Consider the following 57,032-nt stretch of genomic DNA (forward strand, 5'->3'; position numbering starts at 1 on the left):
GTAACCATGCCAAGAAGATCATCGGTAAGCCGTGTGCGGGAAAACCGCACGCACGGATTGAAAGGGGGATGGGGAAACGGGTCTGCACTGCAGACACCGTGCCCCTGACTACCAATGGAACTGCGGCAGCTGGGCTACTTCGTGGCGGTTGCCGAGGAGTTGCACTTCGGTCGGGCCGCCAGCCGGAAACACATCTCGGGACCGGCTCTCTCCCAACAGATCATCGCCCTCGAGCGCGAGCTGGGCGCCGAGCTGTTTGCGCGAGACCGGCGCAGCGTCCGGCTGACGGAAGCCGGACGCACCCTGCTGCCGGACGCGCGGAGGATATTGGCCCTGGCCGACGACGCCAAGCGTCGACTGCAGCTGGCGGCGGCCGAAAGCACGCCGGTGCGCCTCGGTTACGTCAGCTGGCTGCCCGACGACATCACCAGCTTGCTCGGGCCCGAGGTGGCGCTGCGAGTCGACGAATGGGTGCTGCCGTCGCACGCGCAGGCCGACCGAGTGGCGGAGGGCACGCTCGATGTCGCGCTGGCGTGGGTGACCGCCGAGCAGGTCAAGCAACGCGGGCTGACGGCACACCTGCTGCGTGCCGAACCCCTGCAGGCCGTGCTTCCGGGTGTTGGATCGCCGGAACCGCTTGCCGCGCAACGGGTCAAGGTCCTCGTCGACGCCGACGAGTCGGCATGGTCGTCGTGGAATCGGTTCGCCGAGGAGTTCGCGGCCGACACTGGTGCGCGGATCGTCAGGATTGACGACGGCGGCGTCACCGGTGACGCCTTTTACGCCCATGTGCGCAGGATCGGCGCCCCGGTGCTGGCTTCACCGAAGCGACATACCGCGGTCATTCCACCCAGCCTCGGCGAACGTCCCGTCGCCGCGCCGACACCCCTCTGGACGTGGTCGTTGTTGCACCGCCAAGACGATGATCGTGCCGGTGTGCGTGGGCTGGTCGACGCGCTGCTGACGACCGCGCGCGGGCGCGGTTGGCTCAGCCCGCCCACCGACCGGTGGTGGGCTCCCGCCGACGACCCGCACCGCGACACCCTCGCCGCGGGCGCCGAACTGCGGTAGGAACTCCCGTCGAGCACTGGTAAGAGATCGGTCCTGGACTTCCGTGTCGTTGCGGCGCTTCAGTGGAGGTAACGACGGGAGGACGAAACCCCATGGCAGATAACTACGTTGTCGACGAGCTCGCCGGCTTCGTCGTCCGTGCTCAACAAGAGGACCTGAGCGGGCAACCCCGGGCCTTGCTGAAACGCAACGTGCTGGACAGCGTCGCCTGCGCCGTCGGCTCGCTGGACGGCGAGCTGATCACCGCGATTCGCGAACACACCGACCAGTTCAGCGGCGTCCCCACCGCGACGCTCGTCGGTGGCGGCCGGGCCTCGGTCGATCAGGCGGCGTTCTTCAACGCGGTCCTGGTGCGCTACCCGGATCTGCTCGACACCTATCTGACGGTGGGGGGACTGTGCCATCCGGCCGACAACTTCGGTGCGATCCTGGCGGTGGCCGAGCATGTCAACGCCACCGGGGCGGATTTCCTGCTGGCGCTCGCGATCGCCTACGAGATCCAATGCCGGTTCAGCGCCCAGGTTCCCGTGATGGCGCGCGGGCTCAATCACGCACTGCAACTGGCGATGTCGGTCGCGGCGGGATCGGCCAAACTGTTGGGGCTCGACGCCGAGCAAACCGCCAACGCGATTGCCGCCGCCACCGCCGACAACGTGTCACTGGCCGCCGTGCACGCCGAACCGGTGTCGAACTGGAAGGGCATCTCGCCCGCGATAACCGGCATGCGCGCGGTATACACGACGATGTTGGCCGCCCGCGGCGTCACCGGGCCCAAATCGCTGTTCGAAGGCCCGCACGGCCTGGTGCAACTCTTCGATCAGCCGATTGACTTCCACACCGCCGACCGCACACTTGCCTGCGTCGAGCAGACCTACCTGAAGCAGTACTGCTCACTTATCCACGGGCAGGCCATCATTGACGCGGTCTTGGCGATCCGCGGCGATAACGACCTGCGCGGCGAGGACGTCGCGCGGGTGAGGCTCGAGGTCTTCCAGGGCGCGTACGACTTCGCCGGCGGGGGAGCCTACGGCGCCAAGGATCACCCGCAGACCAAGGAGCAGGCCGACTACAACCTGAAATACCTGAGCGCGGTTGCGCTGCTCGACGGGGGCGTCGGTCCCGGACAGATCGAGTCGGAACGCCTGCTGCGCGGCGACGTTCAGGACCTGCTGGCCCGGGTCGACGTCAAGCCCGCGCCCGACCTGACCGCGGACTACCCGCAACGCACCGCGGCCCGCGTGCACGTGCTCACGCGCGACGGGCGGGAATTCAGCCGCGAGCAGAGCGATTACGAGGGATCGCCCACCCGGCCAATGTCCTGGGAGCGTGTCGTCGACAAGTTCGGTTGGCTCGCCGAGCCCTTCTGCGACGAAGCACTGCGTGACGACATCGTCGCCGCGGTCGATCGCCTGGACGAGATCCCCGTCGCCGAGTTCGCCGCCCTCCTCGGCGCGGTCAGCCCGAGCGCCCGACGTCGCCGCAGCAGGGCACGCTTCTGACGCTCGCTGCGCGCGTCCCCTTGCGTGGTCCGCCGCGGGCGTTCAATGATCGGCCATGCGCAAAGATCGCGGCATCAACCGGTGGGAACTGGTCACCTGCGCGCTGGCGGGGCATGTGACCTACGCGCCGGACGAGAAGGGGCTGGCCGAGCGGCTCAGCGGCACCACCGGGCTGGGCGAAGTCTGGCGTTGCCTGCGCTGCGGTGAATTCACCGTCGGCGAACCACACGGCCGCGGCCACGCCGACGACGCCCCGATGATCATGCGCGGCAAGGCTTTACGCCAGGCCATCATCATCCGCGCGCTCGCGGTCGAACGGCTGTTTCGGGCCGTGGTGATCGCGCTGGCCGCGTACGCCGTCTGGAAATTCCGCGGCGCCCGCGGGGCCATCCAGGCCACCCTCGACCGTGACCTGCCGATCTTCCGCGCGGCCGGGTTCAAGGTCGATCAGATGACGATCGTGCACGAGCTGGAAAAGGCGCTGGCCGCCAAGCCGTCCACCTTGGCGCTGCTGACGTTGATGCTGGTCGGCTACGCGCTGATCGAGGTCATCGAGGGCGTCGGCCTCTGGTTGCTGAAGCGCTGGGGCGAGTACTTCGCGGTGGTGGCCACCTCGGTCTTCCTGCCCTTGGAAATCCATGACCTCGCCAAGGGCATCACGATGACCCGCCTGGTCACCTTCACGATCAACGTGGCCGCCGTGATCTATCTGCTCGTCTCGAAGCGGCTGTTCGGACTGCGGGGCGGTCGAAAGGCCTACGACGAGGAGCGCCGCGGCGAGCAGCTGCTCGACGTCGAGCGCGCCGCCACCGCGACCTGAATGGGCACCTACGCGATCACCGGATCGGCGTCCGGGATGGGCCGGGAGGCCGCGCAGCGGCTCCGGGCCGACGGCCACACCGTGATCGGAGTCGACGTGAAGGACGCCGAGGTGGTCGCCGACTTGTCGACGCCGCACGGCCGCGAGGCCGCCGCCGATGGGATCCTGGCGGCCTGCGGCGGCAAGCTCGAGGGCGCCGTGCTGGCCGCCGGCCTGGGCCCGAGCCGGGGGCGGGATCGGGCGCGCCTGATCGCCCAGGTCAACTACCTCGGCGTGGTCGAACTGCTCGCCGCATTGCGCCCAGCGCTGGCCGCCGCTGACCGCGCCAAGGTCGTCGTCGTCTCCAGCAACTCCACCACGACGGTGCCCGCGGTGCCGGGCCGAACGGTGCGGGCGTTGCTCGCGCACGATGCCGACCGGGCGGTGCGATCCGTGCGGCCGTTCGGGCCGGTCGCGCCCACGATGATGTATGCGGCCTCGAAAATTGCCGTGGCACGTTGGGTCCGACGCCACGCGGTGCGGCCGGAGTGGGCCGGCTCGGGGGTGCGCCTGAATGCCCTGGCGCCGGGCGCCATCATGACGCCGATGCTGCAAGAGCAGCTGGCGGACCCCAGGCAGGCCAAAGCGGTCCGATCGTTCCCGGTACCGGTCGGCGGTTTCGGAGACGCCGCACAGTTGGCCGACTGGATGCGGTTCATGCTATCCGATTCGGCCGACTTCCTTTGCGGCAGTATCGTTTTCGTTGACGGCGGGACCGATGCGTACTTTCGCGCCGACGACTGGCCGAAGGTCCTGCCTGCGCGCCGGCTGTTCGGTTATCTGCGGCGGTTCAGGACCGGCACGTGACGAGGCCACTGCGCCACCGTGAATGTGCCTTACGCCACAACGCGGCTTTTCGCGACGTTTACCGCGGCGCGGCGCGCCCGTAAAACCGCTGGGGTGCAATTCAATGAGTCGGCGAACTGGCCGAACGGACAAGGGACGACAAGGACGGCAACTGTGCCAACACTGCAACACTGGATGAGCCAGAGCCCGACCAGCCTCGACGTAGTCACCCCGATCAAGGCGCGGGCGTGCGTCGCCCTGCAGGCGGTGTTGAGAAGCAGGCCGCGCCAAGCGGGTTCACCCGCGCGGATCATGCCGAAGGGGGTCGAGCGCTGCTGACCGCCCGCGTGCCGAACTAGGTGCTCGCGCGGTCGCGTTCGCGTCGGCGCGCCCGTGAAGCCCGCAAATTCGCGGCGTTCCCGCACGTCTTCACGTCGTGCCACACCCCGCTGTTGTTCTTCGAGCGGTCGTAAAACGTCGACGCGCAGCCGGGGTTGTGGCATTGCTTGACCCGCCGCCACGTGCCGTCGCGCTGGCTGAGCAGGATCTCTCCCCACAGGGCCGACGCCAGCCATCGCCAGCCGGTTCCGGCGGGCTCGAGCCGTAGCTCACCGGTCTCCGACAGCGTCAACGAGGCGGAAGCCACGCCCGCCGCGCGTCCGGTCTGCGGCTCCCCCGCGACCAGGCGGGCGATCGTGTCGCGCAGGGCGCGAAGCTTCGCCACGTCCGCGTCGCCGAGCGGCGGCGGCTGCGCGTCCAGCCCGCGCGCGGTCGCCCATGTCCGCACGGCGCCGGCCGCCCAGTCGCGCGCAACGGCCGCGTCGGCAAGCAGGTCCGGGCCGTATTCCTGAATGCGCACCGTGTTGAGGAAGTCCTGGACCAAGCCCAGGCCGCCGGGCGCCGGAGCGAGCTGGTAGCGCTGTGATGCACGCCATTCTGTAGACATAACCAAAAGATACTTGCCTATGTCGAACGCGTCAACTATGGTGACAGAGGCAAAACGCTTTTAACTACGTCAAGGAGTACGCATCATGGTTAACATCAATGGCTCGACGGTCGTGGTAACCGGCGGGCAGCGCGGGCTTGGCAAGGCCATCGTCGAGGAGTTCCTGCAGCGGGGCGCGGCGAAGGTGTACGCCACGGCGAGGGCGCCCAAGCTCAGCGAGGACCTGCGGGTGGTCGCCCTCGAGCTGGACGTCACCAAGCCGGATTCCGTTGCGGCGCTGGCGGCTACGGCGTCCGATGCCGACATCGTCATCAACAACGCCGGAATCATCGGTGCGTCGAAGTTGCTCGGCAGCGACATCGAGGAGGTGCGCGAGGTGTTCGAGACGAACTACTTCGGCGCCATTCGGGTCGCCAAGGCGTTCGCCCCGATCCTGGCCGACAACGGCGGCGGAGCCCTGGTCAACACCCTTTCGATCCTGTCCTGGGTCGCGGGCTTCGGCGGCTACGGCGACTCCAAGGCGGCCCTGTGGGCGGCGACGAACTCGCTGCGCATCGAGCTGGAAAAGCAGGGCACCCTGGTCACCGGCGCGCACCTGAGCTTCACCGACACCGACATGGCCGCCGGCTTCGACGCGCCGAAGAACGACCCACGCGATGTCGCGCGGCAGATCGTCGACGGTATCGAGCGGGGCGACGCAGAGGTGCTGGCCGACGACGACACCCGTTACATGAAGGCCGCGCTGTCGGGACCGGTCGAGGCGCTCCGGGTCGGCTAACCGGGGCGGGCGCGTAAATGGCCTGTCCGAAGGCAGATCCCCGTCTTGTGACGGTGGGTCAAGCAGGCCGTGGGGGCCTCACCCAAAAATGGGCTTGCTGCACTTCGGACAGGCCACCGGGTTGTCCCGGCACCGATCACGATGCCAGCCCAACCGGGCGCGCCACGACGGCCGAAGGTCCTTAAGGCCGCCGGCCGAAAGTCACATCCACTCCGCCCGGGCGGGCATGTTTGGATGGCGACATGGAACCGGAACGCATCGTGAGCGCAACCCGCGTGATCTCGGCGAGCGCCGAGCGGATTTTCGAACTTATCGCCGATCCCGCTCAGCAGCCGAGCTGGGACGGTAACAACAACCTCGCCTCGGCCGCCCCCGGTCAACGGGTCCGCCAGGTCGGCGACGTGTTCAAGATGACGCTGACCAACGGCGCCGTGCGGGAGAACCACGTGGTGGAGTTCATCGAAGGCACCAAAATCGCCTGGCGCCCAGCAGAACCCAAGAAGCTGCCGCCCGGCCACCTGTGGCGCTGGGAACTGCAGCCGATCAACGCGACCCTCACCAGCGTGACGCACACCTACGACTGGACGGAGCTGACCGACCGCGCCCGGATCGAGAGGGCGAGCTCGACGACTTCCGACATGCTGCGCGAGTCGATCGACCGGCTCGCCACGCTCGCCCAGACAAGCGACGGCTGACATGGCCCTCCCGCCGCCGGGCGCCGACAGCGCCGCGATCGTCACCGGCGCTTCGTCGGGTATCGGCGAACAGTTCGCCGGGATACTCGCGCGGCGCGGCTATCAGGTGGTGCTGGTGGCCCGCCGGGCCGACCGTCTCGAGGCGCTGGCCGCGCGGTTGGGCGCGCAGGCGCACCCGCTGCCGGCCAACCTGTCCGATCGAAGCGAACGGGCTGCCCTGCCGGACCGCATCGCGGCCCTCGGTCTGATTCCGGACATCCTGGTCAACAACGCCGGGCTCTCGACGCTCGGCCTGGTCGCGAAATCCGTTCCGGAGCAAGAACTCAACCTCGTCGAGGTCGACGTCGCCGCGGTGGTGGACCTGTGCAGCCGGTTCCTGCCCGGAATGGTCGAGCGCCATCGGGGCGCCGTGCTGAACGTGGCATCGGTGGCCGGGTTCGGTCCGCTGCCGGGCCAGGCGGCGTACGGCGCCGCCAAGGCGTTCGTGTTGTCCTACACGCACAGCCTGCGCGGTGAGTTGCGGGGCACCGGGGTCGCCGCGACGGCGCTGTGCCCGGGGCCGGTGGACACCGGATTCGGCGAGGCGGCCGGTTTCTCCAAGGAGGAGGCCGAATCGGCCCTGCCGCGGGTGATGTGGGTGCCCGCCGACAAGGTGGCCCAGGCCGGAATCGACGGGCTCGCGGCCGGCAAGGCCGTCGTCGTGCCCGGCCGCGTGAACCGGGTGGCGTCGGCGTTCTTCCGGGTCGCGCCCCCCGAACTGCTGCTGCCGGTGCTGAGGCGCGGGCATCCGGCCTTCAAACGGGGCTGAGGCTCAGCCGTTCTTGCCGCGCACCCACTGGAACGTGCCGTAATTCTTGACCCGCACGCTGACGAATCCGTTGTCTTCCAGGATGTCGCCGATTTCGTCGTCGTCGAACACGTGCGCCCCCACGTTCGGCAGCTTTTGCCAAAACCTGGCGGCCTGCCCGACGGTCGGCACCATGATGGCCAGCCGGGCGCCCGGCCGCAACACCCGGGCCATCTCGGCCAGTGCCGCCGCCGGATTCGGAACCAGCTGCAGCACGGCCATCGAAACCACCGCGTCAACGGTGTTGTCGCGCAGCGGAAGTCGTTGCGCGTCCGCCTTGATGAAGCCGACCTGCGGCCCGGCTTCGTTGCGGACGGCGCGGGCCAGCATCGCCTCGGAGATGTCGACACCCAGGGCCAGTCCCTCGGGACCGGCCGCGCGCGCCAGCGACGCGGTGACGTTGCCCGGGCCCGAGCCGACGTCGAGCGCCACACCGCCCGGCGGGATGCTCAACCAGTCGATGGGCAGTTGCCACGCGCTGATCAGCCGGCGCGACAGGGCTTGTGCGTTGTCGTACAGCATCGACCCGATGGGGGATGCCCAGGCCGCCTGTATCGGGCCGGTGTTCTTTTCGACCGCGTCGTCCTCGGCCGATCCGGAGCCGAGCAGATCCAGGTAGCCTCTGCTGACGTCCGGGTCCGCGGGCGGATCGGCGAGTAGATCCAGCGCGCGGCGCAGCGCGGGCGGCAGCGAGACGTGCACGTCGGTCACGCGTACTCCTTCGATCAAAAGTCAAGTGGTGCAGCAGGAATCGAGGTCGGCGCCCTGTCAGCTCCGTCCGACACACCCCTGTTGGCAGCCTACGCCGACCCGTTCGTTACCGCCTGACGGCGGCTCGCTCGCGCACCAGGGCACAGAGCTGCCACCGACCCGGCACGCCTTTGAGCTCGCCTGCGCCGCGGTCGGCGAACCTGTGGCGCGAGCCGGTGACGATGTCGCGCACGGTCGAGGACACCAGCACCTCGCTGGCTTCGGCGTGCGCCGCCACCCGCGCACCGATGTGCACCGCCATGCCGGCGACGTCCGACCCGCGCACCTCGACCTCGCCGGCGTGAATGCCCACCCGCACCTCGATGCCCAGCACCCGCACCGCGTCGACGATTTCGTCGGCGCAGGCGAGCGCGGCGCTGGGGCTGGAGAAAGTGGCGACGAACCCGTCGCCGGCGGTGTTGACCTCACGCCCGCCGAACCGCTGCAATTCGTGCCGAATGATGGTGTCGTGGTTGTCCAGCAGGTCGCGCCAGCGGCCGTCGCCGAGCAGGGCGGCCCGCTCGGTCGAGCCGACGATGTCGGTGAACACGATGGTGGTCAGCAGGCGCTCGGCTTCCGAACCGCCCCGCATCCCGGTGATGAACTCCTCGATCTCGTCGAGCATCGTGGCGGTCTCGCCGACCCAGTAGAGGGTGTCTTCGCCCGGTAGCTCTACGAAGCGCGACCCGGCGATGTTCTCAGCCAGGTACCGGCCGTGCGCCACCGGGGTGAACTCGGAGTCGACGCGATGCAGGATCAGCGTCGGCGCGGTGATGCGCGGCAGCCCGTCGCGCACGTCGGCCTGGCGGATGGCCAGGATCATCGCGCGGGCCATGCTCGGCGATGCGGCGCGGTTGCCGGCGGCGTCCCACCAGGCCCGGAAGGCGTCGTCGCGCGCGACGCTGGGCGCGATTATGCCGAGCATGTCGAAGCCCTGCTCGACGGCGTCCGGGTCGATCGCGAGGGTGGTGTAGGGGTCGAGGTCCTCGATCTTCGCGCCCATCGGATAGTCGGGGGCGTACAGGGTGCGGGCTCCGCCGTTGATGATCACCAGGCTGCTCACCCGTTCCGGGTACTCGGCCGCCAGCGTCAGCCCGGTCATCGAGGTGAAGCTCGGCGCCACGATCGCGGCCCGCTCGCATCGCACCGCGTTCATCACCGCGATGACGTCCTTCGCCCAGAACTGCGGCCCGATCTCGTCGATCGAGGGCACGCGCGACGAGAGCCCGATGCCGCGCTGGTCGAGCCGGATCACCCGGGCGAATGCCGCCAGCCGTCGATGGAAGCGGTACATCGACGGCTCGGCGTCGACCGAGTCGATCGGAATCGAGGGCCCCGGAAGCAGCAGCAGGTCGATCGGTCCATCGCCGAACACCTGGTAAGCGATGTCCGTGTCACCGCAACTGGCGTACCGGGTTCGTGGTGTCCCAGGAAACCCAGCCACGATTCAAAGGCTAGTGCAAGCCACCGACAAGGGCTGGCCCCGCTAGCGGCCGATGATCGGGACCAGGTAGCGGGCGGCGTAGTCGCGCACGGCCGCCTGATCCGAGGTGTCGAGCCGGTCGGTGGGGAACACGATGATGCCCAGGGCGACGCGCAGCAGGACGTCGGCGATGTCGGCCAGCTCGGCGTCGGGGATCTCGGCCCCGCAACGCCGCAGCGTGTGCGCGATCCCGTCGGCGAATTGGCGAATCGGGAAGACATGGGACCGGGAAAACAGGCCGAGCAGCTCGGGCTCGCTTTCGACGATCCGCGAATAGAGGCGGGAGTCTCCGACGAGCCGCACCCCGAGCGTGAACGCCTCGATCACGGCCTCTTGCGGGGTGCAGCCATCGGTCGCCCGGTGGAGCGTGCCGAAGAAGGTTTCGGCCTCGCGCCGCACCACGTGTTCGAACAGGTCGTCCTTGGTCGGAAAGCGCCGGTAGATGGTGCTGCGACTGACTCCGGCGCGGGCCGCGACGTCTTCGATGTTGGCCCGGCGCACGCCGTAGGTCTCGAAGACCGTTCGCGCGGTCTCCAGGATGGTGCGGTCGACGTCGGTGAGCTCGCCGAGATTGCCGTCGCGGGTGTGGTTCTGCATCAATAACGACCCCCAGGGCGATCTCGGCGGAGCATGCTACCGTGACACAAAGATACGCATTTGTTTCTGTGCTTCACAACCCGATTTGGGGCGAGGAGGTTGGGATGACGGCGCAATGGGCGGAGCAGGATTTCGACGCCGGCGTACGCGAGGCGGTGCCCATGCCGGTCGACGACGACGTCGCCGACTCGGCTCCCCGGCTTGGGCCAGAGTCGTTGACGTGGAAGTTCTACGGCGATCACCGCACCCAGTTCTTTGGGTTTCAGCGCACGGCCGGCGTGGAGAACTGCATCGAGCAGCTCGCCCAGGGCGTGCTCGATCACTCGGTGATCTTCAGCGACACGTTGGGCCGGGCCAAGCGGACGGCGCCGCCCCTTATGAAGACCGTCTACTCCGCCGACCCGCACGAGTGGGGCCGCAAGGTCCGCGACTTCCACAAGCCGATCAAGGGCACCATCAGCGACGGCTCGAGATATCACGCGCTCAACCCGGAACTGTTCTATTGGGCGCACGCCACCTTCGTCGATCAGGTCATCTACACGGCCGACACCTTCATCCGCCGGTTGTCCCGCGCGGAAAAGGAGCAGATCTTCAACGAGGGCAAGGTCTGGTACGGCCTCTACGGGGTGAGCGACCGCGGCCAGCCGCAGACGTACGACGAGTTCGTCGCCTACTGGGACGAGATGCTGGAGCGGTTCGTCCCGCACAAGACCGTCCTGTACGGCACGGGTTACATCCGCAAGGGGATCCCGGGCCCGCGCTGGATTCCCAAGCCGGTCTGGAAGGTGTTGTCCGCGCCGCTCAACGCCTACACCCGACTGGTGCTCGTCGGCACCCTGCCGCCGCAGATGCGCGAGGTGTGCCGGCTGCAGTGGGATGCCAAGAAGGAGAAGCGATTTCAGCGGTTCGCCGCCGCGGTGCGCGCGCTCAATCCGCTGATCAACCGGCTGCCCGTGTCGTTCATCTACCTGCCGTGGGCGGCCGCGGCGTGGCGCCGCGCGGGCGTCGACCCGCGCAGGCTGCACAATTTCCCTTCCGAACGGGCGGCTTAACCGATGCGCAGCAGCCGTTCGGCGTTGCCGTGGGCGATCTTCTCCCGGTCGGCCGCGGACAGCGTCGTCCGCTCGAATCCCTGGACCGCCTCCCGGGACGACTCGTAGGGATAGTCAACCGAGAACATCACGGCGTCGGCGCCGACCTCCAGCACCGCTCCCAGCATCACCGCCGGGGAGAACACCCCGCTGTTGGTGAAGACGATGTTGGTGCCGAGGTACGCCGACGGCGGGCGCTGCAGCGGAGTCGTCGTCGCGATCGTGGCGTAGCGGGAGTCCAGCCGGCTGCGCTGAAAGGGGAGGAACTCACCCATGTGCCCCAGGATCAGCGTCGCTCCCGGATGCCGGTCGAACACGCCGCCGAACACCAGCCGCAGGGCGTGCCCGCTGACCTCGGCGGCCCAGCTCCAGGTCGCCCCGTAGAGTTCCGGGCGCCCGTCGATCACGCGCCAGCGATCCGCCGGCGGTGCGCCCGGGTGCAAATACATCGGCACCCCAAGGGATTCCACCGCGGACCACAACTCGTCGTATTCGGGCGCGTCCAGATAACGTCCGCCGGGCCCGCTGATGCAATCGTTGACCAGTGCCCCGCACAACCCGTCCTCGGTGACGGCGCGCTCCAGCTCGGCCGCCGCGGCGGCCGGGTCTTGTAGCGGTAGCGCGGCGAAGCCGCGGAACCGATCGGGATGCTGGGCAATGATTTTCGCCAGGTAGTCGTTGGCGAACCGGGCGTTGGTGCGCGCCCGCTCGGCGTCGATGTCGACCTGCAGACCCGGGGATGTCAGCGACAAGACCTGCATGGCGATGCCGGCCTCGTCCATCTCCGCCAGCCGGTATTCGGTGAAGTCGGGTAGCCGGCGTTCGTACCGCTCGGCGAATTCGGGTTTCAGCAGCTGCATCAGTCGTTGATGGGCCGGCTGCAGGTCAGCCAGTTCGCTGACGAAAAACGCTTCCTCCAACGCGATGTAGCGCATCGGTCTCCCTCATCGGTGGTGGGGCACGACGTGCAGTATTGCGCGGTCTGCGCGCCAATCCGCCCTGGGGTCTACCCATTGGTCCCCGAAAGCACGAAAGTGAGGGGGTAGGCGAAACCGAAGGAGGGGAGCGGCCATGCAGATGACGGGCAACACGGTGCTGGTAACCGGGGGCGGCAGCGGAATCGGCCGCGGCCTTGCCGAGGCGTTTCACCGACTCGGAAATACGGTTGTCATTGCCGGACGGCGCCGTGAGCTGCTGCAGGACGTCGCGAAGGCCAACCCGGGCATCCGGACGTTGTCGCTGGATCAGGGCGATCCCGCCGACATCCGCCGGTTCGCGACCGAGCTGACCGACCACTACCGGGACGTCAACGTCGTCGTCAACAACGCCGGCGTCCAGCGCTTCGAGAACCTCACCACGACCGGCCCCAGCGTGGCCGAGCTGACGGTCGCCATCAACCTGCTGGGTCCGATCCGGCTGACGGCGGCGTTGCTGCCGTCGCTGCTGAAGAAGCCGCGGGCCGCGATCCTCAACGTCACCTCGGGCCTCGCGTTCGTCCCCAGCGCCGTGACGCCGACGTATTGCGCCACCAAAGCGGCGCTGCACTCCTACACTGAGTCGCTGCGCTTCCAGCTCCGCGGAACCGCGGTCCAGGTGATCGAGATAATCCCGCCGCACGTTCAGACGGAGCTGCAGCGCGGCCGGGGATTCGACACCAGCGACCCCAGGGCGATGCCCTTGGACGAGTACATCGCCGAGACGATAAACCTGTTGGAGACGCAACCGGAGGCCGACGAGATCATCGTCGAGCGTGTCAGGCCGTTCCGCTGCGCCGAACGCGACGGCGTCTATCAGGACACCTTCGCCGCCCTGAACGAGGCGATGGTGGCGGCCGTCGCTCAATCGCGCAACGGCTGAAAACCGGCCGGTCACAAAGAGTTCGCCGCGGGATCGGGCAACGTTCAACGCCCGTATGCCGGGCGCGCTCCGGCACGGTTGTCGGGTGGGTCAGCGATGCGACAGGATCGATCCCATGGGCGACTTTTCGCTGTTGGACGTTCCCCGATCGGCCCCGGTCGCCGACCCCGACGCGTACCTGCGCGCCGCTATGGCGTGGCACTTCGGCGAGGACACCGGTTCCCGCTTCTGGTTGCGAACCGCCCAGACGCTGAACTTCGACCCGCTGACCGACGTCAAGAACTTTGCGGACTTGCGCCTGTTCCCCAACCTCGTCAACGAGTTGCGGGTCACGCCGGTCGAGGACCTCATCCCGCGCGGTTACGGTTCGCCCGCGCCGCTGCCCCAGATATTCGAGTCCGGCGGTACCACCGGCGCACCGAAACGCACTGTGCAGATGCCGGATTGGATCGCGCAGGTCGTCGAATGGCAAACCGAGGACTTCGCGGGGGGCGGCTTTGTCCGGGACCGGGGCTTCCTGTGCCTGATGCCGAGCGGGCCGCACGGGGTCGGCTACTTCTCCCGCCTGGTCTCGCAACGGCTCGGCGCGGTCTTTCACGCGATCGACATCGACCCCCGCTGGGTGAAGAAGCTCGCGGCCCGCAACGCGGCCGACGAGGTGGCCGCCTACATCGACCACGTCGTCGAGCAGGCGGTGTTCGTCCTGCAGACCCAGAACGTCGCCAATCTGCACACCACCCCGCCGCTACTCGAGGCCATCGCCCGAGACGACCGCGTGGTCGACCTGGTCAACGACAAGGTCCGCTATTTGTTGCTCAGCGGTGCCCACGTGGACGCCGACACGCTCGACCTGCTGCGCGACATCTTCCCCGACACGACCATCACCATGGCCTTCGGCAGCACCATGGTGCTCTCCCAAGCGGTCACCCGCAGCACCGACGGCGACTCGTTCGTCTTCGACCCGCGCACACCGTATGTCGTGTTCCGGGTCGTCGACCCCGACACCGGCGAGCGAGTGCCGTACGGGCAACGAGGCCAGGTGGTGATGAACCACATCAGCAAGGGCATGTTCATCCCCAACAACCTCGAGCGGGACCTGGCCATCCGGATGCCGGGGCCGGCGGGCGAACTCAGCGATTCCGTCAGCGAGGTGCGGCCCGTCACCACCTTCGAGGGCGAGGCCGTCATCGAAGGCGTGTACTGACCGTGGGAGGGCAAAGCTCCGGCCTCACAACCGATTTGGTGCAAATCGACGCGCTTGGACCTGGAGGCGAGTATCGCACCCGCAACCGCGAGGTCATCATGAACACCGCCGGCGTCCCGGTTGCCGAGCTGAGCATCGTTCCGCCGCTGTATGTTTCGCGCACCATCGGCACCCAGCGGAAGGCCGCGCCGCTGCCCGCCGGGCAGCGCGAAGCGGCGCTGGCCGACGCGGCCGGTCTGTTTGCCACCGCGGTCATCGGCGGGCTGGACTTCGAGGAGTACGTGCGGCTGGCCAGCGGCATTTCCGGCCTGCCGATCGCGGTCGCCCGGGCCGGGGCACGGGGGGTGGCCGACGCCGTCGCCTCGGCCTTCGACGCGGTGCGCGCGGCTCGGCCCGCCGGCGCCGCGCTCGACTGGCGCGAGGAGCGCATCCGCCGCGGCGGCGCGGTGTGGGCGCGGCGCGGAGAGGTGTTCGCGGTGCACGCGGCGGGCAACGGCCCAGGGGTGCATGCCCTGTGGCCCCAGGCGCTCGCGCTGGGATACCGGGTGGCGGTGCGCCCGTCGCGCCGTGAACCGCTGACCGGCCACCGGCTGGTAAATGCCCTGCGCCAGGCGGGATTTCGTCCCGAAGACGCGGCCTATCTGCCCACCGACCACGGCGGCGCCGACGAGATCATCCGCTCGGCCGACCTGGCCATGGTGTACGGCGGCCAGGACGTGGTGGACAAGTACGCCGACGATCGTGCCGTGCTGGTGAACGGTCCCGGCCGCACGAAGATCCTCATCACGGCGGACCGGGACTGGCGCGACCACCTCGACCTCATCGTCGACTCGATCGCCAACCTGGGCGGGATGGCGTGTGTCAACGCCACCGCGGTGCTCTACGAGGGCGACCCCGCCCCGTTGGCGCACGCGATCGGCGAGCGGTTGGCCGGCATCCAGGCGCTGCCCAGCGAGGACGAGCGCGCGATCCTGCCCACCCAACCCCTGGAAAACGCGCGGGCGCTTGCGGCCTATCTGGCCGCCAAGGCCGCCGGAACGACGCCGCTGCTGGGCGCCGATCGGGTAGTCGCCCCGATCGGCGACGGCTGCGCGGCGCTGCGTCCGGCGGTGCACCTGCTGGAGGAACCCGGCTCCGGCCAGCTCAGCGACACGCTCAACACCGAGTTGCCGTTTCCGTGCGTGTGGGTGGCGCCGTGGCCGCGCGCCGCGGGCGTCGCGCCGCTGCGGCATTCACTGGTGGTCGCTGCCATCACCGGCGACGAGCGGCTCGTCGACGACCTGCTCGCCGAACCGACCGTCGCCAACGTCTACGCCGGGCACCACCCGACCTTCTGCGCGGCACCCGAAATCCCGCACGACGGGTTTCTGGCCGATTTCCTGATGCGCAACAAGGGATTTGTCAGGGACTGATCCCGGTCCGCTCAGCTGCCGAAGCCCCCGCCGGTCGGCGACGCGACGACCGTCGTCGGCGCCGCGGGACCCGCCGGGGCGGCCGGACCCTCGCCGAGGTGGCTCAGCGCGAAGGCGACGCCTTTGTCGATCATCGCCCCGTCGTCGGCGTAGGCATCGTGGGCGGCGAAGTTCATGCCGTCGGAGCACACCGGATCCTCGGGGGCGCACACCTTGATGGTCTTGCCCTGATACAGCGGACCGATCGAGACCGGGGGCTGGTTGAGGAAGTTCATCGCCCGGACGTTCGGCATTCCGAACAGCACCACCGAGGAGACGTGGTTGGCGACGTCGGGACCCAACGGCTTCGGTACGGTCGCGGGATCCACCCCGTCCGGCACGGAGGACGAGGTGACAAACCCCATCACCGCCGCGCCCTGGGAAAAGCCGCCGAGCACCATCTTGGTGTTGGGGCAGTCGTGCGCCATCGAAACCACGTGCGCGCCCGCGTCCCTGATGCCGTCGAGACCCGTCGCCCACTCCTGGCTGGCGGGATAGTTGACCGGATAGATGTCGAAGGAGCGTGCGCCGACTCGCGAGCGGAGGGTGTCGGCGAACGCCTGGCCGGTCGCGCCAAGGCCGGGCGGCTCACCGGTACCGCGGGCGAACACCACCTGCACGTCGGGACATTGGGCGGAGGCGGCCGGGAGCGCGCCGGAGAGGACCGAGGCGCTCACGCCGGCCGCCGCGACGACGGCTGGACCAAGGAAACGAGGGAGGCGACGTGCGATCATGCCGCAATTGTGCCCAACTGAACCCCCGCCTAAACAGTGATCTTCCGGCGAAATATTTCAGATCCGTAAAACCTCCGGCGGACGCGCGACGGCGCGCCGGCGAGCGATTCGCGACAACGACCGATTGCCGGGCCGGGGCGCGGGCCCGTACCCCGGTGTGGTCTGCTTGCTGTAGTCCGAGTCGAGGCACACGGTCGAGCCAGCGCCGCCCCTCGCGCGCAATTCGGAGTGAAGCGGCAATGAACGTGAACGTGATACCTCAACCCCTTGCGAAGGCCTTCGAAGCGACCCTGGCGCGAGCCACCGATCGATTGGCAAATCCGGCGCGGGTCTCCGACCCCGACCGGCTGCGCGGTGCCGTTTCCGGCAAGACGGTACTGGTGACCGGCGCGTCGTATGGCATCGGCGAGGCGACGGCCCGCAAGATGGCCGCCGCGGGAGCGACGGTCCTGATCGTCGCGCGGTCCGCGGAAAGGCTCGAGGACGTCGCGGCGGCCATCAACGCGGGTGGCGGCCAGGCGATCGCCTATCCGACCGACCTCACCGACGAGTCCGCGGTCAGCGAGCTGACGAAGCGGGTCACCGAGGAGCACGGCGCGGTGGACATCGTGGTGAGCAACGCGGGCAAGTCGTTGCGTCGCAGCCTGCATGATCAGTACGACCGCCCCCATGACTTCCAGCGCACCATCGGCATCAACTACCTCGGACCGATCTGGCTGCTGCTGGGCCTGCTGCCGGCCATGCGGGAGCGCGGCGGCGGGCACATCGTGAACGTGTCGAGCGTGGGGGTCCGCGTCGTCCCCGGCCCGCAGTGGGGCGCCTACCAGGCCTCCAAAGGCGCGTTCGACCGGTGGCTGCGCAGCGTCGCGCCGGAATTGCACGTCGACGGCGTGGACGTCACGGCGGTCTACTTCGCGCTGGTCCGCACCCGGATGATCGCGCCCACACCGATCCTGGGCCGCCTTCCCGGCCTGTCCCCGGACGAGGCCGCCGACGCGATCGCCAAGGCGGTGATCGAGCGGCCCCGCACCAACGAACCGCCGTGGATGTGGCCGGCCGAGCTGGCCTCGGTGCTGCTGGCCGGGCCCGCCGATCGCGCGGCCCGGCTGTGGCACCGGCGCTTCTTCGCCGACGCCGACGACGAAGAGGCCGAACGATGACCGACGGCGTGGTCGCCACCGCGCTCCGCGCGCTGCTGCGCTCCCGACTGCTCAGCCCGCCGTCGCCGGTCGCGACGGTGCGGCTGATTCGCGAGGCGCGCCGCGGCGGCACCAATCCCTACACGCTGCTGGCGGTCACGGCGGCTCGCTGGCCCGACCGCGCCGCGATCATCGACGACTGCGGCGTTCCAGGCGCCCTCACCTACCGCGAGCTGCGCTCGGAAACCGAATCCCTGGCCCGCAAGTTGTCCGGCGCCGGGGCCGGTCCCGGTCAGGCCGTCGGGCTGATGTGCCGCAACGGGCAGGGCTTCGTCAAGGGCTTCTTCGCCGCCGCGCTGATCGGCGCCGACGTCGTGCTCGTCAACACCGACTTCCGCACCGACGCGCTGGCCGCCGCGCTGAGCGGGCACAAGATCACCACGATGGTCGCCGACGACGAGTTCGCGGAACGGGTGCGCGCCGCCGATCAGGCGGTTGCCCTCGTCGACCCGGCGGCGGTCGGTGCACGCGACGAAGGCCGGTGGCCTTCGAGACCCGACGTCGCCGCGCCCGGCCGGATCATCCTGCTGACGTCGGGTACGACGGGCAGGCCCAAGGGGGTGCCGCGCACACCGCAGCTGCGTTCGGCGGTGGGCGTCTGGGTGACGATCCTGGATCGCACCGGGTTGCAGACCGGGTCGCGGATCTCGGTGGCGATGCCGATGTTTCACGGGTTGGGGCTCGGCATGCTGATGCTGACCGTGGCCCTGGGCGGGACCGTCCTGACGAATCGACACTTCGACGCCGAGGCCGCGCTCGCGCAGGCATCGCTGCATCGCGCCGACGCCTTCACCGCGGTGCCGGTCGTGCTGGCGCGCATCCTGGACCTGCCGCAGCGCGTGCGGGAGCGAAACCCGTTGCCCTACCTGCGTGTGGTGCTGTCCAGCGGGGACCGGCTGGATCCCAACCTCGGCCAGCGGTTCATGGACGCCTACGGCGACATCCTCTACAACGGCTACGGCTCAACGGAAGTCGGCATCGGGGCGCTGGCCACGCCGGCCGACCTGCGCGAGGCCCCCGAGACGGTCGGAAAACCCGTCGCCGGATGCCCGGTGCGCATCTTCGACAAGAACGACCGACCCGTCGGCCCGCGCGTCACTGGCCGCATCTTCGTCGGCGGCGAGCTGGCGAGCGAGGGCTACACGGACGGTGGTGCCAAAGCCGTCGTCGGCACCATGACCAGCACCGGCGACATGGGCTACCTCGACAACTCGGGCCGGCTCTACATCGTCGGCCGCGAGGACGACATGATCATCTCCGGCGGCGAGAACGTCTACCCGCGCGCGGTCGAGAACGCGCTCGCCGAGCACCCCGACATCGCCGACAACGCGGTCATCGGCGTTCCCGACGAACAGTTCGGTCAGCGGCTGGCCGCCTTCGTGGTCGCGCAGCCCGGGCGCAGCCTCGATCCGGAGGCGCTGCGGGATTACTTGAAGGGCAGGGTTTCCCGCTTCGAGCAGCCGCGCGACATCAACGTCGTCAAGAGCATCCCGCGCAATCCCGCCGGCAAGGTGGTGCGCAAGGAGCTGTCGACCTGAGGCGCGGTCTGCCGACCATCACCCGACCCGCAAATGTGATAGCGCAGGCGCTATCGGATTCACGAGTGACCTATCCCTCCCGCACGTTTGGCCGGCTACGCAACCACCGCTTGATAAGCGAACGGCGAGCACCGCGAATGTTCAGTCCTTCTTGGGCTCCAGCGCGGCGACCCGGTTGGCGAGCCAATTGGGCGCCAGCACCGACACGGCGGTGGCACCCGCCGTCGAACCGATCACGCCGGACCAGGCGACCGGCCCCAGGGGCGTGCAGCCGAAGAACTGGCTGACGCCCGGGGTCTGCACGATGGCGACCAGCACACCCGCGCTGCCCAGCGCGGTGGCCAGGACCAGCGGGCTGTGGCGCCGGGTCAACAGGGTCTGCGCGAGCTGCGTGCTCACCAGCGCCGTGAGACCCATCGTCGACGTGCGCCGTTCGGTGCCCGGAGTCCACCGCCCGATGGCCCAGGCCGCCGTCGCGCCGGCGGCGGTGACGGCGCCGCGGGTGACGATCTGGCGCATGAGCGGCGCGTCGAGCGACGGCGAGGGTTCGGACAGCGCCGCCAGCTGGAAGGCACGCTGCATTTCCTCGGCGTCGCGGTCGGCGCCGTCCTCGTCGTCTTCTGGTTGCGGGTACTGCGGCGTGACGGCCACGGCGAGCGCCGGAAACATGTCGGTGAGCAGGTTCACCAGCAGCAGTTGACGCGTGCCCACCGGCGCCCGGCCGGTGCCCAACGCGGTCCCGATGATGGTGAAGAGCACCTCGCCCACGTTGCCGCCGACCAGGATGCTGACGGCGTCGCGCACCCCGCCCCACATGCCGCGGCCTTCGACCAGCGCGTCGAGCAGGACGCCGAGGTCGTCGTCGGTCAAGACGATGTCGGCGGCCCCGCGGGCGGCCGACGACCCGCGACCGCTGACCCCGATGCCGACGTCGGCCATCCGGATCGCGGCGGCGTCGTTGGCCCCGTCGCCGACCATCGCGACCGCCTGCCCGCTGTGCTGCAACGCCGCGACGATCTGCACCTTTTGCTCGGGGCTGACGCGGGCGAACACCTGCACGTCGGCGGCGAGTCTGGCCCGGGCGTCCTCGTCGAGCGCGGCCAGTTCGGCCCCGGTGGCCTCACGGGCATCCGACGGCAGCCCCAGCTGACGCGCGATCGCCCGGGCGGTGATGGGATGGTCGCCGGTGATCAGCACGACCCGGCGCCCGGCCTGCACCAGCGCCTCGATCAGCGGCCGCGCCGACGGGCGCGCGGTGTCGGCCAAGCCCACAAAGCCGACCAGCTCCAGGTCGTGCGCGGCGGCGTCGACGCTGTCGGCGTCGGTGTCCTCCTCGGCGGTGCCGCGGTCCCAGTTGCGCCGGGCCACCGCCAGCACGCGCAGGCCCTCACCGGCGAGACTCAACACCAACGACTCGGCATGGTCTTGGTCCCCGTTGCCTTCGGCGAACCGGCATCGCGGCAGGATCTCCTCGGGGGCGCCCTTGACCATCAGCATCGGCTCCGCCGTCGCGGCGGGGGCGGTGACGATCGAGGCGGAGTAGCCGCGACTGGACTCGAACGGCACCTCGGCGAGCACGGTCCACTCCGAATCCGCTTGACCATCAAGGGAATTGGCGGCGGTCAGGATGGCCTCGTCGGTGGCGTGCGCGTGCCCCTGCCCGTTGTGCGGCTGGGTGCACGCGCGCGCGGCGATGCGCAACACCTCGGCGGCGCGCGGCTCGGCGGGATCCGGGAACGGGCCGTCCGCGCTCGTCTCCTGCGGCACCGCCCGGACGAGGCGCAGGCGGTTCTCGGTGAGGGTGCCGGTCTTGTCGAAGCACACCGTCTGGACGCGGCCCAGCGCTTCGACGGCGCGTGGGGTGCGGACCAGCACGCCGCGCCGCGACAACCGCTGGGCCGCGGCGAGCTGGGACAGGGTGGCCACCAGCGGGAGTCCCTCCGGGACGGCGGCCACCGCGATCGCGACGCCGTCGGCGACCGCCTGACGCAGCGAACCCTGGTGCGCCAGGGCCAAACCGGTCACCGCCGCGCCGCCGGCAAGCGTCAGCGGAAGCACCTTGCTGGTCAATTCCCGCAACCGCGCCTGCACCCCGGCGGCCGACTCGACGTCGGCGATCGCCGACATCGCCCGTTGCGCGGCGGTGCCGGCGCCGGTGGCCACCACGATCGCCCGGGCGCGGCCGGCGACGATGGTGCTGCCCTCGAACAGCATGCTGGCCCGGTCGGAGTCCGTGACCGCGACGGGATCGACCTGCTTGTCGACCGGCAGCGACTCACCGGTGAGGAAGGACTCGTCGACCTCCAGGTCCTCGGCCACCAACAGGCGTGCGTCGGCGGGCACCACCTCCGGGGCGGCCAGGTCGATGATGTCGCCCGGGCGCAGCGACTTGGCGCTCACCGTCACCGTCCGTTCGGTCGAACGGGCCGCCTCGAGCCGGCGGCGCGCCGTCGCCACGGTCGGCAGGACGACGCGGCGCGCGTGCCGGTCCTGCTCGGCGAACAGTTCGGCCACCGCCGCCTCGGCCCGCAGCCGTTGCACCCCGCCGGCGATAGCGTTGGCCGTCATCACGCCCGCGACCAACAGCGCGTCGACGTTGCTGCCGACGATCGCCGAGGCCGCCGCGCCCACCGCCAGGATCGGGGTGAGCGGATCGGCGAGCTCGGCCCGGGTCGCGGACAGCAGCCGCCCCACCCGGGTGGCCGGGCCTCGCAGCGGCGCGACGAGGGGGTTGTAGGAGAGGTCGTCGAGGACCTGCCGCCAGGGCGCCTCCCCGGGCTCGACGGCCAGCGGACGCGTGCGGCTGGCCAGCCGCGAGTAGACGATTTCGGGATCCAGGGCGTGCCAGGCGGTCAGCGGCTGCGGCGTGGGGTCCGGCAACCGGAGCGCCCGGGTGGCCGAGAAGACGCCCGATACCAACGCGGCCGCGGCGGCGGCGTTGACCGGGTTGAGCCAGCGCTGCACCGCCAACGGATTGGCGGTCCCGGGCTCGCCGGTGACCAGCAGCAACCCGGCCAGCGTGCTGCCGCCCTTGGCCAGGCGCACCGACGATTCGGTGGCCTCCCGAGCCACCGGCAGCGTCGAAAGGATCCGCACCGCCGCGGCGAGGTCGGTGCCGGTGATGATGTCGGCGGTCCACGGCGTCGCGGCCTGCGGATCGTCCAGGGCCACGCCGACGTCGGCGACGGCCAGGGCCGCCAGCGTATCGGTGGACGCGAAGTCCCGGTGCACGGCGGTGATCAGCAGCACCGGCCCGCGGTCCGTCCGCAGATCGCGGACCAACTGCAGCAGCGGCGTGCCCGCCGGGTGGCTCACCGCCACGCTCGCGGTCAGGTCCTCGGTGCCGGCGACGTGGCGCAACACCACCCGCGCCCCGGTCCGGTGGGCCGTCTGCAACAGCGGGATCGCGAACGGGTCGACCTCCCATCCCACATCGACGCCGCCCACGCGTTCACCGTCGACGATGAGGTCGGCGTGCTCGAGGCCCTGGGCGGGCGTCGCCGACGGCTCCTGGGCGCGGAGCCAGCGCAGGCGCGCCCCGATGGCCGGCAACTCGTCGGGGTCGGGGTCGGGCGCCTCTTCACCGTGCAGCAGCGCGTCGGCGACCTCGTAGACCCGGTCCTCGTCCCAGCCGGGCACGTCTCCTCTGGCCTGCAGCACCGCGCGGTTGTCGCCGCGCAGCGCCGCGCCGTCGATGACGACCACCTTGACCCGATCCAGTCGGCGCAGCGCGCCGGGGTCCAGGATCAGTTGCCCGGCGTTGGCGAGGCCGCGCCCCAGCACAGCGGCGAAGGTCTGACGGCCAACGTGCGCGGCGCGCGGCACGCCGGCCAGCAACGCCCCGGCCGCGTCTTCGGTGCCACCGCCGGCCAGCAGCGCGCCGGCCGCGGCGATCAGCGAGGCGTTCGCGGCCTGATCGGCGTACTCCTCGACCGGGCCGGCCATGGAACCCTTCGCGGTGTCGATGGCGGCGTCGATCGCCCCGCCGACCACCACGTGCGAGACCTCGCCGGCGGCCGCGGCGGCCCAGTTGTGCCGCGGGGCCTGCGAGCTGGGTCCGGCCGACGAGATGACGGGCACCACCGGCGCCTGGGGTCGATCCGGCGAGGCCAGCTGCGGCTCCCGCTCCCGCCAGCGCTGACGGTGGGCCGACGCCTCCGAGATCTGCAGGCCGCGTTGAGCCAGGTCCAGCATCGGCGTGCCCACCGCCTGGGTCAGGCCGTTGGCCAGGGCCGTCGAGGCGCTCAGCGCGATGTCGGTGCCGACGCGACCGAGCCGCGACTCCAGGACGGCCACCACCCGCGGCTGGTGATTGAGCAGGGCGGCCGCGGCGCGCGCGCTGCGCGGCGCGACGGGCAGGCGGCCCAGCCAGCCGGTCACCGCGGCGCCGATGGCCGCGACATCCATCGCCGCCGCGGTGAAGGGGACCAGAATCGCCAACGGGTTACCCGGGTCGGCGAACGGCGCGGTGCGGCTTATCGCCTTGGGTCCGGTGAAAGCCAGGTCGGCGGCCACGCTGCACACCGTGTCCCGGACTTCGTCCAGGACAGGCTCGGCGTTGGCGTCGCTGTCGAGTTCGATCACGAGCCGGCCCAGCGCGCCCTCGACGTGGGCCGTGGCGACGCCCGGAATCCGGCGAACCGGTTCCTCCACCACCGCCGCGTGTTCGTGCCAGCTGGGGAAGGGCAGCAGTGGATCCAGGTCCAGATGCACTCGGCGCCCGCTGTGCCAGCGCACCGGCGGGGCGACACCGTTGGGGGAGGAGCCGTTGGACGCGGCGCTGATGCCGATCGCCCGGCCGGTCGTGTGGGCCATCGACGAAACCACCGGGCTGGCCAATTCCATCACCGGGCTGGCGAACATCTGCACCGCGCCCGCGGCGCCGGCCGCAGTAGAGACGCCGGCTCGTACCACCTGCGCGGCTCCGCCGGTCACGCCAGCAACGACGCTGGCTACACCCGGAATCCTCATTCCGTCACCCTTCAAACCCGTCTGCCCGCGCCTAATGATCCTGGCGTGTCAGCGGCCTGTCCACAGGTGACCCGGCCGTGCGGTTACACCAGCGAGTGGGGCGCGTCGGACTCGCTCGGTTGCCAGGGTTGCAATTGCTTCCTGGCAGGAAGATTACCGGGTTGGCGGCAGGCCAAACCTGGCGAACACGTGGCGGCGGAGAAATCTCGGGGAGGCGTCGTCGGAACGACGCGGTCACGAGTCGCGCCGAACCCATTGGCGCAGAAGGTGTTTCGGGAAGGGCCGAAGTACCAGCCGGACAGAAAACACAAATGCGCGGTAGCCGTCGGACGGCTACTCGCGCATTCGGCTTGGATAAAAGGTCTACAAGATCCGGTGATTCGCCCTGCCGACCTCATACCCGGCCGGGAAGGACTTCTCGATGACCTGCAACTGATGGTTCACCCGGGACTCCAGCTCGAGGACCACGCAACTATCGCCGAGAGATTTCGACTCGAGAACTATGTACCGCTGACCACAATCGGTGATCGGGTCGCCCGAGTGCAATTTCTCGACCGGCACCGACTCCGGGGTTCCTGCTTCCTCCATCCCAACACGGTAGGTCAATTCCGCGGGTGAGGGAATAGACCTCTAGCCGGTGTCGGGCGAGCGTTGCTTGAAGAACACGCTGACGCGAGAGATCAGCCCGTCGTCGCTCCGCTCGAAGAGAATGCATTCGGGCCACGTCGCGCTTGCGCCGTCGATCTCGAACGCCTCGGTCAACTCGACGTAGGAAAGGCGATCGTTCACGTGCGAGACCCGCTGCACCTCCAGCCGGTGACCCTTGAGGGTCGTACACACCTTGCGCAGGTAGGCGACGTAGTGCTGCTTGCCCTCGACGACGTCGCAGAACGGGCCCTCCCGGGTCAGTCCGTCGTCGGCGATGGTGGTGGCGAGGCCGTCCCAATCGTGGGCGGCGAGGCATTCCAGGTAGCGCTCCACGACGCCGGCCCGGACCTCAGTCACATTCGGTGACCTCACGGAAAACACAGTAAGGCACCGCGGCAACCTGGGAAACGGTGAGAATAGTGCGATGACTGCACCCAGGCCACCGGAGGCCGAAGCGCCGACGTGCTACCGGCATCCCGGTCGCCAGACCTATCTGCGCTGCAACCGCTGCGAGCGCTACATCTGCCCGGACTGCATGCGCGCGGCCGCGGTCGGTCACCAATGCGTGGAATGCGTGGAGGCGGGTGCCCGAAGCATTCGTCAGCCCCGCACGCAATTCGGCGGGCGGGAGCGGACCGGCACGCCGGTCATCACTTTTGCGCTGATCGCGATCAACGTGGGAGTGTTTGCGCTGCAGATGTCGGTGCGGGGCTTGCAAAGTCAGCTCGTGCTGTGGCCACCCGCCGTCGCCGACGGCCAGCTGTACCGCTTGGTGACCTCGGCGTTCGTGCACTACGGCGCCGCGCATCTGCTGCTGAACATGTGGGCGTTGTACGTCGTGGGCCCGCCCCTCGAGATGCTGCTCGGGCGGTTGCGGTTCGGCGCGCTGTACGCACTGAGCCTGCTGGGCGGGTCAGTGCTGGTCTACCTGATCACGCTGAACACGGCGACGGCGGGCGCGTCGGGAGCGGTGTTCGGCCTTTTCGGGGCCACATTCGTGGTGGCGAAGCGGCTCAACCTCGACATGCGTTGGGTCGTCGCGGTCATCGTGATCAATTTGCTCTATACGTTCGTGGCTCCGGCCGTGAGTTCCGAACGGATCAGCTGGCAGGGCCACGTGGGCGGGCTGGTCACGGGCGGATTGGTCGCCGCGGCTTACGTTTACGCGCCGAGGGAACGCCGCAACCTGATCCAGGCCTCGGTGGCCGTTCTGGTATCGGTTCTGTTCGCGGCGTTGATCTGGTGGCGCACGGGCGTTCTCGCGGCGGAGTTGTACCTGTGAGCTGGTGGACGGCGCACGCCGAAACCGAGCTGTCCGAAGATGTCCCCGCGCCGCCCGACGACGTCCGCGATTTCTACGTGGATCTGGACAACATCAAACTCGTGCATCCGCTGATCGTGTCCGTACAGTCGACGTCGCGCGCCGAAACGCCGGAAGGCTACCTGCAAAGCTACACCGTGGTGGACCGGATTCCGTTGGGGCCGTTCACCATGCGGATCACCTATCGCGCGCGGCTGCAGGTCCGCACGGACGGCGAGGTGACGACCGAGGCCGATCAGTCGCCGGGCGTGCGGCTGCGCGGAACGGTGAGCTTCGCGCCGATCGACGGCGGAACCCGCGTCACCGAGCGAATCCGGATCGCCGCGCCCCGGCCGCTCGCCGCGATGACGACGCGGGAGGCTGTCAAAGCGCATACCGAGATGCTGGCCGGCATCCGGCGCCACTTCGAATCCGGCTGAACGGGCGGTGTTTTAGGCGCCCGCGAAATCGATGATCCCGCGAATGTTGCGCCCCTCGCGCAGGTCCGCGAACGCCTCGTTGATCTGGTCGAGCCCATAGTGGCGGGTGACCAGCTCGTCGAGTTTCAACGCGCCCGCCTGATACAACGACAGCAGCAGCGGCACGCTGGTGCGTGGGTTCATCCCGCCGTAGAGGGCTCCCCGGAGTTGTTTGGCCGACAGCGTCATCTCCTGCAGGACCAACGGTGTCGGGGGCTCGGTGTACGGGGTGATGCCGGTGAGCACGCAGACCCCGCCCTTGCGAAGCAGCGTCATCGCCAACGGGATCAGGTCCACGTGCACCACGCCGGGGCAGACGACGACGCGGTCGGCCATCAGGCCCGCGGTGATCTCTCGGACCAAGGGGATCGCGTCCTGCGCGGAGGCGGCGGTGTGCGTGGCGCCGAAGATCTTGGCCGAATCACGCTTGGATTCAACGGGATCCACCGCGACCATATATTTTGCGCCGACCGCGCGCGCGCCCTGCAGGGCGTTCATCCCGACGCCGCCCGCGCCGATGACGACGACGGTGTCCCCCGGCTCGGTGCCCGCCGAGACCGTCGCGGAGCCCCAGCCGGTGCTGACACCGCAGGAGACCAGGGAGGCGGCGTGGAAGGGTACCGCGTCGTCGATCTTGATGACGGACCTCTCGGACAGCACCGCGTATTCCGCGAACGTCCCCAGTTGGCCATACGCCAACAGGTTTTCGTCGCCGAGGTGGCGGCGGCACGTTCCGTCGGTGGGCATCTCCCGCACGAACAGGCTCGCGCCGATATCGCAAATGTAGCTTTGACCGTTGACGCAGAATCGGCAGCTGCCGCACGCGGGGATGAACGAGAGCGCCACGTGGTCCCCGGGCCGCACCGTCGTCACGCCCGGCCCGACTTCCGCGACGACGCCGGCGCCCTCGTGGCCACCCAGCAGCGGGAACCAGTCCGGCGCGGGCTGACCGCTCGCGGCCAGCACCTCGGGGGTGGGCACCACGTCGCCGGTAAACACGTGGTCATCGGAATGGCAGATGCCGGCCACGGCCATCCGCACCAGGACCTCGCCGCTGCGTGGCGGGTCGAGAGTGATCTCGCGGACCTCCCAGTCCTCGCCGACGCCGCGCAGCACGGCGGCACGACACTTCATGGCAAACCTCCTGCTTCGGTCAGTCGCTTGACGGCCAGTTCCCGAAGCTCGCCGGCCTTGATCTTGGCGTTGCCCGTCACCGCCACTTCGTCCTCGCGGAAGAACAGCACGTGGCGCGGCACCTTGTAACTCGCCAATCGTTGCCGCAGGCGCGCCAAAAGCTCTGCGGTGTCGATGGTTACGCCGTCGTGCGGCACGACGCAGGCGACGACGATCTCCCCGAGCGTGTGATGCGGAACGCCGACGGTCTGGGCAACCTTGACGCCCGGCTGCGTCATGAGGGCCTCGTCGACTTCGCGGGGGGAGACGTTGGCGCCGCCGGTCTTGATGATGTCGGTCAGCCGGCCCTGCCAGTAGAGCCGCCCCTCGTCGTCGAGGTAGCCGCCGTCGCCGGTCGGGAAGAAGCCCTCGGAATCGAGCGTCTCGTCGAGCGGGGTGCCGAGATAGCCGAGCATGAGTGTCGGCCCCTTGACGCAGATCTCGCCGGCCTGGCAGCGCGGAACGGTGCCGCCGGTAAGCGGGTCGGCGATCTTCAACGTCACACCGGGCAGCGCCACCCCGAAGCTGTCCGCGTGGACCTCGGGTGGGGTGTTGGCGGGATAACCGGTTGTGATCGTGAATGTTTCGGTGTTGCCGTAGGCGTGGCCCGGCTCGTGCCACTCGCCCGAGACCGTCGGATGGTGGGCGATGGGGGTCTTGAAATCCGCGAATCGGACGCTGCTCAGGTCCACCGTGCTCCAGTTGGGCGCGCCCTCCAACTGGGCCCACTGGTGGGGCCACGCGAACGGGAAGTTCACCCGCTCGGCCGCCATGAGCTCGAGCGCCTCGGCGGCGTCGAACGTCGATTGCAGGACCAGCGCCCCGCCACTGGCCAGTGTGGATCCGAGCACCATCGTGAAGTTGCCGGACCAGAAGAAGCCGTTGGCGGTCCAGCCGCGAACGTGGTCGTCCGGGCTGAACCCGTACATGCGCCGGAATCGCCACAGCTGTATGCACACCCCGCGGTGCGCGCCGAGGATGCCCTTCGGCTTGCTCGTCGAGCCGGACGAGAAGAACAACACGGCGGCATCGCTGGGATACACCGCCGCGGCGGTCGCCTCGACCAGCTCGCGCGGCTCGTCGTGGCCGGACGACAGGAACTCGGGCCACGATTCGATGCCCGGCGCCGGGTCACCGACGAGCGCGAGTTTGCGCAAGTACGGGTACGTCGCCGGGTCCAGCTCGGCCAGCACGGCGGCGAAGTCCTTCGTCAGCACCCTGCGTTCGAACAACAGCACCGCGATGGCGGAGGCCCGGATCAGATGGTCCAGTTCGGGCGGCGTCGAAAACGTGCTCAACGGGACGGCGATGCCCCCGGCCAAGGAGGTGCCGAACACTGCGGCAAGCCATTCCGGCCGATTGGTCATCAACACCCCGACGCGGGTGCCCTTGCCCGCGCCGCACGCGCGCAACGCGCGCGCCACCTCGACCGCACGGTCCCAGAGTTCGGCGTACGTCCACCGGGTGACCCTGTCGGCGGTGCGCCACACCAACGCCTCGCGCGGGCCGTACGCCCGCGCCACGTCGTGCAGGAAGCCCGGCAGCGTGAGCGACCCGAGCCCGGGCTCATCCGACAGCGGTGGCCCGGAAACGATCGAAAGAACCTGTGCCGCTTGCGGATCCGTCTCGTCGGCCATGGCTACAACGGGAGTTCCACCTCGGCCGTGCAGCCGACCAGCATTTCGCCGTTCTGGTTGGTCAGCCGCAGCTTCACCTGGACCAGCGGCACACCCCAGGCCGACTCCGTTTGCTTGTCGACGATCTCGGCGTCGAAATATGTCACGTCGCCCTCGAAGGCGGGTGTGCGGAAATCGGCCTTGGAGTGACGCACCAAGCCGTCGTGGCCGGCCCAGTACGCGAGATAGTCGGTGCACCACGCGCCCATCGTGGCGCCGTAGCCGTAAGCGCGCGCCATGCCGACCTCGCTGGCCCGCTCGGCATCGATGTGTCCGCGTGACGGACCGACGTAAAGCCCGTCGCGCTTGCGCGGATCGATCTTCGCGTCTTCTTCGTCGAAGGCAAAGTCCTTGCCCCAGCCGGGATCCTGATAGACCCAGGGATCCTCGACGCCCGCAGGCGCCACCCACTCGAAGGTGCCCCAGATGTTGAACAGGAACGCCCGGTATTCGGTGGTGAAGCTGGCGATGCTGTGCGGGCCGATCACGCGACGCGGCAGCGTGTCGCCGACCTTGACCTCGTCGAAGCGGGGCGAAACACCCAGCCGGTTGGACTCGAGCCACTCGCGGCGCAGCCGCTCGACCGCCTCCAGTTCCATTTGCGTCCAGCGCTTGATCTCGCCGAGCTGATTTTCGAACATGCCACGCTTGGTGGCTTCTTCGTACAGATAGCGGATCGCGGTGGAACGCTCGCGCGCCACCAGGGCGCCGTGCTGGTTCTTGTGGACGGTGTCGCCGCGCGAGAACATCGTGGGCCCGGCGAATTTCGTCTCGGTCACCTTGTAGTCGTGGAACCGGCGCTCCTGGAACAACTTGTCCCCGGGCCGAACCGGACAGCCGTAGAACCACCACTCCTCGCCGCCGAAGATCAAGTGGCTGTTCGGGACGTGGCCGACACATGCCGGCGCCGCGCCGTGCCCGTAGTCCAGGGCTACCGCGATGGACTGCGGCGCGACGATGCCACCGAACTTCGACTCGCGCGCGAACTGCTCGTCCCAGTGCAGCGGATTGGGATAGTCCATCGCCATCACCCAGCGCCGAATGTCCGAGGAGCTGCACGGATCCCACAACTGACCGCCGCCGATCGGCTTGCCGACCCGGTGATCGACGTCGGACAGATCGAGGTGGGCGCCCGCGGGCTTGGTCGTCTTCTTTGTCATCGCGCTCCCGTCAGCGGTTGACGTCGACGACGATCCGGCCGCGCACCTTGCCATCCATGAGCTCGCCGGCCGACGCGATGGCTTCGCCCAACCCGATCTCCCGGGCGATCGCATCGAGCGCGCCGGCGTCCAGGTCGCGTGCCAGGCGTTCCCAGGCGGTCAGCCGCCGCTGCTTGGGCGCCATCACGCTGTCGATGCCGAGCAGCGAGACACCGCGCAGGATGAACGGCGCGACGGTTGCCGGGAAGTCCATGCCGCCGGCCAGGCCGCACGCGGTGACCGCGCCGCCGTATCGGGTCTGCGCGCAGGCGTTGGCCAGGGTGTGGCTGCCGACGGTGTCGACGACGCCCGCCCAACGCTCCTTCTGCAGCGGCTTGCCGGCCTCGCTCAGCTCGGCGCGGTCCAGCACCGTCACGGCGCCGAGTTGCTGGAGGAACTGCTCTTCCGACGACTTGCCTGTGGCCGCGGCCACTTTGAACCCGGCCGCGGTCAACAGCGCGATCGCGACGGTGCCTACGCCGCCGGTCGCGCCGGTCACCAGGATCTCGCCCTGATCGGGGGTGACCCCGTGCTGGAGGAGTGCTTCGACGCAAAGGCTGGCGGTGTAGCCGGCGGTGCCGATCGCCATCGTCTGGCGGGTGGTGAAGGCGGCGGGCAGGGGCACCAGCCAGTCACCGTTGAGGCGGGCTCGCTGAGCGAGGCCGCCCCAATGCGTCTCGCCGACGCCCCAACCGTTGAGCACCACGCGGTCGCCCTTGCTCCAGTCGGCGTGGCTGCTCTCGCTCACCACGCCGGCGAGGTCGATGCCGGGCACCATCGGAAACTTGCGCACGACGGGCGATTTGCCCGTGATGGCCAGGCCGTCCTTGTAGTTCAGCGTGGAGTACTCGACGTCGACGCTGACGTCACCGTCGGGCAGCTGGGCCTCGTCCAGCTCGGTGACCCCGACGGTCTGTCCCTGGTCGCCCTTGTCGATCAAAACCGCGGAAAACATCCGTGCTTCATCCCTTCTGGGGCGCGTAGCCCAGGGTGCTCTTGACCTCGAGGTATTCGTGGAACCCGAACTCGCTCCACTCGCGACCGTTGCCGCTGTGCTTGTAGCCGCCGAACGCCGAGTTCATGTCGAAGGCGTGGTTGATCGTCACCCAGCCGGCGCGGATCTTGCGGGCCACCTCCCGGGCCTTGTCGAGGTCGGCCCCGGAGACGTAGCCGGCCAGGCCGTAGTCGGTGTCGTTGGCGATCTGCACGGCCTGGTCGAGGTCGTCGTAGCCGAGGATGCACAGCACCGGGCCGAAGATCTCCTCGCGCGCGATCGTCATGTCGTTGGTGACGTTGGCGAAGACGGTCGGCTTGACGTAGTAACCCTTGTCCAGCCCGTCCGGCCGGCCCGGGCCGCCGGCCACGACGGTCGCGCCCTCGTCGATGCCCTTCTGGATCAGGCCCTGGACCTTTTCGAATTGCGCCTGTGAGGCCACCGGTCCGATCGCCCTCTTGTCCTCGGGATTACCGACTTGCACCTGCTCGGCGACCTCGCGTGCGATGTCGATGGCCTCGGCCATCCGCGAATTCGGGACCAGCATGCGCGACGGGGCGTTACAGCTCTGCCCGGTATTCGGCATCATGTTGGCCACGCCGGCGCGGACGCTGTCGGCGAAGCCCCCGTCGTCGAGGACGATGTTGGGGCTCTTGCCGCCGAGTTCCTGGGTCACCCGCTTCACCGTCGTCGCGGCGTTCCTGGCCACCTCGACACCCGCACGCGTGGACCCGGTGAACGACACCATGTCGATATCGGGGTGGCTGGCCAGCGCGACGCCGACGCCCGGGCCGTCGCCGTTGACCAGGTTGTAGACCCCGGCCGGGACGCCCGCCGCATCGAGGATTTCGGTGAAGATGTAGGCGGAGAAGGGCGCCACCTCGGACGGCTTCAGGATCATCGTGCACCCGGTCGCCAACGCCGGGTAGACCTTGACCGCGATCTGGTTGAGCGGCCAGTTCCACGGCGTGATCAGCCCGCACACGCCGATCGGCTCCTTGGCGATCAGCGTTGCCCCGTGCTGTTCGGAGAACTGGAAGTTCTTCAGCACGTCGATCGCCGTCACCAGGTGACCGAGCCCGAGCTGCACCTGCGGGCCGGCGGCCAGCGACGGCGGCGCGCCCATTTCCTCGGTGACGGCGTCGGCCAGATCGCCCGCCCGTTTGCCGTATTCGGCGAGGATCGCCTCCAGCAGTTCGAGGCGCTGTTCCCGGGTGGTTTGCGACCAGCCGTCGAAAGCGCGCCGGGCGGCGTTCACCGCCACGTCGACGTCGGCGGCCGAGCCGAGCGAGATCTTTCCCGCGGCCTGTTCGGTGGCCGGGTTCTCGACGTCGAAGGTGTTGGGCCGCACCGGGTCAACCCAGCGGCCGTCGATGTAGAACTTCAAGTACTCGCGCATGACTACTCCTTACTACCTACTGGGTGCCTTCTGCGTACCAGGTGCGGAATTCGTCGTACTTGGGCATCTCCTCGGAATTCGCCTTCGGATCGATGCAGACGTGGACCACGGCCGCCTTGCCGCTAGCGTAGGCCCGCTCGATCGCCGGGCCGATCTCGTCCTCCTTTTCGACGTACTCGCCGTGGCAGCCGAAGCCCTCGGCGACCTTGTCCAGGCGGACGTCTTTGCTCCAATGCACCCCGGGCTGGGGTGACGGCTGTGGAAAGGTGCGCTTGTAGACGCCCACCTCGAGGCCCCATTGGTGGTCGACGCCCACCACGCACACCAGCGGAAGCTGTTGCCGCGCAGCGGTTTCCAACTCGGCGATGTGGAACAGGAACGCCGAATCGCTGGTCAGCAGCATCACCGGGCGCTTGCCGCCCTCGGCGACCGACGCGCCGATCGCGTACGGCAGGCCGGTGCCCAGATGCCCGAAGTTCTGGTTCCAGATGACGTCGCGCGGCTTGGCCTGCGAGTAGGTCCACTGAAAGATGACGGTCGCGCCGCCGTCGCGGACCAGGATGCCGTCCTTCGGGAACGCTCGGGTGGCCTCCACGACGAACCGCGCCGGGTGGATCGGGGTGCGGCCGGTGGGCGCGTTCTCCGCAAGCTGCGCCAGCTCCGCCGCGTCCTCGGAGATCCAGCGGTCGAGGTCGATGGAAGCGTTTCTCGGCTTGTCGCGGAGCGCGTTCACCAGTTGGGGCACGACACCGCGAAGGTCGCCGACCAGGGGGATGTCGATGGGTCGGTTGACGCCGATGGCCACCGGATCTTGTTCGACCAGAATCCATTTGCGTTTGGCGTCGTTGGGTGCCCAGTGACGGTTCCTGCCGTAGTGGCTCGGTTCGCCGAGCTCCGTGCCGAGCGCGACGCACAGATCGGACTTCACCACCGCCTCGACGGCCGCCGGCGAGAACCCGTAGGCGAAGGTGCGGTCCTGTAGGCCGTCGATGAACGACGTGCCGCCCGAGGTCTGGATCACCGGGCAGGCCATCAGATCGGCCAGCTCCCGGACCGCCGCACCGGTCCGCGAGGTGTGGACCCCGTGCCCGACCAGCAGGATCGGGCTTTCGGCCGCCCGGATGAGCTTGGCCGCCTCGGCGACCTCGCGCTCACCCGCGGTCTGGTTGACGAGCCGATACCTGTTGGGCGGCAGCGGATCCGGCAGGTCGAGCGCTTCGAGGATGACGTGCGACGGGTACTCGATGTAGGCGGGTCCCGGTGTTCCCGACATGGCCCGGCGGATCGCCTCGTGAATGATCTCGTCGGTCTGGTCGGCGTACTCGATCGACGCGCTGTACTTGACCGACGGCGCAAAGAGCGGTTCCTGCCGGACGAACTGGATGCGGCCGCGCCGGACCCGGCGCTCGGTGATGCGGGCGCGCTGGCCGCCGATGAAGATCACCGGCGAGTTCTCGACCTTCGCGCACTGGATCGCCCCGGCGATGTTGGCCATGCCGGGTCCGAGCGTGCCGATGCACAGGCCGGGCTTGCCCGTCATCCGCGACGCCGCCTCGGCCATGAAGCCCGCGCTCAGCTCGTGATGCGGTGCGACCACGGACCATCCGCGGGCGTCGGCCTCGGTGAACATGTGCACGAAGTTCGGGTCCGGGATGCCGAACAGCGTGTTCACGCCCTCGACCTCGAACAGGTCGAGGATGCGCTTGTAGACGGGCACAGCCATGTTTAAAACTCCGTTCCCTCGCGAGCAGACGCAAAATCGCCCTCTGGCAGACTATTTCGTGCGATTCTGTGTCTGCTCGTGCCGATTTCGGCGAGCACTTCGGCGGTGTCGGCGCCGAGTTCGGGCGCCGGCCCGGCGACGCGACCCGGTGTCCGGGAGAACCAGGTGGGCACGCCGGGAAACCGCACCGGCCCGTGCGGGGTGTCGACGGTCTGGAACATGCCGACGGCGTTGAGGTGCGGATCGTCGAACAACGCGCTGGGCGTGTTCAGCGGCGCGGCCGGTATCTCGAGCTCGCCGAACAGCGTGAGCCACTCCGCGGTCGAGCGCTGTTTCATCGTCTCGGCCACCAGCCCGTACACGGTGTCGATGTGGCGCGCGCGCTCTTCCAGCGTCGAATACAGCTCGCTGGCCCACGGCGGGCGCACGGCGTCGACGAACGCGTTCCAGTGCTTGTCGTTGTAGATCAGCGCGGCGATGTGGCCGTCGCTGGTGCGGTAGGGACGGCGGTTGGGCGCCACCGTGCGCGGATAGACGGCCGGGCCCAGGGGAGGGTCGAACAGGGCGCCGTTGGCGTGTTCGACGAGCATGAACGAGGCCATGGTTTCGAACATGGCGACCTCGACCTCCTGCCCCTCGCCGGTGCGCTCGCGGTGGAACAGCGCCATGGTCGTCGCGTACAGCGCGGTCAGCCCGGCGACCTTGTCGGCCATGATGGTGCCGACGTAGTCGGCCTCACCGGTGAGCTGCTGTTGCACCGCGGGCAGGCCGCATTCGGCCTGGATGGTGTCGTCGTAGGCGGGCCGGTCCCGTTCCGGTCCGCGCCGCCCGTACCCGTAGCAGTTGGTGTAGACGATCGCGGGGTTGATCGCGGCGACGTCGTCGTAGGCGAAGCCGAGCTTGGCGATCGCCTTGGCGCGCATCGAGTGGATGAACACGTCCGCGGTCTCGACGAGGCTGCGCAGCGCCCGCGTTCCCTCGTCGGTGCGCAGGTCCAGCACGATGCTGCGCTTGCCGCGGTTCACGTTGACGAACACCCCGCTCATGCCCGGCGCCGGACCGACCGAGATGTAGCGGGTGTTATCGCCCTGGGGCGGTTCGACTTTGATCACGTCGGCGCCCATGTCGGCCATGATCTGGGTGCAGTACGGTCCCATCACCATCGCGGTGAGGTCGATCACCCGAATGCCGGCCAGCGGTCCCGCGCCCGCCCGGCTAGCCATGCAGCACGCCCCGATCGCTGGAACGGCGCGCGAGGTCGAAGCTGTAGCGGATGTGCTGGCCGTGCCCGTCGGGCACCACCGGAAAGATCAGCGGCGCCTCGACGTTTCGGATCGCGTCGAGGTGCGCGCCGACGTCCTCGACCGTCCACGCCGGCCGGTGCACGCCGGGACTCTCCGCGATCACCGCCCGCGCGACCCGGCCCGCGAGCGCGATGAACATCTCGCCGGTCACCGAACAGGTGTCGTGGGCGAGCCAGGCCACCACGGGCGCGACGAGCTCGGGGCCCATCGGCGGGTAGGCCGAGGTGTCGATGCCATCGGCCATCCTCGTCACCGCGGCCGGGACGATCACGTTGCACCGCACGCCCTCGGCCGCACCTTCGAGCGCGGCGACGTTCGACAGCCCGAGCACGCCGGCCTTCGCGGCCGCGTAGTTGGCCACCCCGTGGTTTCCGTATAGGCCGCCGATGGAGGACGTCAGCACGATGCGCCCGTAGCCGGCATCGCACATCACCGGAAACGCCGGCCGCACAACGTTGAACGCGCCCCGCAGGTGCACGTCGAGCACGGCATCGAAATCCTCGTAGCTCATCTCCTTCAGCGAGCCGCGACGGACGTTGCCGGCGTTGTGGATCAGGATGTCGAGGCGACCGTACTGTTCGAGCGCCGCGTCGATGATCGCCTTGCCGCCTTCCGCGGTCGCCACCGAATCGGTGCTCGCGACGGCTTGCCCTCCGGCGGCGAGGATTTCACGCACCACGTCGTCGGCCGGACCGGCGTCGGCGCCGTCCCCGGAGAGGCCGCCCCCGGGGTCATTGACGACGACCTTCGCGCCGCGTGACGCCAGCAGCACGGCGTAGGAGCGGCCTAGCCCGCGGCCTCCCCCGGTGACCACCGCCACCCTGCCGTCAAATCTCAAGTCGGCCATCTATGTTCCGAGGACCAGACCGTCGAGGTCGCCTTTGGCACGCCATTGTTTGAGCAGGTCGTCGAACGCGTAGAAGCCGGGCGAGTAGGGCTCCCCGAGAAACGAGCGGATGCCCTCCCCGCCCCCGCCGCCCTCATTGTTGTAATAGCCTGGCGTGCAGCTCATTTCGAACGCCGAGTTGTCGATCGCGAGTTCCCGGATCGTGGCGACCCAGTTGTCCTGACCCTCCTGACTCGGTTCGACGGTGGTCACGCCGCGCCTGATGGCTTCGGAGATGATGTAGGCGATGTGTTCGGCCTGCTGTTCGAACATCGCCGTGGTGTTGGCCGAAACGCCCCCCTGGAGGAAGCCGGTGTGGAACTGGTTCGGGAAGCCGCGAGTGGTCATGCCGTGCAAGGTCTTGTAGCCGTCGCGCCAGTGGTCGAAGAGCGACGTCCCGTCGCGGCCTTCGATCGCATCCATGGCGTAGCGGCGGCTGATCTCGGTGGAGATCTCGAAGCCGCTGGCGAAGATCACGCAATCGACCTCGTACTCAACGCCGTTGGCGACGATGCCGTTCTCCGTGAGCCGTTCCACGCCCTTGGACTCCGACACGTCGATCAACGTGACGTTGGGATTGTTGAACGTCGGCAGGTACTCGTCGCTGGAGCACGGTCGCTTGCACAGGAACCGGTAGTAGGGCTTGAGCGCTTCGGCGGTATCGGGGTCATCGACGATGTCGGCGATCCGGCGGCGCAGCCGCTCCATGATCTTGTAGTCCTCTTCCTCGCGGATCGCCATGATCTGTTCGATTCCCAGCGACGCGGGGTCGTCACTGGCGGCGATGCGCGCAGTCATGTTGCGTCCCAGCTCGGTCCAGAAGTCGCACACCAGATCGGCCGCATCGAACACCACGCCCTCGAACGGCGACCAGCGATGGAAATTGCGCTTGCGCTCCGCCTGCCATCCCGGCTGCAGCGATTCCACCCAGTGCGGATTCGTGGGCTCGTTTCCGCGTTCGTCCACCGATGAGGGTGTCCGCTGGAATACGTACAAATGCTGGGCATCCCGACCCAGGTGGGGGACCAACTGAACACCGGTCGCCCCGGTGCCGACGAGGGCGACCCGCTTGTCGGCAAGCTTGTGCAGTCCGCCGTTGGCGTCGCCGCCGGTGTAGTCGTAGTCCCAGCGCGCCGAGTGGAAGGCGTGGCCTCCGGCGTCCAGGTACTCCTTGAGGCCGGGGATCCCGGGCAGCTTGGGCCGGTTGTAGGAGCCCTGTGTCATCACCACGAATCGGGCGCGGATGTCGTCGCCACGATTGGTCCGCAGCCGCCAGCGTTTGATCGCGTCATCCCAGCGCAGCGTGCGCACCTGGGTAGAGAAGATCGCCCCGTCGTACAGTCCGAAATGCTTGGCGATGCGGCGACAGTGTTCATAGATCTCCGCACCGTCGGCGAACTTCTTGCTCGGCATGAAGTCGAGTTCTTCGAGCATCGGGATGTAGCAGTACGCGTCGTTGTCACACTGGATTCCCGGGAAACGGTTCCAATACCAGACGCCGCCGAAGTCGCCGCCCATCTCGATGACGTGAACATCGTCGACGCCAGACTTCTTCAGGTAGGCGCCCGCCAGCAGCCCGGCTATGCCACCGCCGAGGACCGCTACCTGGACGTCCTCGGTGATCGGCGTGCGCGGAGTCACCGGCGTGTGCGGATCGACCTCCGAGAACTCGGCGAAATCGCCCTTGAGTTCCAGATATTGCTTAGATCCTTCGGGGCGCAACCGCTTGTCGCGCTCGTGCAGATACTTTTCACGGAGCGCGTCGATGTCGATGTCTTGTGGGGTGTCGGTCGGCCCACAGGTGTCGAAATTCGTCATTGAATCTCTCTCGGCGTACCCGTGCCCATGTACTTCGACAGTTGGTAGTGCAGGTTGACGGTGCTGCGCTCTCGGTAGGGGTTCGGCTTGGTGCCCGGGAAGCCCAGCGATTTCATGCCCTGCTGCACGGCGGCCATGTTGGAGAAGTCCTGGGGCAACACCGAGCGCCACCGCGGGTCACCGACCGGCGTGTATTCCCACTCCGTTTGCGGCTCTTCGCCTTTCGGGAACAGTTCGAACACCGAAACCTCGAAGATGCACTTGTCGGGGTTGTAGCCCGGGTCCGGCCGGGCGCCGTAGCACAGCGCAACCGTCAGGCCCTGACCGATCTGGAAGTTCGGGAAGATCTGCCACGCCGTGCCGGCCTGCCCGAGGATGTCGGGCGGGATCGTCGGCCAGATCACGCCGCGGGCCTCGTCGTCGCGGCGCGCCGACGCCAGCCAGTGCTCGAGGACCTTGTCCGCCGGGGTGCCCTCGGGCAGCTCGTCGACGAGTCGTTTGGCGGCGTTCACCAGCGTCTCGGTGGTGGAGGTGTTGGTTTCCTCCATCGTGTAGATCTGCATCTCCGCGGTCGACACGCGGGGATCGGCGCCGGTGCCGAGGCGGATCTTGGACTTGGTCGCGGCGAGGTCGTCCGGCGCGTCATAGCCGATGTTGCTGTGCTTGCCCTGCGCCTTGGCCCAACCCTTGAATTCGCCGAACTTGTTGAACTCCGGATGGGTCGTGTAGACGTGGTAGGTCTCGTTGAACGCCTCCAGCGCCACCTTCCAATTGCAGTCAAAATTCAGCCATTTGCGCCATTTGCAGCGCATGTTCTCCAGACCGAACGGGTCGAGGATCTTGGCGGCGGGGAACAGGTAGTCGGCCAGCGGCTCGCAGTCGGGGTCCATGTTGATCCACAACCAGCCGCCCCACGTGTCGACATTGACCGGCCGAAGGTGGGTGTTCTCCGGGGTCAGCGCCTCCTGCCAGTCCTGTTGCTCGCGGATGTGAGTGCACGCCCCGTCCAAACCGTATGTCCAGCCGTGGAATCCGCACACGAACGACTTGCGGGTGCGGCCGCAGGCGTTCTTCGCGCCCTGCGGCGTGTCGATCAGCCTTCGGCCTCGGTGCATGCACACGTTGTGGTGCGCGCGAAATTCGTCACGGCCGGTGCGCACCACGATGATCGAGTCGTCGAGAATGTCGTAGGTCAGGTAGCTGCCCACCTCGGGCAGCTCTTCGACGCGGCCGACCTGCTGCCACACCTTGCGCCACAGCTTGTCGCGCTCGGCGCGGGCGTAGTCCGCGCTGATGTAGGCCTCGACGCCGATCGTCATGGGTTTCGAAAGTTCTTCGGTCGCTTGGACTTCCGTGTCAGTCACGACATCCTCCTAATGGCCGCGCGGAAGGATTCGTCCTTGAGGAACAGCGAGGTGTTGTCGGCGCCCAGGTGGCTCCACTTGAGGTCGAGGCCGCCGTCGACGAGCAGCGTCTGGCCGGTGATGTAGCTCGACAGGTCCGAGAGCAGGAACAGGATGGCGCCGGCCTGCTCCTCCGGCCGGCCGCGCCGGCCCATCGCGATCGCCTGCCGATCCCGGTCCGGGTCCTCGTCGACGTAGGTGCGCGAGGCCGCCGTCTCGGTGACGCCGGGCGCCACGGCATTCACCCGGATCCCGGACATCGCCAGCTCGAGCGCCATCGTCCGGGTCATCGCCGCGATCGCGGCCTTGGCGGTCCCGTAGGCGATGTGGAACGGCGCGGTGTTCATTCCGCTGATCGACGAGATCGACACGATCGACCCGGGCCGCTGGTGCGCGACGAGTTCGGCCGCCACGGCCTGGCTCATGAAGAACGCCGTTTCGAGGTTGTCGGTGAAGATCTTGCGCCAGTCGCCGCGCGTCACCCGCGTCGACGGCATCCACGTCGACGGCTCGGCGCCGCCGGCGACGTTCACCAGACCGTAGAGGCTGCCGTCGGCGCGCCGCGCCTGGTCGATCACCGTGGCGATGCCCTCCTCCGTCGACGCGTCCGCCGCGACGGGAACCACCGCCAGGCCCTGTTGCGCCAGCGGGGCGACGTGCTCGTCCAGGTTTTCCTTCGACCGGCTCACCGCGATCACCGTCGCACCGGCCCGGGCGGTCATGGCCGTGACGGTGGTGCCGATGCCGCCGCCGCCGGCGCCGGAAACCACGACGACGCGCCCGTCTAGCCCGAGAAGATCGTCCATGACCTGCTATCTACTGCGCCGCTTTGTCCGGACAAGGTACCGCGTTCTGTCCCTCGGAGAACACTATTCCCATCGGCGAAGCGTGCTGTCAAGGCCAAGCGGTGATGCTTTGGCGGCTATTGTCTGGACTAGAACAACTTGATAGCGTCCAGCTCACACGGCTGACGGAAGGACCTCGGCAGGATATGGCCATCGCGACGCAGCCATCCCGTTATGCGGTACCGCCGTCGATCGGCGTCGCGGACGGCTGGCGACTCGACCGGGTTACTCCGCCCAGCCGCCTTTTCGGCGCCAACGGCCTGCGCACCGGCCCGGACGGGCGCGTGTACATCGCTCAGGTGACCGGCAGCCAGATCAGCGCGCTGGATCCACGCACCGGGGAACTGGCGGTCATCAGCGCCAAGGGCGGCGAGATCGTCGCCCCCGACGACGTCGCGTTCGACTCGCGCGGCAACCTGTACGCGACCGAGGTGATGGACGGGCGGGTCAGCGTGCGCGACGCCGCCGGCCGGACCCGGGTGCTGCGCGACGACGTTCCTTCGGCCAACGGGATCACCTTTCACGGCGACCGGTTGTTCATCGGCGAATGCCGCGAGGGTGGGCGGCTGCTGGAGCCGGACCTGAACGGCGGGCCGCCGCGGGTGCTGCTGGACGGCGTGCCCTCACCCAACGCGATGGAGGTCGGGCCGGACGGAATGCTGTATTTCCCGGTGATGGGCGCCAACGAGATCTGGCGCGTTCATCCCGACGGCGGCGAACCACAGTGCGTCGCGGGCGATCTCGGCGTGCCCGACTCGGTCAAGTTCGACCCGCAGGGCTACATCGTCTCGACCCAGGTGGCCAGCGGGCAGGTGCTGCGCATCGACCCGCGCAGCGGCGAGCAACGGCTGCTGGCCCAGCTGAGTCCGGGGTTGGACAACTGCACCCTGGTCGGCGACCGGGTGCTGGCGTCCAATTTCACCGGTGAGATCACCGAGATATCGCCCGACGGTTCGACGCGAACCGTGCTGCCCGGCGGGCTGAACTGGCCGCTGGATCTGACCGTGGGCCACGACGGGCGGCTCTACGTCGCCGACGGCACGTACTTCTATGTCGCCCTGCCCGACGGGTCGTTGCAGACCGTCGGGATGTTGTTCAGTCCCGGCTATCCCGGCTTCCTGCGGGGCGTCGCGTCGAGTGGATCGGGCGAGTTCGTCGTCACCACCTCGGGCGGCCAGGTCGGCCGCTACCGCCCGGCGGCGAGCGAGACCGAGGTGCTGGCAGACGGTTTCGACCAGCTCTATGGCATCGCGGTCGGGCAGGGTGGCCTCGTCGTCGCCGAATTGGGCACCGGGCGGGTGCTGTCGGTTCGCTCGGCTGGCGTCGACACGCTGGCCGCCGGACTGCGCGAGCCGGTAGGCGTCGCGGTGGGCGGCGACGGGGCATGCCTGGTCGCGGAGGCCGGCGCCGGACGGGTGATCCGACTGAACGGCTCGGCCACCGACACGGTCGTCGCCGATCTGCAACGCCCGCAAGGCATTTGCGTGCATGACGGCGTGCTCTACATCGTCGACGCCGGCGCCAGGGAGTTGGTCGCGTTCGACATGAACACCAAGGATCGGCGGACCATCGCGTCGGGATTGCCGGTCGGACCCCCGGCGGGGGTGGTGCCCAAGCCGCTGAAGGGCATGCCGCCGTTTTCCGGCCCGCAGGGCCCCTTCGCCGGCATCGCCGCCGCGGCCGACGGGACGCTCTACGTCTCGGCCGACGGGGACGGCAGCGTGCTGGCGGTGCGCCGATCGCCGGATGGCCGCTGATGTCCCAGGCGATCTCGAGCGAGCACCGTTATCTGCAGATCGCGCGAACGCTCCGCAAAGAGATCGTCGACGGCGTGTACCCGGTGGGTTCGCAGCTGCCGACCGAGCACCAGCTGTGCGAGCGATTCGCGGTCAGCCGCTACACCGTGCGGGAAGCGCTGCGCCGGCTGCGCGAGGACAACCTGGTCGCGTCGCGGCCCCGCGCGGGCACCCGGGTGGTCCCCCGGCCGGCGACCAGTTCCTATGCGCAGGACACGATGTCGATCGACGACCTGCTCGCGTTCGCGTCCGGCGCGCAACTGACCATCGAGACCAACGAGATGGTGGAGATCGACGACGAACTCGCCGCGCGGACCGGGCTGCCGGCCGGCACGCAGTGGTTGTCCGTCCGCGGCTACCGGCGGGCCGAGGGCGCCTCGGTGCCCCTGTGCCGAACCGAGTACTACATCAACCGCGATTTCGCCGCGGTCGGCCGGCTGCTGCAACGCCACACCGGCCCGATCTTTCCGCTGATCGAGGACCTGTTCGGGGTGAGCATCGCCGAGCTGCGCCAGGAGATCGCCGCGGTGCTGCTGCCGCCCGAGCTGGCCGACGGCCTCGGGGCCGCGGCGGGCACGGCGGCGTTGCAGATGCGGCGCACCTACAAGACCTCCGACGACGAGGTCGCCCAGGTAACGGTCAACACTCACCTGTCGTCGAGCTTCCGGTACGCGATGACCATGCGCCGCGTGAATGATTAGGCCGACGGACGTGACAGCCCGGGCCCACCGAGACGCGCCATTCGCGGCGGAGGCATACCGGCGTGGGCTGTGGGTCAGCACCACGCTGGCGGACTCGCTGCGCACGGCCGCGGAGACCACGCCACGGCGAACGGCGTTGGTGGACGGGCACACTCGGCTGGATTGCGCCGCGCTCGACAGCCAGGCGACCCGGTTGGCCAACGCCCTGCTGGCGCGCATGCCGACCGGCAGCGTGGTGTCGTTCATGCTGCCGAACTGGCACGAGGCCGCCGTCGTCTACCTGGCCGCGACGCTGGCCGGGATGGTGGTGAACCCGATCCTGCCGTCGCTGCGCGACCACGATTTGCGTTTCATCCTCGAAGACGTCGAATCCGCGATGATCTTCATCCCGCACCGCTTCGGCGGTCACGACTACGCCGCGATGCTCGGACGCGTCACCGCCGCGATGGACCCCGCGCCCGAGGTGGTGGTGCTGCGTGGCGAATCCGGTGCGCACACGCCGTATCCGGCGCTGCTGGAGGGTCCGCCGGATCCCGCGCGGTTGCCGCGGCTGGATCCCGACGCCGCGCGGATGGTCCTGTACACGTCGGGCACCACCGGGCGCCCGAAAGGCGTTCTGCACAGCCATAATTCGATACACGCGCTGATCAGTCAGATCCGTGACCAGTGGAACATCGAGCCGGGCGATGCGTTCCTGGTCCCGTCGCCCATCGCCCACATCGGCGGGTCGATCTACGCGTTCGAATGCCCGCTGCTGCTGGGCACGACCGCGGTGCTGATGGACCGGTGGGATCCGGCGGCGGCCGTGGCGCTGATGGATCGCGAACGCTGTACCCACATGGCCGGGGCGACACCGTTCCTGCAGCAGCTGTTGTCCGCCGCCGAGCGCGCCGGCAGCCACCTGCCCGACCTGAAGGTGTTCATCTGCGGCGGCGCCTCGGTGTCGCCGTCGCTGATCCGGCGCGCCGCAGACTATTTCGACCGAGCGGTCGTCACCCGGGTGTACGGCTGCACCGAGGTGCCCGTCGCGACCGTCGGCGCACCCCGGCCGGACGAAGCCGACCGGGCCGCCGACACCGACGGACGGGCCGGCATCGCCGAGATCAAGCTCGCCGCCCACGACTGGGCATCCGACGGCGACGGCGAGATCTGTGTCCGCGGCCCGCAGATGCTGCTCGGATACCGGCATTCGCACGACGATGCCGAGTCATTCGATGCCGCAGGGTTTTTCCGCACGGGGGACCTCGGCCGCTGGGTCTCAGCTGGTTTGAAAGGCGAATACCTCCTCGTGACCGGGCGGGCAAAGGACGTCATCATCCGCAACGGCGAGAACATCTCGGCCAAGGAAGTCGAGGACCTGCTCGCCGAGCACCCCGGCATCGCCGAAATCGCGGTCGTCGGGCTGCCCGACGAGCGAACCGGGGAACGGGCGTGCGCGGTGATCGTGCCCTCGGCGGACCGGCGCGAGTCGGAGCCGTGCGTCGCCGACCTGCTCGCCCTGCTGCAAAGCAAGGGTGTCGCAAAGTTCAAGGCGCCTGAGCAGGTGGTCATTTGGGATGCACTGCCCAAGAACGACGCGGGCAAGATCCTCAAACATCGGATCAGGGCCGCTTTAGCACAGGATGGGTGAGATGCAGGTCGCTATCGTCACGGGCGCAACCAGCGGCATCGGTTTGGGATGCGCAAAGAGACTCGCCGAGATGGGAATGGCGGTCCTCGGCACGGGCCGCGACGAGGACCGACTGGCCGAGCTGCAGGCCTCCATCGCCGATCCGGCTCGGGTCGCGACCCTGGCCGTCGACCTGACCCAGGACGACGCGCCGCGGCGCATCGTCGAGGCCGCCGTCGACCGTTGGGGCCACGTCGACTTCCTGATCAACAACGCCGGAGTCGGCAACCCCAAACCGGTACACGAAACCGACGACGAAACACTGGACTACTTCCTGGGTTTGATGCTGCGGGCGCCGTTTCGGCTCGCGCGCGAGGTGCTGCCGCACATGGCGCCCGAGTCGGCCATCATCAACATCACGTCGACCTTCGCGGTCGTCGGCGGGCTGCGCGGCGGCGCCTACTCCGCCGCCAAGGGCGGCCTGACCGCCCTGACCACCCACATCGCCTGCCAGTACGGCCCCGCCGGCATCCGCTGCAATGCCGTCGCGCCCGGCGTCACGGTGACACCCATGGTCGAGAAGCGCTTGCAGGACGAGCGATTTCGCAAGATCAACACCGAGCTGACGCCGCATCAGCGGCTGGGCACCGTCGACGACATCGCCAGCACCGTCGCGTTCCTGTGCTCGCCCGGTGGCAGTTTCATCAACGGGCAGACGATCGTCGTCGACGGCGGCTGGAGCTCGACCAGGTACCTGTCGGAGTTCGCCCTGAACTCGGAGTGGGTAGCGAGGTGAGGGTTTCGCCCGCCGCGTTCGTGCGCACCACCCTCCCGCTGAACTTGTCGGGCCTGGCGGAGCTGGATACCGGTCGGTACCACTCGATCTGGCTGCCGGATCACATGGTGAGCTTTTGGCCCGACGCGCTGTGGACGCCCGAGTTCACCGACCTCGCAACGTCGTCGCCGTCGCCGCATCGCCACCTCGACGGCATGGCGGTCGCCGCGGCGGCGGCCGTGCTGACCGAACGGGTGCCGCTGGCCACCAGCGTGGTGGACACGGTGCGCCGCCACCCCGCGATGCTGGCCCAAAGCGCGCTGACCATCGACCATCTGTCCCGGGGGCGATTCATCCTGGGCCTGGGCAGCGGCGAGAGCGAAAACATCGTGCCCTACGGGTTCGACTTCGCCCGGCCCGTCGGCCGCTTCGAGGAGGCGCTGCGGGTCATCCGGTTGCTGTGGGACAGCGACGGTCCGGTGGACTTCGAGGGGAGGTTCTACCGGCTGCATCGCGCCCGCCTGGACACCGAGCCTTACGATGGGCGCTTCCCGCCGATCTGGATCGGCGCCAGCGGGCCACGAATGCTCGACATCGTCGGGCGCTACGCCGACGGCTGGTGGCCGGCCGGGGCGTGGACCCCCGAGCACTACGCCGAAATGCTCGGCGCGGTAAGGCAATCGGCGGAACGGGCCGGCCGCGACCCGATGGCGATCACGCCGTGCTACGTGCAGGTGTGCCTGATCGGCGAGGACGACGACGCGATCGAAAGGATCCTGCGCGCTCCGCTGGTGGCCGCGTTCCTGTTGCAGGTGTCCGCGGAAGTGCTGCGCCGCTTCGGCTTTGACCATCCGATGGGCGACGACTGGGGCGGCTTTCATGACATCGACCCGACGACGCTGACGCGGGAACGGATCCTCGACTTCCTCGGCCGCGTCAAGCCGGAGGCGATCCGGGCGGTCGTGCCGCACGGCACACCGCGGCAGGTCGCCCGAATCATCAAGTCGTATGTGGATGCCGGGCTTCGGGTTCCCAAGATCCTGGATTACGGCGCGATGGCCGGACTGGAGTTCAGCGCCGCGTCGGCGGCCAACGTGCGCAAGACGGAGGACGAATTGTTGACTCTGTGTGGCGGGCAACCGTGACGGCGGGACTCGACGCGGACGCGATGCTTGCCCGCGCGCAGGCCGAGGCGGGCCGGGACGACTATGGCGATCCGACACTGCCGCAGCGGTTCCGCCTGGCCGTCGACCACTTGAACGGTATCGGCATGGACGCCAACGGCATTGAACAGGCCGAAGGGGTGTGCCATTGGCTGCTGACGTCGCGCCTGGAATTCATCGAGGACCGCAACCGCTATCCGATCGGTGCCGAGGTGATCGATCGCCCGATGTTCGTCACGGGGGAGCCGCGCTCGGGAACCACGCTCGTGCACGCCCTGATGGCGGTGGACCCGCACGCACGCGCGCTGCGGTTCTGGGAGGTGATGTACCCGTCGCCGCCGCCCGGCACCACCCGCCCCGACGACCCCCGCCGCGCCCGGGCCGACGCCGACTGGCGCGAGATCAACGCGAAGATGCCCAAGTGGCTGCTCAGCCACCCGTACAACGACATGCTCGGCGACGGTCTGCCCGAAGACGAGCGCACCTGGGCCTTCGACTTCCGGGTGATGACCCCGACGGCGTGGTGGCGGGTGCCGATGCAGACCCTCGTCGGTGGTCTGCCGACGGACCCGGCCGCGCAGTACCGCCTGCACAAGGCGATGCTGCAGCAGTTTCAATACAACCGGCCCCGGAAGTACTGGGTGCTGAAGGGGTTTCACGGCTTTCGGCTCAAGGAGCTCTTCGATACCTATCCCGACGCGAACCTGCTGTGGCTGCATCGCGACCCCGTCCAGGTGGCGGCGTCACGCACCATGATGATGGCCGACATCCTCGACGGCATCGTCGGCCCCATCGATCTCGCGGTCGAGGCGAAGAAGCACCTCGAGATGACCCGGGCCAGCATCGCCAACACCATGACCAACCCGCTGGTCGACGACCCGCGGATCCTGCACATCCCCTACGCCGACTTCATCGCCGACCCGGTCGCCACCGTCGGGCGCTACTACGCCTTTTGCGGGCGGGCCCTCACCGGCGAGGCCGAGGCGTCGATGCGCGACTACCTGGCGTACAACCGCGGTGATCGCTACGGGAAGTTCCGCTACTCCACCCGGCTGCTGACCGACATCGGCGAGAACCTCGACGACCTGCATGCCGAGTTCGCGCCCTTCCGGGAGCGGTTCGGGGTCAGCATCGAAAAGCGGGATTGAGACTCCCGTGCGCGCGCTATCGGTCCACAACGTGACGTTCCTCGGGGCGGATACCGATGAGCTGCACCAGAATTGGACGGCCCTTGGCCTGCGACACCTCAGCATCCTCGACACCCAACTCCTCGACCCCGGCTTGGGGCGCCTGATCCGCGCCGAAGGGTACGCGGTCGAGGCGGTCTACCACCTGTTCCGCGCCGGGGCGGACCTGTCCCGGCTGATCGATGCCGCCGCCACGACGGGTGCGCGGTGCATCTACCTGCTCACCGGCGGCCGAGACGGGCTCACCTGGGAGCAGGCGGCCGAGCGGTTCTGCGGCGCGATCGAGCCGTGCGTGCAACAGGCCGGGCAGGCCGGCGTCGGCCTGGCCATCGAAAACGCGTCGAGCCTCTACGCCGACATCCATTTCGCGCACAGCCTGCGTGACACGATCACCCTCGCCGAGCTGGCGGGGCTCGGCATCTGCATCGACCTGTTTCACTGCTGGGCTGAAGCCGATCTCGCGGGCCTGCTGCGGCAGGCGCTGCCCCGCACGCAACTGATCCAGCTGAGCGATTACGTGCTGGGCGACCGGGCCCTACCCGCCCGCGCGGTACCCGGCGACGGCGTGATTCCGGTCGAATCGTTCGTGGCCCAGGCGTTGGCCGGGGGCTACCGGTTCGGTTTCGACCTGGAGTTGCTCGGCCCCCGCATCGACGCGGAGGGCAGGTTGGCGGCGGCCGGGCGGGCGTGCGCAACGGTGCGCGCGATGCTCGACGGGCTCGACGGCTGAGCAGCCGAGAAAGGAAGGGGTGCGGTGGCTTTCGGTGACGGGGCGGACGACGCGGCGCTCGACCGCGCGTGGGACGAATTCTGCGAGCGATTGAAGGCCGCCGGCAAGCAGGCGTTCAAAGACTTCAACGCGCCCTCCGGCGTGCAGCGCGCCGACGCGTTCCGCTTCCTCACCCAGAACCTGGGGCAGGCGTTCGATCTGGCCCTGGAAACCCGCGACACGCGCTATCCGGTGCTGCACGCCTTCTGCAACCCGACCAGGAAACTGGGCGGGGACTGCGCCGATTTCACCTACCAGCAGGCCTGGATCGACGGCGATTCGACCTACCGGATCACCGGAACCCGCGGCACCGCGCCCTTTTTCAACATCACCGTGCAGGGGGCCCGCCCGGACGGCCCGCACGTCTTGCACGAGCCGTTCGGCGACGTGCCGGAGGTCAACCTGCTCGGCCACCAGCTCCGAGTCGAGGCGGACGGCACCTTCGAGCTGTATATCGGCGGCCCCGAGCGCGGCCCGAATTGGCTGCCGACCACCGCGCAGTCGCGCAAGCTGTTCATCCGCCAGGGCTTCGACCGCTGGGACGAGCGTCCCGCCCGGATGCGGATCGAGCGCGTCGACATGACCTCGCCGAAGCCGCTGCCCACCCCCGACACCATGGTCGCGGCCATGCGTTGGGCGGGTGATTTCGTCACCGGGCTGATGAGCGACTGGCCCGAGTTCCCGTTCACCCACGGCGGCGTCGACGGTGAACATCCGAACCGGTTCCCTCGCCCGGACGCGTCCGACGCGGACGCCAAGCGCGGCCGGGCCGCCGCCAACATGTACTGGGAACTGGGCCCCGACGACGCCCTCATCGTCGAGTTCGACGCCCACGAGGGATTGTGGATGATCACGAACATGGGGGCCTACTTCACCAGCATGGACTTCCTCTACCGACCGGTCAGCTACACCCCGAGCCGCGCATCGGTCGACCACGACGGCAAAGTCAGACTGATTCTGGCGCACCGGGACCCGGGCCTGCACAACTGGATCGACACCCAGGGATTCGAGCGCGGGAACCTCACCTACCGGCACATGCTCGCGGGTCAGCCCGCGACGCTGACGACCCGGCTCGTCAAACACGCCGACCTCGCGCGCGCGTTACCGCCGGAAACCGCGCGTGTCACCAGCGCCGAACGCACCGCGCTGATGTGGGAGCGCTTCAACGGGATACGTAACCGATTTCCCCTCTGATGCGGCCCCGGACGCGCGTGTCTTTCCGGCTATCCGGGCTCCCGCGCAACTAGGCTGGCTGCGATCACGAGGAGGGGCAGCGACGCATCGGCATGGGCCAGGGCGCGTTAACGGCGGACACTGAACCGGGCGGGAGGAACCCCGCACCGGCGCGTTCTGCTCGTCGGCCGCGATGGGTCGCCCCGGTGCGCCGCGCCGGCCGGATCGCGATCTGGGATCAACCCGAACGGCGCAGCGGCATTCCGGCGCTGGACGGGCTTCGCGCGATCGCGGTCACGCTGGTGCTCGTCGGGCACGGCGGCATCCCCGGTGTCGCGGGCGGGTTCATCGGCGTCGACATCTTCTTCGTCCTCAGCGGATTCCTGATCACCTCGCTGCTGCTCGACGAGCTCCAGCGCACCGGCCGAATTGAGCTGACCGGCTTCTGGATTCGGCGGGCACGACGGCTGCTGCCTGCCCTGGTGCTGATGGTGCTCACCGTGGGCGCGGCCCGCGAGCTCCTGCCGAGCCAGTCGCTCACCGGATTACGCGCCGACGCGATCGCCGCGTTCCTGTGGGTGGCGAATTGGCGGTTCGTCGCCCAAAACACCGACTACTTCACCCAGGGCGCCCCGCCGTCGCCGCTGCAGCACACCTGGTCGCTTGGGGTGGAGGAGCAGTACTACTTCATCTGGCCGGTCCTGCTCATCGCGGTGACCCTGCTGTTGGCCGCGCGGGCCCGCCGGTACTTTCGGCGGGCCACCGTCGGCGGGGTGCGGTTCGCCACCTTCCTGATCGCCAGCACCGGCGCGCTCGCTTCCGCGGCCCTCGCCATCGTCCTGGCCTCCGACTCGACGAGGGACCGAATCTATTTCGGCACCGACACCCGTGCGGAGGCGTTGCTCACCGGCGCCGCCGCGGCGGCACTGCTGGTGCGGGATTGGCCGTCGATGAACCGCGGCTGGTGCCTGATCCGCAGCCGGTGGGGACGGCGGGTCGCCCGCTTCCTGCCGCTGCTCGGCGTGGCCGGGTTGGCGGCGGCGACCCACTTCGCGTCGGGCCGCGCCGGTGAGTTTCGCCACGGCCTGCTGATCGGGGTCGCGGTCGCGTCCGTCCTCGTGGTCGCCCCGGTGGCGATGGAACAGCGCGGCGCCATCGCCCGCATCCTGGCCCTGCGTCCGCTGGTGTGGCTGGGCACCATCTCCTACGGCGTGTACCTGTGGCACTGGCCGATCTTTTTGGCCCTCAGCGGTGAACGCACCGGATGGTCCGGCCTGCCGCTGTTCGGCGCGCGGTGCGCCGCCACGGTGGTGGTCGCCGCCGCGTCCTGGTGGCTGATCGAACAACCGATCCGCCGGTGGCGGCCGGCGCGGGTGCCGCTGTTGCCGCTCGCGGCGGCGACCGTGGCCAGCGCCGCCGCGGTGACGCTGTTGGTGGTCCCGGTGGGCACCGGGCCCGGCCTGCGCGAGGGCCTGCCCCCGGGGGTCTCGGCGGTGGCCGCGGTCTCGCCTTCCCCGCCGGGCGGTGGCCGCCCCGCGCCCCGCGATCCCCACCGGCCCTTCACCGTTTCGGTGTTCGGCGACTCGATCGGGTGGACCTGGATGCACTACCTGCCGCCGACGCCCGGCTTCGCGTTCCTCGACCACACCGTCATCGGCTGCAGCCTGGTGCGCGGCACGCCCTATCGGTACATCGGCCAAACCCTTGAGCAGCGGCCCGAATGCGACGGCTGGCCCATCAGGTGGTCGGCGCAGCTCGGCCAGGACCAGCCAGACGTCGCGCTGTTGATCATCGGCCGCTGGGAGACGGTCGATCGGGTCAACGAGGGGCAATGGACACATATCGGCGATCCGACCTTCGACGCTTACCTCAACGGCGAGTTGCAGCGAGCGCTGAACATCCTGAGCGCCAACGGTGTTCGTGTGGTGGTGGCGACGGTGCCGTACAGCCGGGGCGGTGAGAAGCCGGACGGCCGGCTGTATCCGGAGGACCAGCCCGACCGGGTCAACCTCTGGAATGCCATGCTGCGCAAGACGATCGCCCAGCACACCGGCGTCCAAATCCTCGACCTCAACAAGAAGCTGTGCCCGGACGGCGTTTACACGACCAAGGTCGACGGCATCAAGGTGCGCAGCGACGGCGTCCACCTCACCCCCGAAGGGGTGAAATGGCTGACGCCCTGGCTCGAGGAATCCCTGCGCTAGGCGCCTAATCGCCGGTGCGGCAGCTGATTTCCATGCTGTCGCTTTCCCGGACGAGGAAGTTGAAGCTGACGTAGCCGTTGTCCGGGTCGCGCACCCGGTCGAGGTAGGGCTGGGTGTCCGCGGCGCTGGCGTTGTCGGCGACGATCAGCGCGCCGGTCGACAGGCGCGGTTCGAGTAGCTCGATCACCGGAAGGTAGAGGTCCTTCCACCCGTCGAGCAGGACGAAATCGACCGAACCGTCGAGCTTGTCCAGCGTGGTCAGGGCGTCTCCTTCCAGAATGGTGATCACGTCGTCCAGGCCGGTCTCGGCGAACGTCTGTTTGGCCGCGGCGATCTTGCTGGCGCTGAGCTCGGTGGTCACCACCCGGCCGGTGCCGTTGTCGCGTACCGCCGCGGCCAGGTGAACCGCGGAGATTCCGAAGGACATGCCGAACTCGACGATCGTGGCCGGCCGGGTCGCCCGCACCAGCGCGTAGAGCAGGCGGCCGGATTCCGGTGTCACCGGAATGTAAAACTCGCTCATCGCGTCGGCGCGCTCCTGCGCGCTCATCGGCCGGTCGAAATCGCCGATCCTTTCCCGCAACCGCGACATTTGATTTTTCGTTTCGGTGTACATCCGGTCGAGCACCGTCGCGACCTTGGGCGCCTGCAAAGTATTAGCCATGGTTTCGAGCGTAGTCGCGACGGTCGATGGGCCCGTGGGTTAACAGAAACCAACGTAATGGTTGCGTAAAGTAATTTGACGCCCATTGGGTCGCGGTGCAAGATGGACGGGCAAGCACCTCGGTAGGTGAGGCGTCTGCACGGATACAGGCCACTGACCCCGAACGTCGAGAGACGCCCCGGGTCAGGACAGCTCTTCCCGGACCCAAGGGTTGAGCCCAAGTGGCTTCCGGAACTTTCGGATACGCCGTGCAGTGCCGAAGCTCCGACGAGAGGGGTGCGACCGGTGGTGCTCCGCCGGTCATTTCGCCTCTTCCGTTCAGGTGAATGTGACGACACCCGCGTGTGTCCCGGCCGTGAGGAGGTGAGGGCGAGATGAGTCCCGGCGACAGTCCGTATCCCAATTCCGTCTTGTCCCGATCCGGTTCCGGCATTCTCTTCGCCGCCTGATTTCCTCGGGCGACCAATACCGCTGCGCAGCAAGCGCATTGCGGGCGCCTAGGGTCATGCCAGGAGCCGATCGGACCTCCCGACAGGAGACGATCATGGCTTTTGTTGTTGCACAACGCCTTACCGGTCCGCAGCGGGGACGCGGCCGGTCGATGCTACGAATCGGCCGACTCTTGGTCGGCAAGCTGCACGCGCGCAGCACGCTGACTCCGCAGGAGCGGGCCAACCTCTATGTCTCGCGGACGCCGATCGCGGTCATCTCGGCCTCGCTGGGCGGCCATCCGCCGGACGGCAACCGGCGGTGATTCGCTAGCCCGAGCCCGAACCTGTTCGGAGATAGCGAGGATTCGATGACGTCGATCTCGACCGAGCCCCGCGGCGACCTGGGTACGTCCGAGGCGCCAAGCCAAGCCGTGCTGGATTCGGCGCACGCCGGCGACATCGTCGGCGCCTTCGGCCGCATCCACCGGGACGCCGCACACCCGGGTAGCGGTGGCCGCTGGCGGCGGCTGCGGACGCTGATGGTCATCACCGGCCCCGGGCTGATCGTGATGGTCGGGGACAACGATGCCGGCGGCGTCGCGACGTACGCGCAGGCGGGGCAGAACTACGGGATGGGGCTGCTGTGGACGCTGGCAATGCTGATCCCCGTGCTGTACGTGAACCAGGAGATGGTGCTGCGGCTGGGCGCGGTCACCCGGGTCGGCCACGCGCGGCTGATCTTCGAGCGGTTCGGCAAGTTCTGGGGCGCCTTCAGCGTCGGTGATCTGCTGATCCTCAACGCGCTGACGATCGTCACCGAATTCATCGGAGTAGCACTGGCACTCGGGTTCTTGGGCTGCCCCAAGGCGATCGCGATCCCGGCCGCCGCGGTATTGCTGTTCGCCGTGGTGGCCGGGGGCTCGTTCCGCCGCTGGGAGGGCCTGATGTTCCTGCTGATCGCGGTGAACGTGCTCATCATTCCGATGGTGTTGATGGCGCACCCCACGCTGAAAGGAACGGCGGGCGGGCTGGTGCCGCAGTTCCCGGGCGGGCTCAACTCCACCGTGCTGTTGCTCGTCGTCGCGATAGTGGGCACCACGGTCGCGCCGTGGCAGCTGTTCTTTCAGCAGTCCAATGTGGTGGACAAGCGCATCACTACCCGCTGGATCGCTTATGCCCGAGCCGATCTGATCATCGGGATCGTCGTCGTCATGGTCGGCGCGACGGCCCTGATGGCGGTGACCGCGTTCGGGTTGGCCGGCACCGGCGACGTCGGCGGCTTCACCGACGCGGGTGCGGTGGCCGCGGGCCTGGCCCGGCATCTCGGCGGGACGGTGGGCGCGCTGTTCGCGATCATCCTGCTGGACGCGTCCTTGATCGGCGCCAACGCGATCGGGCTGGCCACCACGTATGCCGTCGGTGACGCGTTGGGCAAGCGGCACTCGCTGCATTGGAAGGTCAGCGAGGCTCCGCTGTTCTACGGCGGGTACGCCGTGTTGCTGGCGGTGTCCGCCGCCGTCGCGTTCAGCCCGGACCATGTCCTGGGCCTGGTGACCCAGGGCGTGCAGGCCCTCGCGGGCGTCCTGCTGCCCTCGGCGACGGTGTTCCTGGTCCTGCTCTGCAACGACCGGGCGGTGCTCGGGCCGTGGGTAAACACGGTGCGGCAGAACATCATCGCGTGGGCCGTCGTGTGGTGTCTGGTGGTCTTGTCGCTTGCGCTGACCGCGACGACCTTCTTCCCGGGCCTGTCCACGGGCACCATCGAGGCCGGTCTCGCGGTCGGTGCCGCGATCGGGATCGTGGGCGGGGCCGTCGCGATCGTCGCTGGCCGGTGGCACCGGGACCGGCGCGACGCGGAAGCCGTTGCGGGGACGCTCGGCGGTGGCCTGGATCCCGAGGAGGTTGACGAACTCGACGACGCGCCGCTCCTCACGCGCGCCGAGCGGCGGGCGGTGCGCCGGCAGGACCGGGCGCACTGGCAGACCCCCAACCTCGCCATGCTGGACAGGCCGGTGATGTCGCCGATCCGGCGGGCCGGGCTGTTGACCCTGCGGGGCTATCTGGTCGTGGCCGTCGTGTTCGTGATCATCAAGATCGTGCAGGCCGGCATCATCGAGCCGGCCACGTCGCTGTGAGTCAACCGTTCGGCAGCAGCACGATTTTGCCACGGGTGTGCCGCTTTTCGAGTTCCTCGAAGGCGTTGGCGACGTGATCCAGCGGGTAGCTGCCGGCGACCTCGAAATCGATGGTGCCGGTGGCGATCAGGTCGGCCATCTCGGCGAGCACTTCCGGCGTCGACGCGTCCACACTGCCCTCGGTCTTGGCGCCGACCTCGCCGGCCTTCTGGAACGAGATGATGGTCTCGATCCGATCGGGCGCGACGCCGAGATCCACGGCGAGCTGGACGTAGTCGGGGCCGAACAGATCGATGAGCGCGTCGATCCCGCCGGGCGCCGCCTCTCGCAGCCGGTCGGCCAGGCCGTCGCCGTACTCGACCGGGGTGACGCCGTGGGCGCGTAGCCAGTCGGCGTTGCCGGGCCCGGCGATACCGAGCACCACCGCCTTGCGCAGGACCAAGAGCTGCACGACGAGGCTGCCGACCCCTCCCGCCGCCGCCGAAACGGCGACCGTCTCGCCCGGTTTGGGGTCGACGGCGCGAACGGCGGCGTAGGCCGTCACGCCGACCACGTACAGCGAACCCGCGACCTCCCAACTCAATTCGGGAGGCTTGCGAATTAGTTGATCAACCGGGACGGCGGTATGCGTGGCGTGGCTGGAGCGGCGGAAGCTGAACCCAAGAACTTCGTCGCCGACGGAAAACGCCGTCACTCCCGGTCCCACGGCGGTCACCACCCCGGCAAGGTCGCTGCCCTCGCCGGACGGAAAGGTGGCGGGGAACATGTCATGCATGGCACCGCTTCGGATGGCGGCCTCGCCGGGATTGATCCCGGCGGCGCGAACCTCGACCACGACCTCGTCCGGGCCGGGCGACGGCATGTCCACGTCCGCCACGTAGAGGACGTCGCGGCCCCCATAACGGTCGAACCGTACTGCTCGCGCCGTTCCTGCCGTCATCTTTCCCCCTCACGCCACGAATAGGCCTCGCCCCCGCCAGCATAGGCGTGGCCTGCTCTTGTTCCTGCCCGCATTTCGCAGTAGCGTCAGGCGCCGCGGACTGGACAGGGAGGGAACCCATGGAGCTCGCTCGGATCAGCGTCGCCGGCTGGGCGGTCGCCACGGTCGTCGGCGCCGCAACCACCGGCTGCGGTGACTACCACCACAGTTCGCCCTCCACATCGCTACCGGGCAGTGGCCCGACCAGTTCGAGCGCGGTGACGAGCCCGTCGCCCGGACAGC

General features: G+C 68.8%; 50 protein-coding genes and 1 riboswitch (1 of these 51 running past the window's edge). Of the genes, 28 read left to right on the forward strand and 22 right to left on the reverse strand.

What is annotated here, in order from left to right:
* Nucleotides 1-114: 114 nt before the first annotated feature.
* From A5712_RS27610 to A5712_RS31550, 5 genes are all read left to right on the forward strand, one after another.
* Nucleotides 115-1,071, forward strand: a complete 957-nt coding sequence (locus A5712_RS27610) for a LysR family transcriptional regulator (protein WP_068112935.1) — start codon at nucleotides 115-117, stop codon at nucleotides 1,069-1,071.
* Between the two features lie 92 nt (nucleotides 1,072-1,163).
* Entirely contained in the window at nucleotides 1,164-2,570 is a 1,407-nt protein-coding gene (locus A5712_RS27615; RefSeq protein WP_068112938.1) for an MmgE/PrpD family protein, read from the forward strand.
* Nucleotides 2,571-2,625: 55 nt separating this feature from the next.
* Nucleotides 2,626-3,390 carry a DUF2127 domain-containing protein gene (locus A5712_RS27620; RefSeq protein WP_068112941.1) on the forward strand — a complete coding sequence of 255 codons (765 nt, stop codon included), beginning with the start codon at nucleotides 2,626-2,628 and terminating at the stop codon, nucleotides 3,388-3,390.
* Nucleotides 3,391-4,236 carry an SDR family oxidoreductase gene (locus A5712_RS27625; RefSeq protein WP_068112945.1) on the forward strand — a complete coding sequence of 282 codons (846 nt, stop codon included), beginning with the start codon at nucleotides 3,391-3,393 and terminating at the stop codon, nucleotides 4,234-4,236. It begins immediately after the preceding gene.
* A gap of 153 nt (nucleotides 4,237-4,389) precedes the next feature.
* Nucleotides 4,390-4,554, forward strand: a complete 165-nt coding sequence (locus A5712_RS31550; RefSeq protein ID WP_197519517.1) for a hypothetical protein — start codon at nucleotides 4,390-4,392, stop codon at nucleotides 4,552-4,554.
* A 16-nt stretch (nucleotides 4,555-4,570) separates the two neighbouring features.
* Here A5712_RS31550 and A5712_RS27630 read toward each other — a convergent pair whose 3' ends face one another.
* Nucleotides 4,571-5,161, reverse strand: coding sequence for a CGNR zinc finger domain-containing protein (locus tag A5712_RS27630; protein ID WP_068112949.1), 591 nt, complete (start codon nucleotides 5,159-5,161; stop codon nucleotides 4,571-4,573).
* An 85-nt stretch (nucleotides 5,162-5,246) separates the two neighbouring features.
* On the opposite strand from A5712_RS27630, the gene A5712_RS27635 reads away from it, so the two are divergent.
* The 3 genes from A5712_RS27635 (at nucleotide 5,247) to A5712_RS27645 (ending at nucleotide 7,442) form a co-directional block, all read left to right on the forward strand.
* Complete coding sequence (locus tag A5712_RS27635) at nucleotides 5,247-5,939, forward strand: SDR family oxidoreductase (protein WP_068112953.1); 693 nt, start codon at nucleotides 5,247-5,249, stop codon at nucleotides 5,937-5,939.
* 242 nt (nucleotides 5,940-6,181) lie between these two features.
* Nucleotides 6,182-6,634, forward strand: coding sequence for an SRPBCC family protein (locus A5712_RS27640; RefSeq protein WP_068112956.1), 453 nt, complete (start codon nucleotides 6,182-6,184; stop codon nucleotides 6,632-6,634).
* Nucleotide 6,635: 1 nt separating this feature from the next.
* Nucleotides 6,636-7,442: an SDR family oxidoreductase gene (locus A5712_RS27645; protein ID WP_068112959.1), complete on the forward strand. Its 807-nt coding sequence runs from the start codon at nucleotides 6,636-6,638 to the stop codon at nucleotides 7,440-7,442.
* A 3-nt stretch (nucleotides 7,443-7,445) separates the two neighbouring features.
* On the opposite strand, the gene A5712_RS27650 is transcribed toward A5712_RS27645, so the two are convergent.
* The 3 genes from A5712_RS27650 to A5712_RS27660 form a co-directional block, all read right to left on the reverse strand.
* Complete coding sequence (locus A5712_RS27650) at nucleotides 7,446-8,192, reverse strand: class I SAM-dependent methyltransferase (RefSeq protein WP_068112962.1); 747 nt, start codon at nucleotides 8,190-8,192, stop codon at nucleotides 7,446-7,448.
* Between the two features lie 106 nt (nucleotides 8,193-8,298).
* Nucleotides 8,299-9,675 (reverse strand): adenylate/guanylate cyclase domain-containing protein, encoded by a 1,377-nt coding sequence (locus A5712_RS27655; protein WP_068112965.1) that lies wholly within the window; start codon nucleotides 9,673-9,675, stop codon nucleotides 8,299-8,301.
* Between the two features lie 42 nt (nucleotides 9,676-9,717).
* Nucleotides 9,718-10,311: a TetR/AcrR family transcriptional regulator gene (locus A5712_RS27660; protein ID WP_068112966.1), complete on the reverse strand. Its 594-nt coding sequence runs from the start codon at nucleotides 10,309-10,311 to the stop codon at nucleotides 9,718-9,720.
* Nucleotides 10,312-10,415: 104 nt separating this feature from the next.
* On the opposite strand from A5712_RS27660, the gene A5712_RS27665 reads away from it, so the two are divergent.
* The gene (locus A5712_RS27665; protein WP_068113274.1) at nucleotides 10,416-11,363 is read left to right on the forward strand and encodes an oxygenase MpaB family protein; all 948 of its coding nucleotides are present in this window, start codon (nucleotides 10,416-10,418) and stop codon (nucleotides 11,361-11,363) included.
* On the opposite strand, the gene A5712_RS27670 is transcribed toward A5712_RS27665, so the two are convergent.
* Nucleotides 11,360-12,337, reverse strand: coding sequence for an amidohydrolase family protein (locus A5712_RS27670; RefSeq protein ID WP_068112969.1), 978 nt, complete (start codon nucleotides 12,335-12,337; stop codon nucleotides 11,360-11,362). The genes A5712_RS27665 and A5712_RS27670 overlap by 4 nt on opposite strands.
* 136 nt (nucleotides 12,338-12,473) lie before the next feature.
* Between A5712_RS27670 and A5712_RS27675 the strand changes: the two genes are divergently transcribed.
* From A5712_RS27675 to A5712_RS27685, 3 genes are all read left to right on the forward strand, one after another.
* A complete protein-coding gene (locus A5712_RS27675) occupies nucleotides 12,474-13,259 on the forward strand; it encodes an SDR family oxidoreductase (RefSeq protein WP_068112972.1) in 786 nt (261 codons plus the stop codon).
* A gap of 115 nt (nucleotides 13,260-13,374) precedes the next feature.
* Nucleotides 13,375-14,463: an AMP-binding protein gene (locus tag A5712_RS27680; protein ID WP_068112975.1), complete on the forward strand. Its 1,089-nt coding sequence runs from the start codon at nucleotides 13,375-13,377 to the stop codon at nucleotides 14,461-14,463.
* A gap of 35 nt (nucleotides 14,464-14,498) precedes the next feature.
* Nucleotides 14,499-15,875 carry an aldehyde dehydrogenase family protein gene (locus A5712_RS27685; protein ID WP_068113278.1) on the forward strand — a complete coding sequence of 459 codons (1,377 nt, stop codon included), beginning with the start codon at nucleotides 14,499-14,501 and terminating at the stop codon, nucleotides 15,873-15,875.
* Nucleotides 15,876-15,886: 11 nt separating this feature from the next.
* On the opposite strand, the gene A5712_RS27690 is transcribed toward A5712_RS27685, so the two are convergent.
* Nucleotides 15,887-16,648 carry a cutinase family protein gene (locus A5712_RS27690; protein ID WP_068112979.1) on the reverse strand — a complete coding sequence of 254 codons (762 nt, stop codon included), beginning with the start codon at nucleotides 16,646-16,648 and terminating at the stop codon, nucleotides 15,887-15,889.
* Nucleotides 16,649-16,887: 239 nt separating this feature from the next.
* On the opposite strand from A5712_RS27690, the gene A5712_RS27695 reads away from it, so the two are divergent.
* Nucleotides 16,888-17,808, forward strand: a complete 921-nt coding sequence (locus tag A5712_RS27695; RefSeq protein ID WP_068112981.1) for an SDR family NAD(P)-dependent oxidoreductase — start codon at nucleotides 16,888-16,890, stop codon at nucleotides 17,806-17,808.
* The gene (locus A5712_RS27700; protein ID WP_068112984.1) at nucleotides 17,805-19,385 is read left to right on the forward strand and encodes an AMP-binding protein; all 1,581 of its coding nucleotides are present in this window, start codon (nucleotides 17,805-17,807) and stop codon (nucleotides 19,383-19,385) included. Before A5712_RS27695 ends, A5712_RS27700 begins: the two co-directional genes overlap by 4 nt.
* Nucleotides 19,386-19,526: 141 nt before the next feature.
* On the opposite strand, the gene A5712_RS27705 is transcribed toward A5712_RS27700, so the two are convergent.
* The 3 genes from A5712_RS27705 to A5712_RS27715 form a co-directional block, all read right to left on the reverse strand.
* Nucleotides 19,527-24,356 (reverse strand): cation-translocating P-type ATPase, encoded by a 4,830-nt coding sequence (locus A5712_RS27705; protein ID WP_068112987.1) that lies wholly within the window; start codon nucleotides 24,354-24,356, stop codon nucleotides 19,527-19,529.
* 363 nt (nucleotides 24,357-24,719) lie between these two features.
* Nucleotides 24,720-24,944 carry a hypothetical protein gene (locus A5712_RS27710; RefSeq protein WP_068112992.1) on the reverse strand — a complete coding sequence of 75 codons (225 nt, stop codon included), beginning with the start codon at nucleotides 24,942-24,944 and terminating at the stop codon, nucleotides 24,720-24,722.
* A gap of 42 nt (nucleotides 24,945-24,986) precedes the next feature.
* The gene (locus A5712_RS27715) at nucleotides 24,987-25,361 is read right to left on the reverse strand and encodes a nuclear transport factor 2 family protein (protein ID WP_068112995.1); all 375 of its coding nucleotides are present in this window, start codon (nucleotides 25,359-25,361) and stop codon (nucleotides 24,987-24,989) included.
* Nucleotides 25,362-25,428: 67 nt separating this feature from the next.
* Here A5712_RS27715 and A5712_RS31135 point away from each other — a divergent pair, with 67 nt between their 5' ends.
* Complete coding sequence (locus tag A5712_RS31135; protein ID WP_156766807.1) at nucleotides 25,429-26,286, forward strand: rhomboid family intramembrane serine protease; 858 nt, start codon at nucleotides 25,429-25,431, stop codon at nucleotides 26,284-26,286.
* A complete protein-coding gene (locus A5712_RS31140) occupies nucleotides 26,283-26,744 on the forward strand; it encodes an SRPBCC family protein (protein WP_068113000.1) in 462 nt (153 codons plus the stop codon). Before A5712_RS31135 ends, A5712_RS31140 begins: the two co-directional genes overlap by 4 nt.
* Before the next feature lie 12 nt (nucleotides 26,745-26,756).
* Here A5712_RS31140 and A5712_RS27730 read toward each other — a convergent pair whose 3' ends face one another.
* Genes A5712_RS27730 through A5712_RS27780 form a run of 11 tightly spaced genes read right to left on the reverse strand, consistent with a single transcriptional unit; the run spans nucleotide 26,757 to nucleotide 41,164 of the window.
* Entirely contained in the window at nucleotides 26,757-27,917 is a 1,161-nt protein-coding gene (locus tag A5712_RS27730; RefSeq protein WP_255404425.1) for an NDMA-dependent alcohol dehydrogenase, read from the reverse strand.
* Nucleotides 27,914-29,593, reverse strand: coding sequence for a class I adenylate-forming enzyme family protein (locus A5712_RS27735; RefSeq protein ID WP_068113002.1), 1,680 nt, complete (start codon nucleotides 29,591-29,593; stop codon nucleotides 27,914-27,916). Before A5712_RS27735 ends, A5712_RS27730 begins: the two co-directional genes overlap by 4 nt.
* 2 nt (nucleotides 29,594-29,595) lie before the next feature.
* A complete protein-coding gene (locus A5712_RS27740; RefSeq protein WP_068113005.1) occupies nucleotides 29,596-30,792 on the reverse strand; it encodes a MaoC family dehydratase N-terminal domain-containing protein in 1,197 nt (398 codons plus the stop codon).
* A 10-nt stretch (nucleotides 30,793-30,802) separates the two neighbouring features.
* Nucleotides 30,803-31,786: an MDR family oxidoreductase gene (locus tag A5712_RS27745; protein ID WP_068113009.1), complete on the reverse strand. Its 984-nt coding sequence runs from the start codon at nucleotides 31,784-31,786 to the stop codon at nucleotides 30,803-30,805.
* A 7-nt stretch (nucleotides 31,787-31,793) separates the two neighbouring features.
* Complete coding sequence (locus tag A5712_RS27750) at nucleotides 31,794-33,224, reverse strand: aldehyde dehydrogenase family protein (RefSeq protein ID WP_068113012.1); 1,431 nt, start codon at nucleotides 33,222-33,224, stop codon at nucleotides 31,794-31,796.
* Nucleotides 33,225-33,240: 16 nt separating this feature from the next.
* On the reverse strand, nucleotides 33,241-34,947 hold the full coding sequence (locus A5712_RS27755; protein WP_068113015.1) for a thiamine pyrophosphate-binding protein: 1,707 nt from the start codon (nucleotides 34,945-34,947) through the stop codon (nucleotides 33,241-33,243).
* A gap of 2 nt (nucleotides 34,948-34,949) precedes the next feature.
* Nucleotides 34,950-36,143: a CaiB/BaiF CoA-transferase family protein gene (locus tag A5712_RS27760; RefSeq protein WP_068113283.1), complete on the reverse strand. Its 1,194-nt coding sequence runs from the start codon at nucleotides 36,141-36,143 to the stop codon at nucleotides 34,950-34,952.
* 19 nt (nucleotides 36,144-36,162) lie between these two features.
* Entirely contained in the window at nucleotides 36,163-37,098 is a 936-nt protein-coding gene (locus A5712_RS27765; protein WP_068113019.1) for an SDR family NAD(P)-dependent oxidoreductase, read from the reverse strand.
* Nucleotides 37,099-38,955: an NAD(P)/FAD-dependent oxidoreductase gene (locus tag A5712_RS27770; RefSeq protein WP_068113026.1), complete on the reverse strand. Its 1,857-nt coding sequence runs from the start codon at nucleotides 38,953-38,955 to the stop codon at nucleotides 37,099-37,101.
* Nucleotides 38,952-40,274, reverse strand: coding sequence for an SRPBCC family protein (locus A5712_RS27775; protein ID WP_068113029.1), 1,323 nt, complete (start codon nucleotides 40,272-40,274; stop codon nucleotides 38,952-38,954). Before A5712_RS27775 ends, A5712_RS27770 begins: the two co-directional genes overlap by 4 nt.
* A 41-nt stretch (nucleotides 40,275-40,315) precedes the next feature.
* Entirely contained in the window at nucleotides 40,316-41,164 is an 849-nt protein-coding gene (locus A5712_RS27780) for an SDR family NAD(P)-dependent oxidoreductase (RefSeq protein ID WP_068113032.1), read from the reverse strand.
* A 185-nt stretch (nucleotides 41,165-41,349) separates the two neighbouring features.
* Between A5712_RS27780 and A5712_RS27785 the strand changes: the two genes are divergently transcribed.
* The 9 genes from A5712_RS27785 (at nucleotide 41,350) to A5712_RS27825 (ending at nucleotide 52,580) form a co-directional block, all read left to right on the forward strand.
* Entirely contained in the window at nucleotides 41,350-42,960 is a 1,611-nt protein-coding gene (locus A5712_RS27785) for an SMP-30/gluconolactonase/LRE family protein (protein ID WP_068113035.1), read from the forward strand.
* Nucleotides 42,960-43,700, forward strand: coding sequence for a GntR family transcriptional regulator (locus tag A5712_RS27790; protein WP_068113039.1), 741 nt, complete (start codon nucleotides 42,960-42,962; stop codon nucleotides 43,698-43,700). Before A5712_RS27785 ends, A5712_RS27790 begins: the two co-directional genes overlap by 1 nt.
* A gap of 10 nt (nucleotides 43,701-43,710) precedes the next feature.
* Nucleotides 43,711-45,330 carry an AMP-binding protein gene (locus A5712_RS27795; RefSeq protein ID WP_068113043.1) on the forward strand — a complete coding sequence of 540 codons (1,620 nt, stop codon included), beginning with the start codon at nucleotides 43,711-43,713 and terminating at the stop codon, nucleotides 45,328-45,330.
* Nucleotides 45,323-46,105: an SDR family NAD(P)-dependent oxidoreductase gene (locus A5712_RS27800; protein ID WP_068113047.1), complete on the forward strand. Its 783-nt coding sequence runs from the start codon at nucleotides 45,323-45,325 to the stop codon at nucleotides 46,103-46,105. Before A5712_RS27795 ends, A5712_RS27800 begins: the two co-directional genes overlap by 8 nt.
* Nucleotides 46,102-47,229, forward strand: a complete 1,128-nt coding sequence (locus tag A5712_RS27805; protein ID WP_068113050.1) for an LLM class flavin-dependent oxidoreductase — start codon at nucleotides 46,102-46,104, stop codon at nucleotides 47,227-47,229. Before A5712_RS27800 ends, A5712_RS27805 begins: the two co-directional genes overlap by 4 nt.
* Nucleotides 47,226-48,395 carry a sulfotransferase gene (locus A5712_RS27810; RefSeq protein WP_068113289.1) on the forward strand — a complete coding sequence of 390 codons (1,170 nt, stop codon included), beginning with the start codon at nucleotides 47,226-47,228 and terminating at the stop codon, nucleotides 48,393-48,395. Before A5712_RS27805 ends, A5712_RS27810 begins: the two co-directional genes overlap by 4 nt.
* Before the next feature lie 7 nt (nucleotides 48,396-48,402).
* Nucleotides 48,403-49,164, forward strand: a complete 762-nt coding sequence (locus A5712_RS27815) for a sugar phosphate isomerase/epimerase (RefSeq protein ID WP_231982264.1) — start codon at nucleotides 48,403-48,405, stop codon at nucleotides 49,162-49,164.
* Between the two features lie 24 nt (nucleotides 49,165-49,188).
* The gene (locus tag A5712_RS27820) at nucleotides 49,189-50,397 is read left to right on the forward strand and encodes a DUF1214 domain-containing protein (protein ID WP_068113053.1); all 1,209 of its coding nucleotides are present in this window, start codon (nucleotides 49,189-49,191) and stop codon (nucleotides 50,395-50,397) included.
* A gap of 92 nt (nucleotides 50,398-50,489) precedes the next feature.
* Entirely contained in the window at nucleotides 50,490-52,580 is a 2,091-nt protein-coding gene (locus tag A5712_RS27825; protein WP_156766809.1) for an acyltransferase family protein, read from the forward strand.
* Nucleotides 52,581-52,584: 4 nt separating this feature from the next.
* Here the strand turns inward: A5712_RS27825 and A5712_RS27830 are convergent, their stop codons facing one another.
* Nucleotides 52,585-53,244: an O-methyltransferase gene (locus A5712_RS27830; protein WP_068113061.1), complete on the reverse strand. Its 660-nt coding sequence runs from the start codon at nucleotides 53,242-53,244 to the stop codon at nucleotides 52,585-52,587.
* Nucleotides 53,245-53,355: 111 nt separating this feature from the next.
* A riboswitch (M-box (ykoK) riboswitch) is annotated at nucleotides 53,356-53,527 on the forward strand.
* Nucleotides 53,528-53,788: 261 nt separating this feature from the next.
* On the opposite strand from A5712_RS27830, the gene A5712_RS31145 reads away from it, so the two are divergent.
* A complete protein-coding gene (locus A5712_RS31145; RefSeq protein WP_156766810.1) occupies nucleotides 53,789-53,998 on the forward strand; it encodes a hypothetical protein in 210 nt (69 codons plus the stop codon).
* A 45-nt stretch (nucleotides 53,999-54,043) separates the two neighbouring features.
* Complete coding sequence (locus tag A5712_RS27835) at nucleotides 54,044-55,810, forward strand: NRAMP family divalent metal transporter (protein ID WP_068113063.1); 1,767 nt, start codon at nucleotides 54,044-54,046, stop codon at nucleotides 55,808-55,810.
* Nucleotide 55,811: 1 nt separating this feature from the next.
* Here A5712_RS27835 and A5712_RS27840 read toward each other — a convergent pair whose 3' ends face one another.
* Nucleotides 55,812-56,750 (reverse strand): NADP-dependent oxidoreductase, encoded by a 939-nt coding sequence (locus A5712_RS27840; RefSeq protein ID WP_068113068.1) that lies wholly within the window; start codon nucleotides 56,748-56,750, stop codon nucleotides 55,812-55,814.
* A 119-nt stretch (nucleotides 56,751-56,869) separates the two neighbouring features.
* Here A5712_RS27840 and A5712_RS27845 point away from each other — a divergent pair, with 119 nt between their 5' ends.
* On the forward strand, nucleotides 56,870-57,032 hold the 5' portion of the coding sequence (locus A5712_RS27845) for a hypothetical protein (RefSeq protein WP_068113071.1). Its footprint extends 446 nt past the window's final position; 163 of the gene's 609 nt are visible here — the first part of the coding sequence; its start codon is at nucleotides 56,870-56,872; the stop codon falls past the right edge of the window.

Origin of the sequence: Mycobacterium sp. E2327 (assembly GCF_001672675.1) — a bacterium.
Lineage (GTDB): Bacteria > Actinomycetota > Actinomycetes > Mycobacteriales > Mycobacteriaceae > Mycobacterium.

What these genes read in the sequence shown, in the direction of transcription:
- A5712_RS31135 (WP_156766807.1), top strand. Translation starts at nt 25,429, where the DNA reads ATGACTGCACCCAGGCCACCGGAGGCCGAAGCGCCGACGTGCTACCGG.
- A5712_RS27635 (WP_068112953.1), top strand. Translation starts at nt 5,247, where the DNA reads ATGGTTAACATCAATGGCTCGACGGTCGTGGTAACCGGCGGGCAGCGC.
- A5712_RS27710 (WP_068112992.1), bottom strand. Translation starts at nt 24,944, where the DNA reads ATGGAGGAAGCAGGAACCCCGGAGTCGGTGCCGGTCGAGAAATTGCAC.
- A5712_RS27775 (WP_068113029.1), bottom strand. Translation starts at nt 40,274, where the DNA reads ATGACGATCGGCGTCGAGGCCTACATCAGCGCGGACTACGCCCGCGCC.
- A5712_RS27620 (WP_068112941.1), top strand. Translation starts at nt 2,626, where the DNA reads ATGCGCAAAGATCGCGGCATCAACCGGTGGGAACTGGTCACCTGCGCG.
- A5712_RS27785 (WP_068113035.1), top strand. Translation starts at nt 41,350, where the DNA reads ATGGCCATCGCGACGCAGCCATCCCGTTATGCGGTACCGCCGTCGATC.
- A5712_RS27700 (WP_068112984.1), top strand. Translation starts at nt 17,805, where the DNA reads ATGACCGACGGCGTGGTCGCCACCGCGCTCCGCGCGCTGCTGCGCTCC.
- A5712_RS27645 (WP_068112959.1), top strand. Translation starts at nt 6,636, where the DNA reads ATGGCCCTCCCGCCGCCGGGCGCCGACAGCGCCGCGATCGTCACCGGC.
- A5712_RS27740 (WP_068113005.1), bottom strand. Translation starts at nt 30,792, where the DNA reads ATGACAAAGAAGACGACCAAGCCCGCGGGCGCCCACCTCGATCTGTCC.
- A5712_RS27680 (WP_068112975.1), top strand. Translation starts at nt 13,375, where the DNA reads ATGGGCGACTTTTCGCTGTTGGACGTTCCCCGATCGGCCCCGGTCGCC.
- A5712_RS27705 (WP_068112987.1), bottom strand. Translation starts at nt 24,356, where the DNA reads ATGAGGATTCCGGGTGTAGCCAGCGTCGTTGCTGGCGTGACCGGCGGA.
- A5712_RS27660 (WP_068112966.1), bottom strand. Translation starts at nt 10,311, where the DNA reads ATGCAGAACCACACCCGCGACGGCAATCTCGGCGAGCTCACCGACGTC.
- A5712_RS27780 (WP_068113032.1), bottom strand. Translation starts at nt 41,164, where the DNA reads ATGGACGATCTTCTCGGGCTAGACGGGCGCGTCGTCGTGGTTTCCGGC.
- A5712_RS27670 (WP_068112969.1), bottom strand. Translation starts at nt 12,337, where the DNA reads ATGCGCTACATCGCGTTGGAGGAAGCGTTTTTCGTCAGCGAACTGGCT.
- A5712_RS27765 (WP_068113019.1), bottom strand. Translation starts at nt 37,098, where the DNA reads ATGGCCGACTTGAGATTTGACGGCAGGGTGGCGGTGGTCACCGGGGGA.
- A5712_RS27735 (WP_068113002.1), bottom strand. Translation starts at nt 29,593, where the DNA reads ATGGCCGACGAGACGGATCCGCAAGCGGCACAGGTTCTTTCGATCGTT.
- A5712_RS27675 (WP_068112972.1), top strand. Translation starts at nt 12,474, where the DNA reads ATGCAGATGACGGGCAACACGGTGCTGGTAACCGGGGGCGGCAGCGGA.
- A5712_RS27640 (WP_068112956.1), top strand. Translation starts at nt 6,182, where the DNA reads ATGGAACCGGAACGCATCGTGAGCGCAACCCGCGTGATCTCGGCGAGC.
- A5712_RS27755 (WP_068113015.1), bottom strand. Translation starts at nt 34,947, where the DNA reads ATGGCTGTGCCCGTCTACAAGCGCATCCTCGACCTGTTCGAGGTCGAG.
- A5712_RS27830 (WP_068113061.1), bottom strand. Translation starts at nt 53,244, where the DNA reads ATGGCTAATACTTTGCAGGCGCCCAAGGTCGCGACGGTGCTCGACCGG.
- A5712_RS27840 (WP_068113068.1), bottom strand. Translation starts at nt 56,750, where the DNA reads ATGACGGCAGGAACGGCGCGAGCAGTACGGTTCGACCGTTATGGGGGC.
- A5712_RS27625 (WP_068112945.1), top strand. Translation starts at nt 3,391, where the DNA reads ATGGGCACCTACGCGATCACCGGATCGGCGTCCGGGATGGGCCGGGAG.
- A5712_RS27630 (WP_068112949.1), bottom strand. Translation starts at nt 5,161, where the DNA reads ATGTCTACAGAATGGCGTGCATCACAGCGCTACCAGCTCGCTCCGGCG.
- A5712_RS27835 (WP_068113063.1), top strand. Translation starts at nt 54,044, where the DNA reads ATGACGTCGATCTCGACCGAGCCCCGCGGCGACCTGGGTACGTCCGAG.
- A5712_RS27665 (WP_068113274.1), top strand. Translation starts at nt 10,416, where the DNA reads ATGACGGCGCAATGGGCGGAGCAGGATTTCGACGCCGGCGTACGCGAG.
- A5712_RS27730 (WP_255404425.1), bottom strand. Translation starts at nt 27,917, where the DNA reads ATGAAGTGTCGTGCCGCCGTGCTGCGCGGCGTCGGCGAGGACTGGGAG.
- A5712_RS27610 (WP_068112935.1), top strand. Translation starts at nt 115, where the DNA reads ATGGAACTGCGGCAGCTGGGCTACTTCGTGGCGGTTGCCGAGGAGTTG.
- A5712_RS27690 (WP_068112979.1), bottom strand. Translation starts at nt 16,648, where the DNA reads ATGATCGCACGTCGCCTCCCTCGTTTCCTTGGTCCAGCCGTCGTCGCG.
- A5712_RS27695 (WP_068112981.1), top strand. Translation starts at nt 16,888, where the DNA reads ATGAACGTGAACGTGATACCTCAACCCCTTGCGAAGGCCTTCGAAGCG.
- A5712_RS27745 (WP_068113009.1), bottom strand. Translation starts at nt 31,786, where the DNA reads ATGTTTTCCGCGGTTTTGATCGACAAGGGCGACCAGGGACAGACCGTC.
- A5712_RS27790 (WP_068113039.1), top strand. Translation starts at nt 42,960, where the DNA reads ATGTCCCAGGCGATCTCGAGCGAGCACCGTTATCTGCAGATCGCGCGA.
- A5712_RS27800 (WP_068113047.1), top strand. Translation starts at nt 45,323, where the DNA reads ATGGGTGAGATGCAGGTCGCTATCGTCACGGGCGCAACCAGCGGCATC.
- A5712_RS27770 (WP_068113026.1), bottom strand. Translation starts at nt 38,955, where the DNA reads ATGACGAATTTCGACACCTGTGGGCCGACCGACACCCCACAAGACATC.
- A5712_RS27825 (WP_156766809.1), top strand. Translation starts at nt 50,490, where the DNA reads ATGGGCCAGGGCGCGTTAACGGCGGACACTGAACCGGGCGGGAGGAAC.
- A5712_RS27750 (WP_068113012.1), bottom strand. Translation starts at nt 33,224, where the DNA reads ATGCGCGAGTACTTGAAGTTCTACATCGACGGCCGCTGGGTTGACCCG.
- A5712_RS27615 (WP_068112938.1), top strand. Translation starts at nt 1,164, where the DNA reads ATGGCAGATAACTACGTTGTCGACGAGCTCGCCGGCTTCGTCGTCCGT.
- A5712_RS31145 (WP_156766810.1), top strand. Translation starts at nt 53,789, where the DNA reads ATGGCTTTTGTTGTTGCACAACGCCTTACCGGTCCGCAGCGGGGACGC.